Raw genomic sequence first — 52,965 nt, forward strand, 5'->3', positions numbered from 1 at the left:
CGGCAAGGCGCTGGCCACCAGCAAGCGCATCGCCAAGATCGCCTTCACCGGCTCCACCCCGGTCGGCCGCCTGATCATGAACTACGCCAGCCAGAACCTGATTCCGGTGACGCTGGAGCTGGGCGGCAAGTCGCCGAACATCTTCTTTGCCGACGTCGCCGCCAAGGATGACGCCTTCTTCGACAAGGCGATCGAGGGCTTCGTGATGTTCGCGCTCAACCAGGGCGAGGTGTGCACCTGCCCGAGCCGCTCGCTGGTGCACGAGTCGATCTACGACCGCTTCATGGAGCGCGCACTGAAGCGCGTGGCCGAGATCAAGCAGGGCAACCCGCTGGATCCGTCCACCATGATCGGCGCGCAATCCTCGCAGGAGCAGATGGACAAGATCCAGAGCTACCTCGCCATCGGCAAGGAAGAAGGTGCCGCGGTCCTGGCCGGCGGTCAGCGCGCCCACCTCGGCGGCGATCTGGAAGACGGCTACTACATCCAGCCGACGGTTTTCCAGGGCCACAACAAGATGCGCATCTTCCAGGAGGAAATCTTCGGGCCGGTGCTGTCGGTGACCAAGTTCAAGGACGTCGAGGAGGCGCTGCACATCTCCAACGACACGCCGTTTGGCCTGGGCGCCGGGGTGTGGACCCGCGACATGAACACCGCCTTCCACATGGGCCGCGGCATCGAGGCCGGCCGGGTGTGGACCAACTGCTATCACGCCTACCCGGCGCACGCGGCGTTCGGCGGCTACAAGCAGTCCGGCATCGGTCGCGAGACGCACAAGATGATGCTCGACCACTACCAGCAGACCAAGAACCTGCTGGTCAGCTACAGCGAGGACAAGCTCGGCTTCTTCTGAGGCTGAGCGCGGCCGGCGCAGGCCGGCCAGCATCACCGGCGCGGCGGGCTGCCTGCCGCCGCGCCGTACCGCAATACCCGAACGCTGGCGCAGCACGCACCCCCTGCCAGCAGTCGCAGATGAACCATCGCCGGGCCGCAGCATGGCGGCGGGCAAAGCCAGACATAGGGATTACTTACCATGACAACGACCACTTTCTTCATTCCGCCGGTCAACCTGATCGGCGACGGCTGTCTCAACGACGCGCTGCAGGCGATCCGCGGCTACGGCTTCCGCCACGCGCTGATCGTCACCGACGCCGGGCTGGCGCGTGCCGGCGTGGCCGCCAAGGTCGCCGCGCTGCTGCAGGCGCAGGACATCGAGGCCACCATCTTCAGCGGCGCGCAGCCGAACCCGACGGTGGCCAACGTCGAGGCCGGCCTCGCGCTGCTGCGCGAGAAACGCTGCGACTGCGTGATCTCGCTCGGCGGCGGTTCGCCGCACGACTGCGCCAAGGGCATCGCGCTGGTGGCCACCAACGGCGGCCACATCGGCGACTACGAGGGCGTCGACAAGTCGGCCAAGCCGCAGCTGCCGCTGATCGCCATCAACACCACCGCCGGCACCGCCAGCGAGATGACGCGCTTCTGCATCATCACCGACCAGGCACGCCACATCAAAATGGCCATCGTCGACCGCAACGTGACGCCGATCCTGTCGGTGAACGACGCCTCGCTGATGCTGGCCAAGCCGGCGGCGCTGACCGCCGCCACCGGCATGGACGCGCTGACCCACGCCATCGAGGCCTACGTGTCCACCGCCGCCACCCCGATCACCGACGCCTGTGCGCTGCAGGCGGTGCGGCTGATTGCGGCCAACCTGCGCACCGCGGTGCGCAACGGCCAGGACCTGCACGCCCGCGAACAGATGGCCTACGCCCAGTTCCTCGCCGGCATGGCCTTCAACAACGCGTCGCTCGGCTATGTGCACGCGATGGCACACCAGCTCGGCGGCTTCTACGACCTGCCGCACGGGGTGTGCAACGCGCTGCTGCTGCCGCACGTCGAGGCCTTCAACGCCAGCGTCGCCGCCGGCCGGCTGGCCGATGTCGCCGCCGCGATGGGCGAGGATGTCGCGGCGCTGGATGCCGCCGCCGCCGCTGAATGCTGCCTGGCCGCCATCCGCCGCCTCGCCGCCGACATCGACATCCCAGCCCGGCTCAGCGAGCTGGGGGTGCAGGAAGCCGACATCCCGCTGCTGGCCGCCAACGCGCTGAAGGACGCCTGCGGCCTGACCAACCCGCGCCCGGCCAGCCAAGCCGAGATCGAGGCCATCTTCCGCCAGGCGCTCTAACCCGTCCTCCTGGCACGGTACTGCGGCGGCAGGGCTCCCTCCCGCTGTCGCCGCAGTGCTGCTGCCTTGTCCTTGCCCGTCTGATGTGTCGCAACACAGACGGGTTTTTTTGGGCCTATCATTTTGATGTCATGGCTGGCGCGGCACCCTGCCCGCCGGCCGCCGGCGCCACCTTCCGGTGGTCTGCCCGCCCCCAACCGCTGGAGTCCGCATGTCGTTTTTCCGTAACCGAGCCACCCGTGTGCCCGCTGCCGCCAGCGCCATCCCGCCGCTGCAGGTCTTGCGCAGCGACAGCCACAGCTATGAAGCGGCGCTGGCCGCCAGCGCCAGTCCGCGGGTGCGGCTGGTGCTGGGCTACGTCAACCCGTCCGCCAACCTGGAACAGATCGGCCGCTGCATCGCGCGCCATTTCCCGCAGGCGAAGATGCTGCTGACCACCACCGCCGGCGAGCTGTGCAGCCGCCAGGCTGGCGACGCGCTGTACCTGCCGGCCGACGGCCAGTGGCAGAGCATGGTGTTCCAGCTGTTCGACGAGGCGCTGCTGGCCGGGGTGCACATCGAGGCGGTGGCGCTGGCCTGCGACGACATCAAGGCCGGCAGCCCGGTGCTGAGCCACGCCGCGCGCATCGCGCGGCTGCAGGAGCACGTTGGCCGCATCCGGCTGCCGTTCGCGATGCGCCACGACGAGGGCTTCGTGCTGACCCTGGTCGACGGCCTGTCCAATAGCGAGAGCTACCTGCTGGAGGCGCTGTACGAATCCGGCAAGCTGCCCTACCTGTTCGTCGGCGGCTCCGCCGGCGGGCCGCTGGATTTCTCGATGACGCGGCTGTACGACGGCCAGCAGGTGCGCGACGGCCACGCGGTGTTCGCCTTCATCAAGCTGGCGCCGGCCTACCGCTACGGCGTGTTCAAGAGCCAGAACTTCGAGGACAGCGGCAGCCACTTCACCATCGCCGAGGCCAGCACCGAGCTGCGCCGCGTGCACTCGGTGATCGATGAACACAGCGGCGAGATCCGCAACGTGCTCGACGCGCTGTCCGCGCACTTCCGCTGTCCGCGCCAGCAGCTGGCGGCCAAGCTGCAAAGCCACAGCTTCGGCATCAAGATCAATGGCGAGCTGTTCGTGCGCTCGGTGCTGGCGGTGAACGAGGCCGGCGGCTACCTGCAGTTCGCCTGCGACCTCGCCTTCGGCGAGCGGCTGCACCTGCTGCGCAGCACCGATCTCGCCGAGCACACCCGCCGCGACTTTGCCGCCTTCAGCGCCGGCAAGCCGGCCGCGGTCGGCGCCATCCTCAACGACTGCATCCTGCGGCGGCTGAACAACGCCGGCGCGCTGGCGCGTGCCAACGTCTACGGCGACATCCCCGCCGCCGGTTTTTCCACCTTCGGCGAGCTGCTCGGCGTCAACATCAACCAGACGCTGACCGCGATCTTCTTCTACCCGGCGACGGCGGCGTTCAGCGACGATTTCGTCGACCGCTTCCCGGTGCACTACGCCAACTTCAAGAACTACTTCTACCGCCGCGAGCTGGCGCGCGAGCAGATGACCGGGCAGATGAAGAGCCGCGTCATCGCCGAGCTGAACGGCTACAAGAGCTTTGCCGCGCAGCTGATGGCCAGCCTGCCGCTGTTCCGCGATGCCACCACCGAGCTGGTGTCGCATCTGGGCGTGATCGAGAACGACATCCACCGCTTCGGCAGCGAGATCAATCGCGGCGCGCAGACCGCCGGCACGGTGACCGAACGCATCGGCCATCTGGAAAAGGATGCGCAGCAGATCGGCGAGGTGATGCAGATGATCAAGAAGATCGCCGAACAGACCAATCTGCTGGCGCTGAACGCCGCCATCGAGGCGGCGCGCGCCGGTGAGGCCGGGCGCGGCTTTGCCGTGGTCGCCGACGAGGTGCGCAAGCTGGCCAACACCACGCAGTCGAACCTGAATGCCACCGGCGGGGCGGTGGACAACGTGATGAACGGGGTGCGCGATGTCGGCGGCGACGTGCGCGACATGGGCAGCCAGGTCAGCGCCTTTGCCGGCGAGATGGGCAAGGTGGTCGGCACCCTGCAGCAACTGGCTGCAACCTCGCAGCACAGCAAGCTGCGCGTGGACGAGATGCTGGGCCAGACCGAGGCGCTGTACGAAAAGATGCGCGCGGTGGACAAGGAGCTGGACGCGATCCTGAAACTGGAACAGCAGTAAGCCTGCCCGTACTGCGCTTGCGGCCAACCCTGACAGGTTGGCCGCAAGCGTTTGTGTGACGGTGTGTGACCGGCTTCACAAAGCTTAACCAGCGCCTGATTGACGCTGGCATGAGGTGGCCGTTAGCCTTGCGGCCATCCTGGCAGGGCGCGTGTTCCCCTGCCGCCCTGCGCCGCGTTGTTGCCGGCGCCCTGCCACAAGGAGCCCGCATGAGCCTGTCCCGCTATTCCGCCCTCATCTCCGCCGCGCTGCTGGCCGCCTGCGCCGCCACCACGCCGCAACCCGACGGCCGCTGGAAGTCGGCCGGCGACAACGAGCCGCCGATCGAACTGGAACTGAAAAACGGCCGCCTGTCCGTGTCCGGCGGCTGCAACCGCCTGTTCGGCACCGCCCGCGTCGAGAACGGCGTACTGATCGTCGACCAGCTGGCTAGCACCATGATGGCCTGCGACGCGGTGTCGATGGCGCGCGACCGTGACCTCAGCCTGCTGCTCAATAGCCGGCCGACGGTGCGGCAGCAGGACGGCCACCTGTTGCTGGCCGGGCCGGGCAAGCAGCTGGAATTGCGGCAGCAGGAGGATCTGTCGGCGGCGCCGACGCGGCTGGTCTACGTCGCCGCCGAACGCAAGCCGTGCAGCGGCGTGGCACCGATGCAGTGCCTGCAGGTGCGCGACAGCAAGGACGCGCCGTGGCAGCTGCACTACGGCGAGATCGAGGGCTTCAAGCCCGAGCCGGGCATCGCCTACCGCCTGCGCATCAGGGAAGTGAAAGTCGCCAAGCCGCCTGCCGACGCGCCATCCGTGCGCTGGGTGCTGGACCAGGTGCTGGAACAGAAACTTGAATAGCAGCGGGTCGCGCCGTAAAACGCGCGGCGCATCGCACAAAAAGACTGCGGCCAACCTTGCACAAGGTTGGCCGCAGTCTTTTGTGGTTACCGGAAACTCAGCGTCGCGCGATCAGCACGATGCCCATTCCGATCAGCAGCATGCCCAGCAGCTCGCCGCTGCCTGGCCATTCGCCCAGGCTGGTGGCGGCCATCGCCACCGCCAGCACCGGGATCACCAGCGCGTTGAAGCTGAGCGTGGACGCCGGCAGGCGGCGCAGCAGCCACAGCCACGCCAGCCAGCCGACCGCGCTGGAGAACACGCCGGAGTAGATCATGCCCAGCACGAAGGCCGGCGACCAGTGGATGGCGGCGAAATCGGCGAACGGCAGCAGCAGCGGCAGCGGCGCGAGGCCGATCAGCGCCTGCCAGCCGGAGAAGTTCAGGCTGTCGAGCTGGCCCTGCTGCGCGGTCTTCTTGGTCAGCACCGAGCCCAGCGCCCACAGGAAGCCGGCCAGCACCGCCAGCAGCATCGGCAGCACGCCGTGCAGCTGCCACGGCGCCACAATCAGCATCAGCCCGGCAAAGCCGGCGACGAGCGCCCGGCGCGCGTTGGCGGTGAACGGCTCCGCCAGCAGCCAGCGCGACAGCAGCGCCACCCAGAACGGCATGGTGAACACCAGTACCGAGGTGCGCCCGGCGGCGCCGGCCACCAGCGCCAGCGTCACCGTCAGGCCGTAGGCGAAGGTGGTGGTCAGCCCGACCTGCAGTGTCTGCTTCAGCCGTTGCGGCTTGAGGCCGTGGCCGCGCGCCAGCAGCACGCCGAACAGCGTCAGGCTGCCGATGGTGGTGCGGATGATCAGGTGGGTGATGGGCGTCGCCGCCTGCAGCGTCACCTTCATCACCACGTAGTTGTACGCCCACATCGTCACCAGCCCGGCGAACAGCGCGTAGGGCAGCCAGCGGCTGGCGGACAGCGCGGCAAGGTTGGCCGCGAGGCGGCGGGCGGGATTGAGGGTGCTCATGTGAGGCTCCGGTGGCGGGCGTCTGCCCGATGCGATGCTCACAGTGTAGAAAGCCCGCCGCTGCCGCTTGCTGCGTTATCATGCGCCACAGTGCAGCGACGCTGCTTTTGAATGGCTGTTGACGCAGGATTCCTGACATGCTGGATGCTTACGATCGCAAACTGCTGGTGCTGCTGCAGGAAGACGCGCGCCAGACCCACGACGCGCTGGCCGAAGCGGTCAACCTGTCGCCGACCGCGGTCACCCGCCGCCTGAAGCGGCTGCGCAGCGAGGGCATCATCCGGCGCGAGGTGGCGCTGGTCGATCCGGCGCTGTTCGGCCGCACACTGCGGCTGGTGGTCAACGTGATGCTGCAGCGTGCGCAGGCGCCGCTGGTGGACGCGTTCAAGGCGGCGATGGACGCGGCGCCGGAGGTGATGGAGTGCTACAACGTCACCGGGCGTCCGGATTTCGTGCTGATGGTGCTGGTGCGCGACATGGGCGACTACGAGCGCTTCGCCCGTGCCCACCTGATGAACAACCCGCACGTGCGCGAGTTCGAGTCGCTGGTGGTGATCAATACCTGCAAGTACCGCACCGCGGTGCCGGCCGATCCGGACTGAGCACCTGTTCACGATCGGCTGCAACTGATCTCACGGGGCGATACGACGTTGAAAACCGCTTCGGCATGCGGATTTATATCGGGATAAACGCCGCTTCCTCGGCCGTTTTCGCCTTGCCTCGTGTGAGCGCGCGAGATCGTGAACACGTTCTGAGCGCCGCAAACCAAACCCCTGATCCTGCGTTGCGCCTCCTTGCCGTACGACTGGTACGGTCTGCGTCGGCGCGCCTAGGCTCAGCTGCGCTGCGAGGTGTTGTTAGCGGCGCTGGACGCGACCCTGCAAACGAATGCGGCCAACCTTGATCAAGATTGGCCGCAATATTGTCCGGCTTAGCTTAAGGCGCCGTGGCTCAGTCCTCGTGCAGCAGCGCGTGTTCGATCTCGGAGAACGCCTGCGGCACGCGGATGAAGTTCAGCGAGATGCCGAGCCGGCGCGCGATGTGCGAGGTGGAGAACAGGCCGCACACTTCCAGGTGCTTGCTGCTGCCGTTCAGCTCCACCACCAGCGCGTGCTGGCGGCCGGTGTGCTTCATGGTGGCGACCAGCTGGCCGATGCTGGCGTTCGCCACCTCGGCCATGTCCAGTGCCTCCAGCTCGCGGCGCGGGGTCATCACGTCGGACACCAGCAGTTCATCGTGGCGCTTGCCGCGTTCCTGAATGCATTTCATCGGCCGCTCGCCGAGCACGTCGGAGGCGGTGAGCAGGCCGGTCAGCGCGCCCTCGCGGTCGGTGACGAACAGCAGGCGGATGCCGTGGCTGACCATGCGTTCGTGGGCGTCGTGCAGCAGCGCGTCCTCGCAGATGCTGACCGGGTCGATCACCTTCAGGTCGGTCATCACGTCCAGCGCCGGGCTTTTCAGCGACAGCGTGCGCTGCGGGCGCTGGTCGACGTGGATCAGGTCGGTGGTCTGCGGCAGGGAAAGGGTGGTCAGGGCTTGGTACTGGGTGTCCATGGCGGGCGCTCCTCGTCTGTTTTCTGGTTTTGCCGCGCGCCGGGCACGAGCTCCCGACGGCGGTGCGCAATACCGGGGGCAACACCATCACGCTTCCCCATTGGCACCCCGGTGTCTTTATCTAAGCACGCTTTGCCGGCGCCTGGCGCGTTTTTCGTGGCCGGCAGCTGATTTTCGTCAACCACAGGAGCTAGCCGGCTCCGTCTTTTGGCGTATCGGCAACAGTTGCCGCCGCCCGTACACTGTTAGTCCCGCCCCGTGTATCAGGACCGCCCGCCATGACCGCCATTACCGATTTCGCCAGCCTGCTGGCCGCCGCCCGCGCCCAGCCGACCCCGCAACGCCTGCTGTTCGCCTTTTGCCAGCGCCGCCTGCACGACGACCACAGCGCGCAGGAAGCAGAACGCTTCGCCGCCGGCGAAGGCGGCATCCTGCAGCCCATCCTGTGTGTCGACAAGACCCCGGCCGAGCTGGGCGATTTCGCGCAGCTGGCTCAGGACGCCGATGCGCTGGACGCGCGCTGGCAGCTGGTGTTCGTTGCCGCCATCGACAGCAGCAGCAGCGCCGACGCCGACGGCCCGCTGAAGCGCATGGTGCAGACCATCCAGACCGGCGGCGACGTCGCGCGTTACCTCGCGTTCAATCGCGACGGCGCGCTGCTGCAGTTCCTGTGACCACGGCTTAGCCGGCGCAGCAGCTTGTCAAACGGCCCGGGCAGGGATCACCCTGCGGCGGGCCGTTGTTGCGTGCGGCTTCGTGTGCGGCAGCCGGACACCCCCGGCGACGGCGGCAAGACGCGGCGTGAGCGGCGTTAGCCCGCCGCCGGCAACTGCGCCAGCAGCTGGGTCAGCGCCGCGTGCAGCGCCGTTACCGCGCCGTCCATGTCCCAGTCGTCGTGCCCCGGCTGCACCACGTTGGAGATGGCGCGCAGCTCGATAAACGGCACCCCTTCCTGCTGGCAGACATGGAAGAAGGCGGCGCCCTCCATGTTCTCGATCTCCACCTCGCTGCTGTCCACGAACGGCGCCAGCGCCGCGTTCAGCGACAGGCTGCGCGCGCGGCGCAGCGGGCTTGCCGCCGGCAGGTGCGGGCAGTGCAGCGTATGGCGGCGCTCGAACGCCATCTCCAGCGGCAGCTGCGCCAGATGGGTGAAGCCCTGCGGCGTGAAGAAGCCGAGATCGCCCTCCACCTCCGAGCTGACCAGCACCACCTCGCCGATGGCCAGCCCGGCCTGCGGATACATGCCGGCGATGCCGGCCAGGATCAGCAGCGACGGCCGCCGCTCGTGGATCACCTTCAGCGTGGCGTAGGCGGTGGCGGTCAGCCCGACGCCGCTGACCACGGTGTGCACCCCGGGGTGCTGGAACTGGCGCGCCTCGGTGGCGGTGGGAAAGAGGATGCAGATGCTCATGGCGGCTCGCGGGCTAGTGAAAAGGGACAGCCGCCACTATGCCACATCGGCCGGCGCGGCCGGGCGGCGGCGGCCTGCATTTAGTGGTGTTCTTTTCAGGAATTTGAGCCATTACTGAATAATCCCGTCGCCGGTGCCCTTGCCATGGCCGATTCCGCCAAGACCCGACTGCCGTCCTCCTTCGTCCGCCTCGGCCAGCCCCTACCGGTCGATGTCTACCACGAGAGCGGCATCCTGCTGCTGAAGAAGGGCCACTACGTGCTGACCCCGGAGCAGCGCGAGCGCCTGCTCGCCGCCGGCCACGGCGACAGCGAGGCGGTGGCGGCGCGGCTGGAACGCGAGCAGCAGGAACGCGCGGCGCGGCGGCAGCAGGACAGCCTGGCGCAGCCGTGCAATCCGCTGGTGGAGTTCGAATTCCTGCTGCACCGCGTCGAGGGCCTGCTCAGTCACGGCCTGGCGGTGCGCGGCCTGGGCAGCGCGCTGCGCGAGGTGCTCGCCAGCCTGCTGGAACTGAGCCAGCGCCTGCCGGACGGCATGCTGGCGGCCAGCCTGCTGCTGGACAGCCGCCTGCCCGCTGCCGCACACGGGCTGCGAGTGGCGACCACGCTGGCGGTGCTCGGCCGCCGCCTGGGGCTGGACGCGGCGACGCTGCACAGCGCCTGTGGTGCGGCGCTGACCATGAACATCGCCATCGTCGGCCTGCTGGGCAAGCTGCGGCAGCAGGACGAGCCGCTGAGCGAGGCGCAGAGTGCGGCACTGCTCGCCCATCCGGTGATCGGCTCCGCCATCCTGCGCGAGGCCGGCATCGACGACGAGCTGTGGCACAGCCTGGTGCAGTGCCACCACGAAAAGCCGGACGGCAGCGGCTACCCGCAGGCGCTGCGCGGCGACGAGGTGCCGCCGCTGGCGCGCCTGCTGGCGCTGCTGGACCAGCTGGGGGAACAGGTGGAAAGCGGGCGGCTGTTGCCGTCGCAGGCGCTGGCGACGCTGTTCCGCGATCCGGCCGGCGGCCACGATCCGGCGCAGCTGGCGGCGCTGGTGAAGGAGCTGGGCGTGTATCCGCCGGGCAGCTTTGTCGAGCTGGCCAGCGGCGAGATCGCGGTGGTCACCTACCGCGGCGACAGCGCCAACACGCCGCGGGTGGCGGCGCTGCGCCGTCGCGACGGCCCGCCCTACGCCGAGCCGCTGCTGCGCGATACCCGCCAGCTGCCATTCCGCATCAACAAGGCGGTCGGCCGCGGCAGCACCGGCGTCAAGCCGGCCTATCTGATCCGGCTGTGGCAGCGGCGCTGAGTGTTGCTTCACGATCGGCGGCGCCCGATCGCTGATGGGGTGATCCGGTGTTGGACATGGCCACAGCAGGCGTGTTGATCGCAACTGCAACGGCGTTCTTTGATCCATGCCACCTGCGCTGACTTTGGCTCGCGAACCCGTGCCGGGCAGCAAGGTTGGCCGCAAGCCTGGCTCCTTCTTTTCCGCGTGAGACTCCGCCCGCTCAGGCGCCGCGCGCCACCAGCCGTGGCTGCCAGCGCAACACCGCACTGGCGGCGACGCCGGCCAGCAGCGCCCACAGCGGCGCGCCGATACCGGCGATGCTGACGCCGGAGGCGGCCACCACGAAGGTCAGCAAGGCCGCCTCGCGCTGGCTGTCGCCCGCCAGTGCCGCGGTCAGCGACGAGGCCAGGGTACCGAACAGTGCCAGCGCCGCCGCCGCCATCACCAGCGCCTTGGGCAGCACCAGCAGCAAGGCCACCAGCGAGCCGCCCACCGCCGCCACCAAGAGGTAGCTCAGTGCCGCCACCACGCCGGCCTTCCAGCGCTGTTGCGGGTCGGGATGGCATTCGGGGCCGGTGCACATCGCCGCGGTGATCGCCGCCAGCACCACGCCGTGGCCGCCGAACGGCGCCAAGAGCAGCGACACGCCGCCCAGCAGGCTGACCGGCACCCGCGCCGGCAGGTCGTAGCCGTCGTTTTTCAGCACCGCCATGCCGGGCAGGAACTGGCCGGTCAGCGCCACCAGCGCCAGCGGCAGCGCGATATTGCTCAGGCCGGCGACACTGAACTGCGGCGTGGTCCACAGCGGGCCGCTGGCGGTGGCGGTCAAGGTCGGCGTGGCGGCAAAACCGCCCTGCAGCGCCAGCAGCACGCAACCGAGCAGCAGCGCTGCCATCAGCGCGTAGCGCGGCCACAGCCGGCGGCCGGCGAAGAAGGCCAGCGCCATCGGCAGCACCAGCGCGGCATGATCGCGCGCAGCCGGCACCAGCTCCACCACGAAGCGGAACAGGATGCCGGCCAAGAGCGCGGCGGCCAGCGCCGGCGGAAAGCGTTTCATCAGCGCGTCAAAGGCGCCGCTGACGCCGACCAGCCATACCGCGAGGCCGGCCAGCACGAAGCCGCCGATGGCCTCCGGGTAGGGCACGCCGGGCAGGGACGCCAGCAGCACCGCGGCGCCGGGCGTGGACCACGCGGTAATCACCGGCATCTTCCAGCGCCACGACAGCCACAGCCCGGCCACGCCGGAGCCGAGCGACACCGCCCACAGCCACGAGGCCAGCTGCGCCGGGGTCAGGCCGGCCTGCTGCGCGGCGTGCACGATGATGAGAAAGGGGCCGGTGTAGCCGACGGCGATGGTCAGCACACCGGTGATCAGGGTCGACGGGGGTAGGTGTTTGAACATGGTAGTCCTTCAGGTCAGAGGCCGCCGCCAGCCGCGCACGGGTTGCGCGGTGGGCGGCATCCGGCGTCGGTGGACGCTGCCGGCGCGGGTAGCGTGGCGACCGGACTGCCGTGGTGTTGCCACTGTACGGCGCCTGCCTGCGGCCAACCTGCCACAGCCGGCTACAACAGGCTGGCGCAGCGCGCCGCTGTTCTATATAACAGCGGGATGAACCCGAGCGCCCTCCCCGTTTACCGCCACATCGCCAATGCCCTGACCGCCAGGCTGGACAGCGGCGAATTCCCGCCCGGCAGCCGCCTGCCGGCGGTGCGCGCGCTGGCCGCCGAATTCGGCGTCAACACCCTCACCGCGCTGGCCGCCTACCGCTATCTGGAACAGCAGCAGCGGGTGCTGGCGCGGCCGCGCGCCGGCTACTTTGCCGCGCTGCCGGCGGCGCCGTCGTCGCCCGGAACCGCCGCGCCGCTGCCCAGCGCGGCGGCGCTGGTCGATGTCAGCAGCCGCATGTCCACCCTGCTGCAGCTGGGTGACGAGCGCATCCACACCCAGCTGCACATGGCCGAGGCCGCCGCCAGCCTGTATCCGGCCGCCGAGCTGGCGCGCCGCCTGCAACTGACGCTGACGCGGCAGCCGGAGCTGATCGGCGCCCATCTGCCGGCCGGCGAACAGCGCCGGCTGCTGGCGGCGCTGGTGCGCCTCGGCCACGAGCGCGGCCTGGTGCTGGACGAGGGCGGCATCCTGCTCACTCATGGTATTACCGAGGGCATCAGCCTGGCGCTGCGCCACCTGACCCGCCCCGGCGACACCGTGGCGGTGGAAACGCCGGTCTACTTCGGCCTGTTGCAGACGCTGGAGGGGCTGGGGCTGAAGGCGCTGGAAATCCCGTGCACGCCGGAGGCCGGCCTGTCGCTGGAGGCGCTGGAGTTCGCGCTGCACCACGGCCCGGCGGTGAAGTGCCTGGTGTGCGTGCCCAACTTCCAGAACCCGACCGGCGCGCTGATGCCGGACGACAACAAGAAGCGGCTGCTGGCGCTGGCGCGCAAGCACGGCGTCACCATCATCGAGGACGACGTGTTCGGCGACCTGCACTACGGCAACGGGCGGCCGACGCCGCTGAAGGCGTGGGACCGCGACGGCGACGTGATCTACTGCGCGTCGTTCACCAAGAGCTTCGCGCCGTCGTTCCGCCTCGGCTGGCTGGCCGCCGGCCGCCACCACGGCGCGCTCGCCAGGCTGTGCGCCAGCAGCACGCTGGTGTCGTCGCCGCTGTTGCAGGTGGTGCTGGCCGACGTGCTCGACAGCGGCGACTACGCGCGCATCAGCCAGCGCCTGCGCCTGCAGCTGGCGGCGCAGATGACGGCCACCGCCGACGCGGTGCTGCAGCATTTTCCGCGCGGCACCCGCGTGCGGCGGCCGCAGGGCGGCGTGGTGCTGTGGGTGGAGTGTCCGGAGACGGTGGACGGCACGCGCCTGCTGCAGCGCGCGCTGGCGGAGGGCATCAGCTTTGCGCCCGGCGTCGCGTTCTCGGCCGCGCCGCGCTTCGGCCACTGCCTGCGCATCAATTGCGGCCAACCTTTCACCCCGGCGCTGGTGGCGGCGATCGCGCGGCTGGGGCAGCTGGCGCTGGGACACTGAGCGCACTGCGGAACTTGCCCGGTTTTGCCCGCTCTATCGTGGGCATCTTTTAACCGGAGAATCAACAACATGCGTGCAGTCATCGTCGTGTTACTGGCCAGCCTGGGGCTGGCAGCGTGCAGCGAGCAGCAAACCGCGAAATTGCAGCAGGACGCCTCCGCCGCCATCGGCGGCGTGCATCAGGTGGTGGCGGACAGCAGTGCGCCACTGGGCGCGTTGCGGCAGCAGGCCGGCCAGCTGGCGCAGGACGCCAGCGCGGCGCTGGGTGTCGCCACGCGGGTGGGCAAGGCCGCGGCGGTGCTGGATCCGGAGCTGGGGCAACAGCTTGACGAGGCCAGGCAGCAGGTCGATGCGGTGAAAGAGGCGGCCTCGGCACTGAAACCGTAAGCCGCGGCGCCAGGGTTGGCCGCAACCTGCAAAAAAGCCGCGTCGGACCGACGCGGCTTTTTGTCGTTGCGGTAACGCGCGTTTACAGCGCCAGGCGCTGGCGCAGCTCGGCGACCCAGTCGCGGCTGGCGAAATCGGCGCCCATCACCAGCACCAGGTAGCCGTCGCCGCCGAAGCGCGAGTCGACCTCGACCAGCACGTGGGTGTCGTGGCCGTAGGGGATGAAGGTCAGCTCGATCTCCTGGATGCGGAAATTGCCGCCGCGCGGTTTCAGCTCGAATTCCTGGTAGCAGCCCAGCGTGCTCGTCACGTTGCCGACACGGGCGGTGCCGACCTCGACGTCGGTGCTGTACAGCGGCCAGCCCAGCTGCTCGAAGGCGGTCAGCAGGGTGGCGATCTGGGCCGTGGGGTGGATTTCCAGCAGGTCGCGGTCGTTGGCGTCGACGGCGGCGGCGATGGCGAGGTCGGTGTGGATCCACACCGGCAGCGCTCGGCCGTAGTGCGGCAGCGCGTTGACCGGCGTTTCCGCCGGCAGCAGCAGCTGGAACGGCAGCTGGCGTGTTTCGCCGGCGCGGATGGTGAAGCGCTCGGCGACGCGGATCACGCCCAGCGCGATGGCGCCGCGCGCCTCGTGGTCGCCGGCTTCCTGTTCCGCCTCGGTCATCAGCACCAGTTCGATTTTCTCGATGTCCTGGTCGGCGTTGCCGCCCTGTACCAGCACGTGGCCGGACAGCACCTCGCCGGGACGCAGCCGCGGGTTGTCGAGGCGGGTATCGATTTTGGCGCCGCCGACGCCGATGGAAGCTAGCAGTTTCTTGAACATGGTTGATCCGTGAAATGAAAGAGAGGCAGCGTGGCAGACCATGCCGCCGCCGCCAGGTTCCGCCGGCGGGTTGCCGGCATCAGCATGGCGGCATACTAGCGGAAATTCCCCGCCCGCGGCAGCGGCGTGGCCGCCGGCGTCAACCCGGCTTTACCCCCGCGCGGCATCAGGGTAAAACAGCGCCACGACAACGGAGACAGCGATGGAAAAAGTCGATTGCGTAGTGATCGGTGCCGGGGTGGTGGGCCTGGCGATTGCCCGCGCGCTGGCGCAGGAAGGCCGCGAGGTGATCGTGCTGGAGGCGGAATCCGCCTTCGGCCAGCACACCTCCAGCCGCAACAGCGAGGTGATCCACGCCGGCATGCACTACCCGGCCGGCAGCCTGAAGGCGCTGCACTGCCTGCGCGGCAAGCGGCTGCTGTACCAGTACTGCCGCGAGCGCGACATCGGCCATCGCCAGACCGGCAAGCTGATCGTGGCGGTGGACGACAGCGAGATGCCGCGGCTGGTGGCGCTGCAGGAAAAGGCGCTGGTCAACGGCGTGACTGACCTGACCTGGATGGACCGCCGCGTGCTGGCCGAGGTCGAGCCGGCGCTGCAGGCGCACGCGGCGCTGTATTCGCCCAGCACCGGCATCGTCGACAGCCACGCGCTGATGCTGTCGCTGCTGGCCGACGCCGAGGCCGCCGGCGCGGTGCTGGCGCTGCAGTCGCGCGTCACCGGGGGGCAGGAGACCAAGGACGGCATGCTGCTGTTCGTCGACGGCACCGAGCTGCTGGCCGGCACCGTGGTCAATGCCGCCGGCCTCACCGCCCACGTGCTGGCAGCGAAGATGCGCGGTGTTCCACATGAAACCATCCCGCGCGTGCGCTACGCGCGCGGCGTGTACTTCACGCTGTCGGGGCGGCACCCGTTCTCGCACCTGATCTATCCGCTGCCGGAGCCGGGCGGCCTCGGCACCCACCTGACGCTGGATCTGGCCGGCCAGGCGCGCTTCGGCCCGGACGTGGAGTGGATCAACCACATCGACTACCGCGTCGACCCCGACCGCGTCGACGGCTTCTACCACAGCATCCGCCGCTGGTGGCCGCAGCTGCCGCAGGGCGCGCTGTCGCCGGCCTACAGCGGCATCCGCCCCAAGGTGATCAACGAGGACAAGCCGGAGGGCGACTTCCTGATCCAGGGCCAGGAGGGCCACGGCATCCGCGGCCTGATCAATCTGTTCGGCATCGAATCGCCCGGCCTCACCGCCTGCCTGTCGCTGGCCGACGAGGTGCTGCGCCGCTGCCGCCAGTACTGGGCACCGGTCTGAGCGCCGGTGATGATTGATCGCCGCCAACCAAATGCCACCTTGCCGCAAGGTGGCGTTTGTCATGCCGGCTGCGGCCAACGTTGGCCGCAAGCCGTGTGACGCGCCGCGCATGGTGCCGCGTGATGCGGCGGGAGACGTCGCCCGTGGCCAATCAGTCCGGCTTGCCGGTAGCCTGTTCGATGGCGGCCAGCATCTGCCGCCGGATCAGGCCGCTGGCGAGGCGGATCGCCAGCCAGTACGGCCAGAAGCGCAGGCGGCTGGCGTGGTCCGGGCAGTGGACGCGGGTTTCGGTGCACAGCAGGCTGCCATCGGCATTGGCCTGCGCCTGGAAGGTCAGCAGCAGCCGGGGCACGCCCGGCTCGGCAAAGGTACGAAAGCCGTCGGCGTCGGCAATGCTGGCCAGGCCGAAGTCGCGCTGCCAGAAGCGGCCGGCCAGCCCCAGCGCCAGCGAGTGCTCGTCACGGTACAGCAGGGTGAATTCGTGCAGGCCGAACAGCGGCCGTCCCTGTCGCGCCGGATCGCGCAACAGGCGGGCCGGCAGCTCGCGCAATTGCAGCAGGACGCGTACCAGCGGCAGCGATTGCGGCTGCACCAGCGGCACGGCGGCGATCAGCGCGGCCGGCGTGGCGCGGCATTGCCGCTGGTGGCGTTCGCGGAACTGGAAATCAGGCAGCAGGGTGGCGGCTGGGCTCATGGCTGCGCCTCGCTGCCGTAGCGGGTGAAGATCGCCTGGTACTGCGGGCTGGCTTTCAGCGTGCGGATGCGGGCATCCACCCGCGCGCGCAGGCCGCTGTCGCGGAACAGCAGCCCGGCTTCCTTCGGCGGCAGCAGCGGGTAGATGCGCAGCGGCGGGGTGTGCTCCAGGCTCGCCGGCAACAGCTGGCGGCGCTGCCACTCGAAGATCAGCCGGTCGCTGAGGATGACGTCGACGCGGCCGGCCAGCAGGTTGACCAGCTGGTGGCCCTGGTTGCCGGCTTCCAGATAATTGCCGTCGGCCAGCGCCAGCAGCCGGTCGTAGCCGGCCGGCAGCGCAGTGCCGGCGCCATCCCACGCCATCACCCGCCAGCGTGCCAGATCGCCCAGCTGCTCGATTGTCAGCTGGCGGCCGCCGGGCTGCACCCACGGCGGGATGGCTTCCGGAAAGCCGACGTACACCGTGCGCGCGGCGCCGGCACTGCCGCTGCCCAGCAACAGGCCGAGCAGCAGCACGGCGCTCTTAATCGAAGGCCAGCGCACTGTCCAGCACCTCCACCGCGTCGCCCAGCTGCAGCGTGCCGCTGTTGCGCGCGATCACGTTCACGCCGAAGCACACGCCCTCCTCCAGCCGGCGGTAGCCCAGCAGCGTCGCCAGCGGCTGCCGCTGCGGATCCGGCTGCGCGCTGTCGGGATCGACAGTGGTCAGCACGCAGCGGGTGCAGCGGCTGACCACTTCGAATTCGACGGCGCCGATGCGAAAGCGCCGCCACTCGTCTTCTTCAAACGCGAAGGTGTCGTCCACCACCAGATTGGGGCGGAAGTGGCGCATGGTCACCGGTTGCGCCAGCCGGCTGTTGAGGTCAAGCAGCGACGCCTCGCTCAGCAGCAGATAGGGATAGCCGTCGGCGAAGGACAGCCTGTCGGCGGTGGTTTTCTGCACGCGGGTGGACTCGCCCAGCCATAGCAGCTGCAGCGGCTCGCCCAAGTAGTGGCTGAGCCAGGCGTCGGCCGCCGCGTCGCCGTGCAGCGCGCTGAACGCGGACTTCCACACCGTGGCCGGCACCCGCTGCCGGTAGTCGGCCGGGCTGGTCAGCAGCGGCGGCATCCCCGGCGCGGTGAAGCACCACTGGCCGTCGGCCTGCTGCGTGACGCCGACCTGCACCAGCCGCGGGTGGCTGCGCGCGCTGATGAACTGGCCGTCGGCACGGCTGGCCAGCCACACGCGGTCGTCGCGCAGCCCCTGCGGCGTGACCTCGGCGCGCTGCAGCGCATTGCCGCGGCAGGATTTCAGCGGATGGACGAACAGTTGGGTGAGGGCCATGGCCGGCTCCGGACGCAGGATGAAAACGGCAAGCTTAGCCGCTGTGCGGCGTCATCACAATGCCGGGCGCATGAAATGGACGGTATGGGAGCGGTGATGGCGCAGCCATGGCGAGCGTCGCTGCGCTGCGGCGGCCGGGTGGTGCTGCGTCAGAGCGCGGCCAGCGCGACCTCGATCACGTCCTGCAGCCGTTGCGCCTGCGCCTCTCCCTCGTAGCCCCGGCCCAGCACCCGCAAGCCCTGGATGGTGGCGACCAGGAAACGCGCCAGGGCGACGGGCGACTTGCCGGCCGCGATCTCGCCCTGCTGCTGTCCCCTTTGCATCAGCGCGGTGAGGGCGGTCTCCAGCGTGGCGAAGTGCTCCTGCAGCAGGCTGTTCACCGTGCCGTCGCGCCCGCCCAGTTCCAGCGCGGTATTGGCCACCAGACAGCCGCAACAGGCTGCGCCGGCCAGCTCGTCGTCGGCGATTTGCTGCAGCAGCGCCCGCACGCGGGCGATGGCAGGGCCGTCTTCCGCCAGCAGCGCAACGTTGGCCGCAGTCTGGCAGTGATAACGGCGCAAGGCATGCTGGAACAGCCCGTGCTTGCTTTCGAAGGTGTTGTACAGGCTGCTGCGCGACAGGCCGGTGCCGTCCACCAGATCCTGGATCGAGGTGGCGGCATAGCCTTTTTGCCAGAAAACGTGCATCGCCGCGTCGGCGGCGTCATCGGGGTGGAAGTGGGCAGTATGCATGGTCGGTGGTGAAGGAAAGGGTGGCCGGGCGCGGCGCCGTCCGGCCAGGGACGAGCCGCTGTGGCCGGCTGGTGCTCTGTTACTATGTGCCGCATTTGCAAGCATGAAAGGCTATCACATCATGTCAGGCGCTGTTGTACCGGCAGGCTTGCTGTCGGCGCTGCGGCACGTGCTGTCTCCGCCGGACGATGCTGGCGCCAGTGTCGCCGCGCTCTGGCGCCCGTGGCCGCTGCCGGTGGCGGGCGGCTCGGTCGCAGCCTTGTCCTTGCCGGCGCTGGATGCGCTGCTGGGCGATATCGTGCCCGCCAGCCTGCACCCGGCCATTCCCGGGCGTTGCGTGCGCTCCCGGCAGTTGTCTTTTCTGGCCGGGCGCTTGTGTGCCGAGCAGGCGCTGGCCGCTTTGCCACTGACGGCGGCGGTGCTTGGGCGCGATGCGAGCGGCCGGCCCCTGTGGCCCGCTGGTGTTACCGGATCCATTACCCATAGCCCCACCCTGGCTGCGGCGGTCGCGGCATGGAGTCCGCAGACCGACGGGCTGGGCGTGGATTGCGAGCCGCTGGCGGCCGGAGAACGGCTGGACGACATCGTGTCGGCTTGTTGCACCGCGGCGGATCGTGCCTGCCTGCCAAGCCGGGCGGCGGGCACGATGGCGACGCTGATCTTCTCGGCGAAAGAGGCCGGTTACAAAGCCTTGTCGCATCGTTTTGGCCGCATCGTTGACTTTACCGAGTTCGAAGTCTGCCAGTTGGCGCGAGATGCCGGCCAGCTGTGGCTGGCGCCGGTTCCCGGCAGCGAGTGGCACCGACGTATCCAGCCGTTTGCCGTGCAGTTCACCTTTGATGCCGACAGTGTCTACACCCTGGCCGACCTGCGCGGCATTCCCTAGCACGCTGCCGCTCAGGCTGGCAGGTCGGGTGCCAGAAAGCTGGCCGCCATGTCCTTGTCGCCATGCCCGGCGGCAAGGGCACGTTCGAAGCGGTGCAGCCCCGCGCCGGCCACTTCGGCGTACAGGCCGGCCTGGCTGGCCGCATCGAGGATCAGCCTGCTGTCTTTTACCGCATTGGCCACGCTGAAGCTTGGCGTGTAGTTGCCTGCCAGCATGGCCGCGCTCTTGAGCTGGAAATAGGCGCAGTCCATCGGCCCGTTGCTGACGACATCGACGACCAAAGCCGGATCGACCCCCAGTCCCTTGGCCAGCGCCAGGCTTTCTGCCAGTCCGTGGGTCAGGGTGAAGGCCCAGTTGTTCAGGGCCAGTTTCAGGCGGCTGGCCTGGCCGGCCTCGTCTGCCACCCACAGGGTACGCTTGCCAATGGCGTCGAAGACGGTTTGTACCTCCTCCCGTCCGGCCTGGGGGCCGGAGGCCAGAATGATCAGCTGGCCCTGCTCTGCCGGCTGGCGCGTGCCCTGTACCGGCGTATCGAAATACACCAGCTGCTGCTGGCTGGCCAGCTGTGCCAGGCTGGCGGCGGCATCTATCCCCACCGTGCTGAGCTGCAGCCATTTGGCCCCGGGCCGGAAGTGCCCGCTGCCGGCGGCCATGGCGGAGGCCACACTGTCGCCGTCTTTCAGCACCGTCACGATGCAGTCGGCATCACGGACGGCTTCGGCCACGCTGGCGCAAGCCTGCAAATTGTCCTGCACCAGCGCCTGCGCCTTGGCTGCCGTACGGTTCCAGACCTTTACCTTGAAGCCCTTGCTGGCCAGGTTGCGTGCGACCGGTGCGCCAATCAGGCCGCTGCCCAATACGGCAATGGTGGGGGTTGTCGTGTTCATTGTGTTGTCCTTGGTGACCGGGTATTCCGGGAAATTCAAAATGGGTAATTAAATTTGGAATGATCGTTCCAGTTAATGTAAGATGCCGCTCGGCTGCGGTCAACCCATATGACATTTTTTTCTGGGTGGTCCGCGATTTCCATCGCTTGCCAAGGACAAAACAGATCAAAAATGAGTAATGCCAACAAAATTCTCGGTCACCGTTTGCGCGTCGGCGTGGTCATTCCGTCGACCAATACTTCCGCCCAGCCGGAAATGGACGACATGCGGCCGTACGGGGTGACCAACCATGTGGGCCGGATGGTGATAGTGGACCAGTCGCTGGTCGCCGAGCCCGGCTTCAACAGCGTGATCCAGGCGATGCGCCGTGCCACGGAGCCGGCGATCAAGAGCCTGCAGGACTGCCAGCTCGACCGCATCATCGTCGCGGTGTCTCCCGATGCCTACTGGCGCGGCGTTGAGGCGCACGCGCAGATGCTGGCGCAGTTGCAGGACACGGCCGGCGGGGTCGGCATCACCTGCAGTGCCGACGCCATTGAAGAAGCCTTGGCCCGGCTGGGTGGTGTGCGCCGTATCGGCCTGATCTCCCCCTACACCGCCATTGGCAACGAGGCGGTCGCGCAGTTCTTTGTCGACAAGGGCTATGAGGTGGTGGCGCTGGCCAATCTGGGCGGGCAAAGCCCCTCCCGCATCGCCGAGGTCAGCCTGCAGGATCTGCGCAATGCGGTAGACACGGCCAATGCGCCGGGGGTCGAGGCGATCGTGCAGGTGGGCACCAATGTACCGATGGCCAGCTTTGCCCATACCGCCGAGCAGTGGACTGGCAAGCCCGTGATTGCCAACAACACGGTGCTGTACTGGCATGCGCTTCGCATGAGCGGCATCGATGACCAGTTTGATGGCTTTGGCCGTTTGTTCAGCTGTTGCTAACGGCACCTGTTGGCAGCGCTAAGCGATCCACATCCATACAGAGAGCAATATGTCAGCCCAGATGAATACCTTGCAGGCCTTCCTGCAGCAACATATCCAGTCATCGTACACCCACACCAGTCCGTATCTGCGCACCCTGCCCGCCATGCTGCTGGCCCAGGTACACAGCCGGAAAAACGAAATTGCGATTGCCGATCAGGAAACCGAATACAGCTACGAGACCACCCTGCTGCACGCCGTCGGCATTGCGGCGGCGCTACGCGCCAAAGGGGTGAGCTATAACGACTGCCTTGGCCTGTTTATCGATGCCTCGGCCGACCTGGCGCTGGCAACGTGGGGCATCCTGTTTGCCGGGGCGGCGTACCTGCCGCTGGCAACCGACTACCCGCAAGACCGCCTGAGCTATATGGTGAGCGATGCCAGGGTCAAGCTGGTGCTCACCAACAATCGCAGCCGCGAGCGCCTGGCTGGCGTGCTGTTGCCGGGCGTCAGCCTACTCAATATCGACGATGTCGCCCCGGCAAGCATTACCGAGGTCGACCAGGTGCTGACCGAGCTGCTCGAGCAGGATGGCGAGGACCTGGCGTACGTGATCTACACTTCCGGCACCACCGGCAAGCCCAAAGGCGTGGCCATCTCGCAGCAGGCCATTGCCAATCAACTGGCGTGGCTCACGCACGAAGGCTATCTGCTGCCGGGTCACCGCATCCTGCAGAAAACGCCGGTCAGCTTCGACGCCGCGCAGTGGGAGCTGCTGGGCATGTGCTGCGGTGCCCGCGTGGTCATGGGGCAACCGGGCGTCTACCGTGACCCGGAGGCGCTGATCCGCCAGGTCCAGCAACACGGCATTACCACGCTGCAAGGCGTACCGACCCTGCTGCAAGCCTTGAGCGAGCTGCCCGCCTTTGCCGATTGCGACACCCTGCACAGCCTGTTCAGCGGTGGCGAAGGGCTGTCGCGCAAGCTGGCCAGCAAGCTGCTGCAAATCCTGCCGGACTGCCGGCTGGTCAACCTGTACGGGCCGACCGAATGCACCATCAATGCCACGCACTATCGCATCGACCAGCGCAGCCTGGACCAGGAATGGGAGATCGCGCCGATCGGCCTGCCGGTGGCCGGGCTGCATTACCAGGTGCTGGATCTGCAGCTGGCACCGGTGGCCGCGGGACAGACCGGTGAGCTGTTCATCGGCGGCGCCCAGCTGGCAAATGGCTACCTGTTCCGCGCCGAGCAGACCGCGGAGAAATTCCTTTCGCTGCCGCTGGATGCGGCGTCCCCGCAGGTCAGGATGTACCGCACCGGCGACCTGGTCCGGGTCGATCCGGACGGCGTGCTGCACTTTGTCGGCCGCACCGACAATCAGGTCAAGTTCCGCGGCTACCGTATCGAGTTGGACGAAATCCGCCTCGCCATCGAAAACCATGACTGGGTGAAATCGGCCGCCGTCTTCATTAAGGAAAACGCCCGCAGCGGTCATGCCCAGCTGATCGGTGCGGTGGAGCTGAACCCGAACGAGGCCAAGCTGATGGATCAGGGTGCGGCCGAGTCGCATCACCAGACCAAGGCCAGCCGTCATCAGATCAAGGCCCAGCTGTCCGGGCGCGGCTTCCGCAGCGACGCCAGCCTGGCGGGCAGACAGCAGATCGCGCTGCCGGGGCAGCAGGAAACCGCCGCCCAGCGCGAACGCGTGTTCGCCCGCAAGACGTACCGCTTTTTCCACGGCGGCCCGGTCGCCGCCACCGACATCCTGCAGCTGCTGGCGGCGCAGCCGGAAGCGGCGCCATCGGCCCGGCTGGCGGATCTGGACGCGAGCAAGCTGGGTGAAATGCTGCGCTATCTGGGACAGTTCAGCAGCGAAGAGCGGCTGTTGCCCAAGTTCGGCTACGCCTCCCCCGGCGCGCTGTACGCCACCCAGGTGTATATCGAGCTGAACCAGGTCGCCGACTTGCCCGCCGGATACTACTACTACCACCCGCTGCAGCATCGCCTGTACCTGCTGGCCGCCAGCAGTGCGACCGAACCCTGCCTGCGGCTGCACTTTGTCGGCAAGATCCCCGCCGTGCGCGAGGTCTACAAGAACAACATCCTGGAAGTGCTGGAAATGGAAAGCGGCCACATCCTGGGCATGCTGGATCATGTGCTGCCGGGCTACGGCTACGGCCTGGGCCTGGGCCGGCATACGCCGGAGGTGCTGGCCCGGCTGGATTGCCCGGAGGAGCACGACTACCTCGGCAGTTACGATATCGTCGCGCTGGCCGAACGTATTGATGACCTGGCCGTCGACATCTACGTCCAGGCCCAGCAAGGCCGGATCCACGATCTGGCCGACGGTAACTACCTGTACCGTCAGGGTCGGCTGGACAAGGTCTCCGGCCACCTGATCGAGCAGCGCCATGTCATTGCCATCAACCAGCAGGTCTACCAGCGCGCCAGTGGCGGCCTCTCCTTCGTCAGCCAGAGCCAGGCGCCGTGGCGGCAATACCTCGATCTGGGACGCAGCCTGCAGCGGGTACAGATGAACCGCCTCGGCGTGGGCACCATGTCGTCCGGCTACAGCTCCAAGAGCGGCAACAACCTCGCCACCGCCCTGCGCCTGAACGACATTGTCGGCGATGCCGGCCGAGAGTCCGGCCCAAGCTACTTCTGCCTGTTCGGCAAGGTCAGTGCGGCGCAGCTCAGTCATCAGGGCATGGATGAAGACGCGGTGCACATGAAAGGTCCGGCCGAGCTGATTCGTGCCGACCTGCTCAACAGCCTGCCGGACTACATGGTTCCCGGACGCATTGCCATCATCAACCAGATGCCGCATACCACCTCGGGCAAGGTGGATGTGCAGGCGCTGAAACAGTGTGCCGATTTCCAGCTGGCGGATCAGGAGCAGCCGCATGTCGCCGCCCGTACCGCGACAGAGCAGGCGATCAGCCAGATCTGGTGTCACATCCTGCAGCTGGAAGAGGTCTCGGTGATGGACGACTTCTTCGCTCTGGGCGGCAACTCGATCCAGGCGGTGGCCATTGCCCGTGCCATCAACCGCCAGTTTGCGGCCAAGGTGCCGATCCAGCTGCTCTTCAGCGCGCCGACCATCGAGAAGCTGGCGCAGGCGGTCAGTGGCGGCGACATGCAAACCGCCAGCCGCGCCGTTGCACTGGCCGGCCACGACGGCACCCTCGCGACCTTCTGCTGGCCGGGACTGGGCGGCTACCCGATGAACCTGCGCCTGCTGGGCGAAGCCGTGGCCGGTGAGCGCCGTTTCTATGGCATCCAGGCTCACGGCATCAATGCCGGCGAAACCGCTTTCGACAGCATTGAGGCGATGGCGCGCGAGGATGTGCAGCTGCTGCGCAGCCTGCAGCCGCAGGGGCCCTATGCGCTGTGGGGCTACTCCTTTGGCGCCCGGGTCGCGTACGAGGTGGCCTACCAGCTGGAACAGCAAGGTGAAACCGTCAGCCAGCTGGTGTTGCTGGCGCCGGGCTCACCCCGGCTGTCCCATGCCGAACCGGTCAGCCGCGACGAGCGCGAGCTGTTCGCCAACCCGGCGTTCCTGACCATTCTGCTGTCGGTGTTCGCCCACGACATCGACCCGGCCCTGAATGCGGACTGCCTGCTGCGCGTCGACAGCCGTGCGACCTTCATCCGCTTTGCGGCGGAGAAATTCCCCGCGATCGACCGCACCCTGATCGACGCCATTGCCAATGTCGTGGCCGTGACCTACTCGCCGGACTACCAGATCGCACTGGCCGACAAGCCCTTGTGCTGCCCGATCTCGGTGTGGCGGGCTCGCGGCGACGGACCGTCCTTCATCGCCGACGGCGAGCAGGCCGGGCTGCGCATCCGCTGGCACGACCTGGACGTCGGCCACTACGCGGTGCTGAAAGCGGAAGGCATTGCCGCGATGCAAGCCGCCGTACTGGCTTGAACGGGAGCGTACCCATGCCTCATGTCGTCATCCATTACTTCCAGGCCGAGCTCTCCGCCGCCGCGCTGGAGCGCGTTCAGCAATCGCTGGTGCAGCTACTGCAACAGGAGCTGTCATGCCCCGCCGGGGCGGTGTCGATCGATCTGCAGCCGGTCGCGCCGGCGCAGTGGCCGCAGCAGGTCTACCAGCCGCTGATCGTGCCGCGCATGGCCGCGCTGCTGCGCCGCCCGGACTACCGCTATTGATTCACCCTGCCCGGCGGCCCCGTGCCGCCGGGCGCCCCACCCACCGTTCAAACAGGAATTGTCATGACTCAACACACCAAGCCGGCAGGCGTCCTGCTGCTGCTGGCCATCCTGCTGCTGTCGCTTAACCTGCGGCCGGCCATCGCCGCCATCGGCCCGTTGATCCAGTCCATCAGCCACGACGCCGGCGTCAGATCGGTCGGCATCAGCCTGCTGACCACCATCCCGGTGCTGATGATGGGGCTGGGCGCCATCTACGCCGCGCGCATCCGCCAGGCGCTGGGCGAGCGCGGCGGCATCACCGCCGGCAGTGCCCTCATCGCAGTTGCCTGCCTGATGCGGTTGTGGGCGGACGACCGCAACGGACTGTTCCTCAGCGCCGCGCTGGTGGGACTGGGCATTGCCGTGATCCAGGCGCTGCTGCCGGGCTTCATCAAGCGCAACTTCGGCGCACGCACCAGCAGCGTGATCGCCCTCTACTCCACCGGCATCGTCGCCGGTGCCGCCATCGGCTCCGGCACCGCCTCGTGGTTGGAAGACCAGCTCGGCTGGCTGTCCACCCTGGCCAGCTGGTCGCTGCCGGCGGCGCTGGCAACCGTGTTCTGGCTGCTGGCCTCGCTTGGCAGTCAGCACGAAGGCCGCAGCAACGTGCAGGCCACGACGCGCAGCGTGCCGTTCTGGCGCATCGGCCGTTGCTGGTCGCTGCTGCTGTTCTTCGGCATCGGTACCGGCGCCTTCATGCTGGCGATGGCGTGGATCTCGCCGTTCTACATCGGCCTAGGCCTGGGCAAGGCGACCGCCGGCCTGCTGCTGTCGGTGCTGACCATCGTCGAGGCGCTGACAGCGCTGTGGCTGTCGTTTGCCATCGGCCGCTTCCCCGACCGTCGCGGCCTGCTGCTGACCTCGCTGCTGCTGGTCGCGGCCGGCTTCCTGCTGCTGATCGTGGCGCCGCTGCTGGCGCCCTACTTTGCCGTGTCGCTGCTGGGCGTCGGCATTGGCATCCTGTTCCCGCTGTCCATCATCGTGGCCATGGATCACCTGAAAGACCCGACGCTGGCCGGCAACTTCACCGCCTTCGTCCAGGGCGGCGGCTTCATCATCGCCAGTCTGGTGCCGCTGACTGCCGGCAGCCTGCGCGACGTGTTCAACGACCTGTCCTACATCTGGCTGCTGATGAGCATCGCCAGCCTAGGCATGCTGGTGCTGGCGGTACGCTTCTCGCCGGCCAGCTACCAGCAATTCCAGCAGGACCTGGCCGAGCTGCAGGCCGGCGAGCTGAAACCGGCCTGATCCCGCACGGCCGCCTGACGTCCAGTGCCGAAAACGACAACGCCAGCGTCCCGACGCTGGCGTTGTTTTTGCCCGGACGGCCAAGGTTGGCCGCTTGCCGCGGGCAAACTGCGCGGGCAGGGGCAACTGCTATAACTCAGTTACCAACAAGAAGAAAACCATCTCTGCAGCCGGGGTGTCGCCAGTGGCTGGCGGACACGTCCCGAGGGGCGAAGGAGCCATCATGGCCAGGAAACTCATCGACTGCCGCGAACACAGCGGCAGCCCACCACAATGCACCGTCTCGATAGCAGCCGACAGTGAAGACGAACTGCTCGCCGCCGCCGTACAGCATGCGGTCACGGTACACGGCTATCCGGACACACCGGAAATGCGCGAGCAATTGCGTCAGATGTTCAAGGACGAGCCCGCCGCGCACTGACACCCCGCCGGCACGTCAAACCACAAGCAACGGCTCCCGCGGGAGCCGTTGTCATGTCTGACGGCGGCGGTTCAGCGGCCCCAAAAAAGGTTGGCCGCAAGCCGGCGATGGCTTGCGGCCAACCTTTGTCATTCATACGCGGTGAACGTTGGGCTTCGCTGCGCTCAACCCAACCTACGAACTACAAAACCGACTTGCCGGGGTTGACCCGTCAGCTACCGCCGAACCGGCGCGCCCCGCTCCCGTTGGTGCCGGCCGTAAAAACGGCCGCCAGCCCGGAAACAAGCCGCCCTCTTTTGAGCGCAGCGTATGGGCGGCGCCGGGCTGGTGACCGTTTTTGCGGGAATTCCGGCGCCTTCGGGTCGCCTTTTCTTTGCTTCCTTTCTTTTTGGCGAAGCAAAAGAAAGGGAGCCGCCGCCGCGCGGAAAGCGGCAGATAAAAACATCCGCGCAGCGGATACTCTAGACAACACAAGGTTGGCCGCAAACCCGTGACGGTTTGCGGCCAACCTTTGTCATTCATCCTCGGTGAACGTTGGGGTTCGCTGCGTTCAACCCAACCTACCGTGCTTATTTTACAAAACCAACCTTGAAAATTACTTTAAAAAAAATAACAGAAATCAAGCGGAAGCCAATGATATAATATAACAATTCCATTAATTGCCTATTGTAATATGCTTTGTAATTGGCTTCTCCATTTGAAAAATGTGGCATTATCATTATTGTCAACCAGAACAAAATAGACAATGAATCAAAACAGGCATCAAACGCCTCGCCAAAAGTTTTCGATTTCTCTATTTTTTCATCTATTTTATATCGATGACTCCAGCTTTTTAAAACATTAATCCCCATAAAATTATATAATATGAAAATTTCTTTTGATAAAATATCATATTTGGTGGATGTTTTTAATTTTTCAAAAATTACTTTATTAAATGAAGCCCATCTAATCACAGCAATAGCACTACTCAGCCAAAAAAAATAAACCTCTCCAGAAACAAGAAAGATTATAACTGCCAGAAAAAATATAACGATTTCAGCATGTTTGGCAAATTCTATGAAATTTTCATTTCTGTGCATATGATCATCTCTCTTGTAAGAATTTTCCAACGTGAGCTTTCCAAGTGGCATCTCAGCATGCCGCCAGCCTTGCTGGTTTTCGCGGTAAGCGCCGGACCTCGCAGCACAGCCAGCAGACTGTGCCTTACATATTCCGAGCTTTTATCACCTAAACATCATACTAGGTGAACACTGGGCTTCGCTGCGCTAACCTAACCTATGCGCTGATTTGTGTAACAAAGTTTCTCCTAGCTCGAAAATAATTACCTTATCTGAAAATAAATCAGGCTTTCCTAATGGTTTACAAGTCTCCGTAGTGCCATTAAAATTAAATCGCTCACTGCCTATGTCGTGGCTGTTATATCCATTCAAACCTGCAACCGTCCCTGAACAAAGCGTATTGCTATGAGAATTGACAGAATAATCTATTCTGTACAATCTCCAACCACAAAGTCCCCTCCCGGCGGGACTATCGGAAAATTCAAATAAAAATCTTCTACCAACACCTATTTCAATATATTTTTCTTGGCTAAAAAATCTTGGACTAGTCACGATAACTGGCCAATTAATAACTTTTTCACAAAGTTTACTGGTTGTTGCGTAAGTGAATTTAATTCTCAACTTTTCATGAACAACTCCATCAAATCCAATCAAGCGTCCCACTATTTTTTTCATTTCAGAGGGGTTGTGATTGTCATCAGGTGTAGAGTTGAATAAATAAATTATATTTCGATAAAAAACATATATAGCAAAAGCAAAGAATATAGAAAAAAACCAAGTTCTTTTCATACAAGATCCTTGCAGTTAGGTTTTTTTGCACAAATCAGTTTGTAGGTTGGGCTTCACTGCGCTCAGCTCCATGCCAGCAACCCAAACATCATATCATCGTGCCATGAAAAAAGGGCAAGCCTTCATCAGGCTTGCCCTTGTTCACATCACGCTGCGGCCAACGTTGGCCGCAAGCTCATCCCACCCTTACAGCGACGGCAGCAGCCCGTCGATGGCGTAGCGGTTGTACTCGGCGCGCTGGATCAGTGCGCAGGCCTTTTCGATGTCCGGCGCGAAGTAGCGGTCCTTGTCGTAGAACGGCACTTCGGCGCGCAGCATCGCCTTGGCGCTTTCCAGCGCTTCGGCGGCCTTGTTCGGGGCGCGGAAGTCCACGCCCTGGCAGGCAGCCAGCAGCTCGACGGCCAGGATGCCGGCGGTGTTGTCGGCCATGTCGCGCAGGCGGCGGCCGGCGAAGGTGGCCATCGATACGTGGTCTTCCTGGTTGGCGGAGGTCGGCAGGCTGTCCACGGAGGCCGGGTGGGCCAGCGACTTGTTCTCGGAGGCCAGTGCCGCGCCGGTGACCTGGGCGATCATGAAGCCGGAGTTCACGCCGCCATTGTTGACCAGGAACGGTGGCAGCTTGGACAGGTTGCTGTCGATCAAGAGCGCCATGCGGCGTTCGGACAGCGAGCCGATTTCGGCAATCGCCAGCGCCAGGTTGTCGGCGGCGAAGGCGACCGGCTCGGCGTGGAAGTTGCCGCCGGACAGGATGTCGTTGTCGTCGGCGAATACCAGCGGGTTGTCGGAAACGGAGTTGGCTTCCACCAGCAGCACTTCGGAGGACTGGCGGATCTGGGTCAGGCAGGCGCCCATCACCTGCGGCTGGCAGCGCAGCGAGTACGGGTCCTGTACCTTGCCGCAGTTGGCGTGCGAGTCGGCGATCTCGGAGCCGGCGCCCAGCAGCGCGCGGTATTGCGCGGCGGCGTCGATCTGGCCTTTATGGCCGCGTACCTGGTGGATGCGGTCATCGAACGGGGTGCGGCTGCCCTGGGCGGCTTCCACCGACATGGCGCCGGCGACGGAGGCGGCCACGTACAGGTCTTCGGCGGCGAACAGGCCTTCCAGTGCGAAAGCGGTGGAGGCCTGGGTGCCGTTCAGCAGCGCGAGGCCCTCTTTCGGCGCCAGCACGATCGGCTCCAGACCGGCGGCGCGCATCGCGTCGCCACCGTGTACGCGCTCACCGCCCACGAAGGCTTCGCCTTCGCCGATCAGTACCGCGCTCATGTGCGACAGCGGGGCCAGGTCGCCGGAGGCGCCGACGGAGCCCTTCTGCGGGATCACCGGGTAGATGCCCTTGTTGAACAGGGTGATCATCGCTTCCAGCACCAGACGGCGGATGCCGGAGAAGCCGCGCGACAGCGAGTTGATCTTCAGCGCCATGATCAGGCGCACGGTGGAATCCTTCATCGGCTGGCCGATGCCGGCGGCGTGCGACAGCACGATGGAGCGCTGCAGCAGTTCCAGCTCGTCCGCGGCGATCTTGGTGTTGGCCAGCAGGCCGAAACCGGTGTTGATGCCGTACACGGTGCGGTTCTCGGCCAGTACGCGCGCCACGGTGGCGGCGGAGGCGTCGATGGCGGCGTGGGCGGCCGGGTCCAGCGCCAGTTGCACGGAGGCGTCACGGGCGATCAGGCGCAGTTGGGCCAGTGTCAGCTTGCCCGGGGTGATGGTGATGGTGGTCATGATGGTCCTTCCTTTGCGCGGCGGCAGTTTGGCCGCGACAGATGTGTCGGTGCTGCGGCCAACCTTGTGGGCTGGCCGCACGCGGATTTACTTGATCATCGGCAGCTTGAGGCCGAAGCGCTTGGCGGCGGCAATCGCCTGCTCGTAGCCGGCGTCGGCGTGGCGCATCACGCCGGAGCCGCAGTCGTTCACCAGCACGCGCGCCAGGCGCTCGGCGGCGGCGTCGGTGCCGTCAGCCACGATCACCATGCCGGAGTGCTGCGAGTAGCCCATGCCCACGCCGCCACCGTGGTGCAGCGATACCCAGCTGGCGCCGCCGGCGGTGTTCAGCAGCGCGTTCAGCAGTGGCCAGTCGGACACGGCGTCGGTGCCGTCCTTCATCGCTTCGGTTTCGCGGTTCGGGCTGGCCACCGAGCCGGTGTCCAGGTGGTCGCGGCCGATCACGATCGGCGCCTTCAGCTCGCCGTTCTTGACCATTTCGTTGAAGGCCAGACCAGCCAGGTGGCGCTCGCCCAGACCCAGCCAGCAGATGCGCGCCGGCAGGCCCTGGAAGCTGATGCGCTCGCGCGCCATGTCCAGCCAGCGGTGGGTGTGCTTGTTGTCCGGGAACAGTTCCTTGATCTTGGCGTCGGTCTTGTAGATGTCTTCCGGATCGCCGGACAGCGCCACCCAGCGGAACGGGCCCTTGCCTTCGCAGAACAGCGGACGGATGTAGGCCGGCACGAAGCCCGGGAAGTCGAAGGCGTTCTTCACGCCCTTGTCGAACGCGACCTGGCGGATATTGTTGCCGTAGTCCACGGTCGGGATGCCCATCGCCTGGAAGTCCAGCATCGCCTGTACGTGCACGGCGCAGCTCTGTGCGGCTTCGTCGGTCAGGCGGGCGTGCAGTTCCGGCTGGCGCTGCGCGTCTTTCCACTGTTCCACCGTCCAGCCGATCGGCAGGTAGCCGTTGATCAGGTCGTGGGCGGAGGTCTGGTCGGTCACCAGATCCGGCTTGATGCTGCCGGCCTGGGCGCGTTTCACCAGCTCCGGCAGCACCTCGGCGGCGTTGCCCAACAGCGCGATGGAGACGGCTTCCTTGCGGGAAGTATGTTCCTTGATCAGTTCCAGCGCGTGGTCGATGTCGCGTGCCTGCTTGTCCACGTAGCGGGTACGCAGGCGGAAGTCGATGCTGCTCTGCTGGCATTCGATGTTCAGCGAGCAGGCACCGGCCAGGGTGGCGGCCAGCGGCTGTGCGCCACCCATGCCGCCGAGGCCGGCGGTGAGGATCCACTTGCCCGACAGGTCGTTGTTGTAGTGCTGGCGGCCGGCTTCGACGAAGGTTTCAAACGTACCTTGCACGATGCCCTGGCTGCCGATGTAGATCCAGCTGCCGGCGGTCATCTGGCCGTACATGAACAGGCCCTTGCGGTCCAGCTCGTTGAAGTGTTCCCAGTTGGCCCACTTCGGCACCAGGTTGGAGTTGGCCAGCAGCACGCGCGGGGCGTTGGCGTGGGTCTTGAACACGCCGACCGGCTTGCCGGACTGCACCAGCAGGGTTTCGTCTTCGTTCAGGTCTTTCAGCGAAGCCAGGATCTGGTCGTAGCACTCCCAGTTGCGCGCGGCACGGCCGATGCCACCGTACACCACCAGCGCCTGCGGGTTCTCGGCGACGTCCGGGTCCAGGTTGTTCTGGATCATGCGGTAGGCCGCTTCGGCGATCCAGTTCTTGCAGTGCAGTTCGGTGCCGTGCGGGGCACGGATTACGCGGCTAGCGTCAAAACGCGGGTCAGTCATGGGAGTTGCTCCTATCGGGTCTTGCTCTGTCAGGTGTTGTTCACTACGTAAGCCGCCGCCGGTTTGCGCCGCACAGCGGAATGCTGTCAGCGCCGCAGTTGGCGCGTGATCGACCACGCCAGTCGCGCGGCGGCCTTGGCGCCGTGGCTGTCCTGGTCAAAATTGGGGTTGAATTCCACCAGATCGGCACCGACCAGCTTGCCGCTCTTGGCGATCTTGCCGACCAGCGCTTCCACCACGCTGATGTCGACGCCGTAGCCGGCCGGGGCCGACACCGCCGGCATCTGCGCCGCCGGCAATACGTCGAGGTCGATGGTCAGGTACACCGCGTCGACGCTGTCGATGAACTCGGCCAGCTGGTGGCGGGCATCGGCCAGCTGCCAGGCGGTCATGTCGCTGTCCAGCCGCCACTCGGCGCCAAGGTTGGCCGCAGCGTCGAACAGCGCGCGGGTGTTGGCGGTTTCGGCGACGCCCAGGCACAGGTAGCGGAAGTGCTGGCCGCGTTTCACGCACTCGGCGGCGATCTGCGCGAACGGGGTGCCGCTGGTGGCTTCCGCTGCGCTGCGCAGGTCGAAGTGGGCGTCGAAGTTGACGATGCCGATACGCTTGTCCTGATGCGCGTCGGCGAGGCCCAGCCAGTGGCCGAAGGCGGTCTCGTGGCCGCCGCCCAGCACCAGCGGCAGGTGGCCGGCGTAGACGATGGCGCTGACGCGGGCGGCCAACCTTTGGTGCGCGGCGTCCAGATCGCCGTCGTCGCAGCTGATGGTGCCGGCGTCGTACAGTGGCAGCGTCGGGTGATACGCCAGATTGGCCAGGGCCTTGCGCAGCGCCTGCGGGCCGGCCACGGCGCCGGTGCGGCCCTGGTTGCGGCGCACGCCTTCGTCGCAGGCAAAGCCGAGGATGGCGATGCCGGGCGCGGCGCCGGCGGCCAGCGGCTGCACCACCTGGTGCCAGCGGCGCGCCGCGTCGCCTTCGGCGGCGTCAATGCGGCCGGTCCACATGCTCATGTCGATAGTCATGGTTTATCCCTCGTGCTGCACCACGCCACGGAACACGCGGCGGGTCAGCGGGTTGGTGCCGAGGCCGTACACGATCTCGGCCGGATGGTCGATGTCCCACAGCAGCAGGTCGGCGACAAAGCCGGCGGCCAGCTGGCCGTGCGTGGCGCCGCGACCCAGCGCCTGCGCCGCGTGGCGGGTGGTGCCGCGCAGTGCCTCTTCCGGCGTCAGGCCGAACAGCACGCAGGCCTGGTTCATCGCGAGCCGGATGGAGGCAAACGGGCTGGTGCCGGGGTTCAGGTCGGTGGACACCGCCATCGCCACACCGGCGGCGCGCAGCTTGTCCACCGGCGGTTTCTGCGTCTCGCGCAGGAAGTAGTAGGCGCCGGGCAGCAGCACGGCCACGGTGCCGGACTTGGCCAAGGCAGCGACGCCGGCGTCGTCCAGATATTCGATATGGTCGGCGGACAGGCCGCCGAACTCGGCCACCAGCGCGGCGCCATGCAGGTTGGACAGCTGCTCGACGTGACCCTTCACCTTCAGGCCATGCGCGCGGGCGGCCTCGAACACCTGGCGGGTCTGCGCCGGCGAAAAGCCGACGCCTTCGCAGAACACGTCCACCGCCTCGGCCAGCCCTTCCTGCGCGGCGGCGGGGATGATCACCTCGCACACGTGGCGGATGTAGCCGTCGGCATCGCCGGCGAATTCCGGCGGCAGCGCGTGCGCCGACAGCAGCGTGGTGGCCACTTCCAACGGCAGCGCCGCTTCCAGCCGGCGCGCGGCGCGCAGCTGTTTCAGCTCGTCGGCCAGCGTCAGGCCGTAGCCGGACTTCATCTCGATGGTGGTGACGCCTTCCTTCATCAGCGCCTTCAGCCGCGGCAGGCTGGTGAGCGCCAGCTCGTCCTCGTCCAGGCCACGGGTGGCGCGCACGGTGGAGATGATGCCGCCGCCTTCGGCCGCGATCTGCTGGTAAGGCACGCCGGTGAGGCGCTTTTCCCATTCCGCGGCACGGTTGCCGCCGTACACCAGGTGGGTGTGGCAGTCGATGAAGCCGGGGGTGATCCAGGCACCCTTGGCGTCGCGCACCTCGCCGCCGCCGGCGAAGGCGGCCAGCGCCTGCTCTTGCGGCAGCACTGCGTGGATGCGGCCGTCACGCAGCCACAGCGCGTGACCGTCCAGCGCGCCGTAGGGCGCAAGGTTGGCCGCGTCGAAGGTGGCGAGACGGGCGTTGATCCACAGGGTGTCGCTGTTGCTGCTCATGGTGGTGTCCGCTGTTTTGCGATGAATTGTATATACATTTAGTTGATCGCAAGGCGGGCGTCAAGATTTTTCTGCGACGGGATTGTTGGCAGTGCGCGACGCGCCGGGTCGTCAATCTGGCAAAAAAGCCAATAAAAACAAAAGGCCACGCGCTGGCGTGGCCTGTTTCCGGTTGTTGCGTAAATGTATATACATTTACTATTTGCGTACCCGCGTCTGCGAGCGCAGCTTGTAGCCGGCGCCGGGGTGCAGCAGCCGCGCGAAGCTGACCAGGTGCTTGCCGGACCAGGTGCGGCGCAGCACGCGCAGGCAGGGCTCGCTGGCCTGCAGCCCGAGCAGGCTCTGCGCCTGCGCATCCGGCAGCACCGCCTCGACGGTGTGCTCGACATCGGTCAGCGGGCAGGCGCGCATCAGATAGGCGTTCGGCGTCTCGCGCTGGAACTGCTGCGCCAGGTAGTCCGGCGCCCATTGCGGATTGATGTAGCGGTCTTCGAGCTGGATCGGGGTGTCGTCCTCGAAGTGCACGATCAGCGAGTGGAACACCGGCATGCCGACGCCCAGCGCCAGTCGCAGCGCCACTTCCTCGCTGGCGGCTTCCTCGCGCACGAAGTGCACCTCGGCGCGGTAGGCGTGGCCGCGGCTGGCGATCTCCTCGGCGATGTTGTTGACGTCGAGCAGCGGCGATTCCGCCTTGCGTTCGGCGACGTAGGTGCCGTCGCCGGCGTAGCGCAGCAGCACGCCGGCCTCGGCCAGATCGCGGATCGCCTTGTTGACGGTCATGCGCGACACGCCGAACTGCTTCGCCAGCTCGACCTCGGGCGGAATCTTGGCACCGGGGGCGAAGCTGCGGCTCTTGATACCGTCTAGAATGAAATCGCGGATGCGCAGGTAGTGCGGCTTGGAGGCGGGTTTGGGCGTGCTCATGCGGCGATTGTAAGCTGAAACGGACGGAAAAAGGCGCGGCCGCCGGCGGGCGACCGCGCGTGGTGCCTCAGTCGAGGTGGGCGGCGAGAAATTGCAGGCTGCGGCCGTGCGCCAGCGCCGCGGCGCGCTGGTCGTACATCGGCCGGCCCCAGCAGTTGAAGCCGTGATCGACACCGGCGTAGTCGTGGAACACCGCGTTCGGCTTGCCGGCAAACGCCGCCTTCACCGCCGCCACCATGTCCTGGCTGATGTGGCCGTCCTGTGCCGCGTAGTGGAACAGGATAGGCATGCCGATGTCGGCGGCCACGTCCAGGTGCTGCTGGATGCCGCCGCCGTAGTAGCACACCGCGGCATCGGCCTGGCTCAGCGCCGCGGCGCGATAGGCCAGCTGGCCGCCCAGACAGAAGCCCAGCGTCGCCACCTTGCCGCTGACTTGCGGCAGGGCGCGCAGCGTGGCCACCGCCGCCGCCACGTCGCTGGCCGCCAGCGCGGTATCCACCCGCTGGTAGTAGCCGAAGGCCTGCTGGCTGCCGGCGTCGTCGTAGGCGAGGTCCACGCGCGGGCTCAGCCGCCAGAACACGTCCGGCGCCAGCACCACGTAGCCGTCCAGTGCGTACTGCTCGGCCACGGCGCGGATGTGTTCGTTGACGCCCCAGATCTCCTGCACCAGCACGATGCCGGGGCCGCTGCCGGTCGGCGGTAGCGTCAGGTAGCCGGAGAAGGTTTCGCCTTGTGCGGTTTGAATGTCGATCCAGCGTGAATTCACGGCATCACTCCTTATGGGGTTGGAACGCGGAACGCCGGCGGCATGGCGCGCTTGGCAAGCCGGCAGAAACTGTTGCATTGTAGCCGTCACACCGCTACTACGCCTGCAAGGATGTCATCATGACCCACCCTGTCCACCCCGACCTGCTGCCCGCCGGCGTGCGTGCCATCGAACTGGCCCCCGGCATGCCCGGCCTCGCCTTCAGCCACCCGGATTTCAGCGCCGTGTTCAGCCTGTACGGCGGCCAGCTGCTCGATTTCATCCCCGCCGGCGGCCAGCCGCTGCTGTACCTGTCGCCGCAGGCGCAGCTGCAGCCGGGCAAGGCCATCCGCGGCGGCATCCCGCTGTGCTGGCCGTGGTTCGGCCCCCACCCCGGCGACAGCAGCCGCCCGCAGCACGGCGTGGCGCGCACCGCGCTGTGGACGGTGAACGCGGTGGTGCGCAGTGACGACGGCTTCCACCTCAGCCTCAACGGCCCGCGCGAGGGCGAGCTGCAGGCGTCGCTGACGCTGCTGCTGGCCCCGCAGCAGCTGTCGCTGACGCTGACCACGCGCAACCTCGGCAAGACGCCGCAGCCGCTGAGCCAGGCGCTGCACAGCTATGTCGCGGTCAGCAATATCCGCCAGCTGCGCCTGCAGGGCCTGGCGCAGGCGCCGTACCATGACAAGCTCGACGGCCGGTTCAAGAGCTGGCCGGACGGCGACTGGACGCCGCAGGCGGCCACCGATGCGGTCGTGGCCAGCGCCGCGCCGCTGCAACTGGACGATGCCGGCTGGCAGCGCCGGCTGCAGCTGTCCAGCAGCGGCAGCGCCAGCACCGTGGTGTGGACGCCGTGGCAGCAGGGTGCGGCCAAGCTTGGCGATCTGCCCGCCGACGGCTGGCAGCATTTCCTGTGCCTGGAGGCGGCCAATGCCGGCGCCGACGCGCGGGTGCTGGCCGCCGGCGAGGCGCACAGTCTGACGCAGCAGCTGCGCGTCGCGGCGTTATAATCGCGCTTTACCTGATACACCGGAGCGTGACGAGTATGCTCAAGCCCGATCGACTTGATCGATTCCTGCCGCAGGTGTTCCCCAGCGGCGTCAAGGTCAGCAGCTTTGCCAAGCACTGCCCGCACTGCAAGAAACTGGTCAAATCGCCGGCCATGCACGGCGTGGCGCTGCTGGTGGTCGACCGCGTGTTCATCCTGGCACGCGCCGAATGCCCGCAATGCGGCAACCGTTTTGAAGTGAAGTGCATGTTCGACGACAGCAAGCAGGTGCACCCGGTGCTGCTGCCGACGCTGATGGTGCGTTGGCTGATGCTGTGGCACGCGCGGCAGCTGCGCCGGCGCGGCATCCCGCTGAAACCGCTGGCGACGGTGGTCGGCGACGAGCAGGACGCGGTGGTGACGCAGGAGCGCGTCGGCCTGCTGCTGGCCGACAGCGAGGTGACCAAGTCGCCGGAAACGGTCGGCAGCTATCTCGGCCTGCCGATCGTGGCGTGGATCGAATACCAGGGCCAGCGCTACAACTACGACCGCGCGGTGCCGGAAGAGGGCCAGTTCCGCCTCAGCCAGTACGAGGCGCTGTTTGACCGGCGCCTGATCTACCGCCGCAGCGGGCACTGAGCGGCGAGTGACAGACAAGCAAAACGGTGGCATGCAGCCACCGTTTTGCTTTTTGGGGAAGGATTCGGGCGAGGGGGTTGCGGCCAAGGTTGGCCGCATCGCTTTAGCGCCGCGAACAAAACCTCGCAGAGCAGCTGAGCCAAGGCGTGCCGATGCAGACAGTACACGTCGTACGGCAAGGAGGCGCAACGCAGGATCAGGGGGTTTGTTCGCGGCTCTTAACGGCCGGGCGCGGTCTCAGGCGCCGTAGTCGCCCCACACCGTCTGCATCGCCGCCGCCGCCGCCAGCGCCGCGGTTTCGGTGCGCAGGATGCGCGGGCCGAGCTTGAGCGGCGTCCAGCCGCCGCCGATCGCCGCCGCTTCTTCCGCCGCCGACAGCCCGCCTTCCGGCCCCGCCATCAGCCACGCGCGTGCCGGCGCCTGCGCGATATCGGCCAGCCGCTGCGTACCCAGCGGCGACAGCACCAGGTGCGCGTCGCCGTCCGGCTTCGCCGCCAGCCACTGTTTCAGCGTCAGGATAGGCAGCACCTCGGGGATGGTATTGCGCCCGCACTGCTCGCAGGCGGAGACGATGATCTCCTGCCAGCGTGCGAGGCGCTTGTCGGCGCGGTCGCCGGCCAGCTTGACGATGCTGCGCTCGGTCATCAGCGGCTGGAACACGCTGACGCCCATCTCCACCCCCTTCTGCAGCGTGAACTCCATGCGGTCGCCGCTGGAGATCGCCTGCGCCAGTCCCAGCCACAGCGGCGACTCGCGGCTGCTGTCGTCGAAGCGGCTGATGTCGCAGTCGGCATCGCGCTTGGCGATGGCGGTGAGCGTGGCCTGGTACTCGCCGCCACGGCCGTCGAACAGGGTGATGGCGTCGCCTTCTTTCAGCCGCAATACCTGTACATGGCGCACGACATGGTCGGGAAGGGACAGCGAACGCAGGCCGGCGAGGGGTGTGGCAACAAAAAACCTGGGCATGGTGTGTTGAAAGTCTGTGGTGATGGCGGTATTTTGCTTGTTTTGCTGCAATTGCAACAACCACTGTTTTCAATTCGCCCCCGCGGGGACGGCTTGAGGTGCGGGCCCACCGGCCTGCCAACCGTGTTAACCCGTCCGCTGACCGGCGGACGCGCCAGGAGAAGCGCATGCAGGTGGTCGACGAGGTCATCCGTACCGTTCGTAACGTGGCCCAGACCGAGGTCATGCCGCGCTTTTTGCGCGTCGGCAAGACGCGCAAGGACGACGGTTCGCTGTTTACCGAGGCCGATCTTGGCTGCCAGCAGGCACTGCAGCGCGACCTGCCGCTGATCCTGCCGCACCCGGTGCTGGGCGAGGAAATGACGCGCGAGGAACAGGACGCGCTGTGGGCGGCCAATCCGGACGGGCTGTGGGTGGTCGATCCCATCGACGGCACCACCAACTTCGTCAACGGCCTGCCCTACTTCGCCATCTCGGTGGCGCTGATGGTGAACGGCATCAGCGAGCTGGGGGTGATCTACAACCCGGTGGCCGACGAGATGTTCTACGCGCGGCGCGGCAAGGGCGCCTACCTCAACGGCAACCGCCTGCCGCTGAAGACCACGCGCAACAGCATGGGCGACGCCATCGCCGCGGTGGAGATCAAGTACCTGCGCTCCGGCAAGCTGGCGGCGCGCATGAACAGCGTGGCGCCGTTCGGCAGCCAGCGCAGCATGGGCTCCAGCACGCTGGACTGGTGCTTCCTCGCCGCCGGCCGTTACGACCTGTACCTGCACGGCGGCCAGCGGCTGTGGGACTACGCCGCCGGCGCGGTGATCCTGGAAGAAGCCGGCGGCCGCATCGCCAGCCTCAATACCGATGACTACTGGACGGACACGCTGTGGAAGCGCTCGGTGATCGCGGCGCTGGACCCGGAGCTGTTCGGCCACTGGCACCGCTGGGTGCGCGCCAACCAGTAAACCGGCGGATACCCGGAAACGATGCGGCCAACCTTGGACAAGGTTGGCCGCAGTTTTTATTGGGATCAAGGCTGCGGCGGAGGCCGCCTTGCTGCCTTGTCAAACCAGATGTCGGCCTCGCGTTCATCCCGAGGCACGCCCTGACCGTTCAGCAACATCGTTGCCAGATTGAACTGCGCGTCGCTCAATCCCTGTTCCGCTGCCTTGCGATACCACTGCACCGCCTGTTCCGCATTCATGGCAACGCCCTGCCCGTAGCGATACATATTGCCCAGATTGTTCTGCGCCGGCGCATAGCCCTGCCCGGCCGCCAGCTGGTACCAGTGCACGTCCCGGGACCAGTCGTAGGGGACGCCGCGTCCTTCGGCGTAGAGTTTGCCCAGATTGTTGCGGGCGACGCGGTCGCCCTGCTCCGCGGCCTTGCGGTACCAGGCCGCGGCCTGGGCATCATCGCGCGGTCGACCCTTGCCGCTCTCGTACAACTGCCTCAGCAGGCGTTGCGCCCTGGCATCCCCTGTTTGCGCGGCCTGCTGTTGCCGGCTTGCCGTCAGCAGATCCTGCCGGCTGAGGCCTACGTGGTTCTCGAACAGGCCGTTCAGGCGCCATTTGGCATGGGTATCGCCTTGCGCCGCAGCCTTGAGGAACCAGCTTTCGGCGGCGGCGAAATCCATGTCGACCCCGCGGCCATGCTGCAGCATTTCGCCCAGATGGGTCTGCGCCGATGCCAGCCCTTGCTCGGCGGCCTTGCGGTACCACGTCACGGCCTCGGTGGCATTCTGGTCCACGCCCAGGCCGTACTGGTACATCTGCCCGAGGCTGTCCTGTGCCGTGGCCAAACCCTGTTCGGCAGCCTTGCGCAACCACGTTGCCGCGTCGCTGAAACTCTGGGTGACGCCCTGGCCGTTTTTGTACTGCAGGCCCAGTTTGTATTGGGCGGCTGCCATACCCTGTTCCGCTGCCTTGCGGTACCACCCGGCCGCCTGATGGATATCGCTTGGCAAACCCTTGCCCGACTCGTGCATCAGGCCCGTCAGATACTGGGCGTTGGCATCGCCTTGCTGTGCAGCCTGCCGGTACTGATGGGCGGCCAGGATGGTTTCCCTGCTGAGGCCATTGGAACTGAGGAATAGGTAGTGCAGATTGAGTTTTGCCTCCGGATGGCCTTGTGCCGCGGCTTTGCTGTACCAGCGTTCGGCTTCGGCAAAATCCATGGCCACCAGTTGTCCATACTGGTATGCGGAGCCTAGCTCATTCTGCGCTTGCGCCTGGCCCTGCTCGGCGGCCTTGCGATACCACGCCAGCGCCTGGGCCGGATCCTTGATGCCCAGCCCGTGTTGGTACACATAGCCCAGGTAGTACTGGCAGTCGGCGTCTCCTTGTCGTGCGCCCTTCTGGAGCCAGTCAAAAGCCTCTGTATAACCTTGCGGCTCTTCGTGGTGCTGCAGCAGCTGGATGCCGAGAGTGCCCATCGCTTTGGTGGAGCCTTGTTTGGCGGCCTTGCGCAGCAGGGCGAAAGCGGCAGCGGTATCCTGTGCTGTCCCCTGTCCGGAGAGATAGAGCTGGGCGAGGTTGAACTGGGCTTCCGCCAGGCCCTGCTCGGCGGCCTTGCGATACCACAACACGGCTTGGGCAAAGTCTTGCGCCACCCCGTCGCCCTGCTGATAGCGCCACGCGATATTGAACTGGGCTCTGGCGTTACCCTGTTCGGCTGCGACCTGCTCGGCGATCTGTTCGGTGCTCTGGGCCGGGGGCGTGGTGAGGGCGGCGTGCGCGGCGGTGGGTAACAGCAGGGCGGACATCAGCGTCGCCAGCGTGGCGAGGGGTTTCATTCGGCAAAATCCTGAAGCAGTTGGCAGTGAAACAGGTGTACAGGATACGGGAAGCGCTGGTTGGGCTGAATAATTTTATGACAAAAGGTTGGCCGCAACGGTTGCAGGAAGGGAGGGCAGCTTATTCCAGCTTGGCTTTGGCTTCCGGTAGATCCTGCTCCGCCGCCTTGCGGAACCAGCCCAGCGCCAGCGCTTCGTCCTTGGCTACCCCGATTCCGTCCTGGTAAAACAGGCCCAGCCGGTACTGGGCGTCCGGCACGCCCTTGTCGGCGGCTTTCCGGTACCAGGCCAGAGCCTGAGCCACGTCCTGCTCAACCCCCCAGGCCTTCTCGTACATGCGGCCGAGATTGAACTGCGCCTGGGGCAGGCCCTGTTCGGCGGCCTTGCGGTACCAGGTCGCCGCAACCGTTGAATCGACGGCGACTCCGCGGGCATTGTTATAGATGTCTGCCAGCGCGTTCTGGGCGCGGGCGTCGCCCTGTTCCGCGGCCTTGCCGTACCAGTGCCGCGCCTGTTGCAAGTCGCGCAGTACGCCCCAGCCTTGTTCGTACATCACGCCGAGGCGGTACTGGGCAATCTGGTCGCCCTGCAGCGCCGCCTTGCGATACCAGACGACGGCCCGGTCGGTACTCGATGGCACGCCCTTGCCGGCCTCATACATCAGCCCGATCTTGCGCTGGGCGACCGCATTGCCTTGTGACGCCGCCTGCCGCAGTTGTGCGGCAGCCAGGATGTCATCCTGGCTCAGGCCAAAGTCGTTTTCGAACAGCGCTTTGAGTTCTTGCCCGGCAAAGGGGTCACCCGCGTCTGCCGCTTTCTGGAACCAGTCAGCGGCAGCGCGAAGATCACTTTCCGCCCCCTGTCCATCCAGGTACATCCGGGCCAGACTGGCCTGGGCAAAGGCGTGACCTTGCTCGGCTGCCTTGCGAAACCAGAGGATGGCCTCCTTGTCACTTTGAGCGGTGCCAGTGCCATTCTGAAACATGGTGCCCAACGCATACTGTGCCTGCGGAAAATCCTGTTTTGCCGCTTTGAGATACCACCTCACCGCCTCGGCATGATCTTGCGCGAGCCCCCGGCCAGTGTCGTACATGAATGCCAGGTTGTACTGCGCGCTGGCATCGCCCTGCTCGGCGGCCTTGCGAAACCAGAACGCGGCGTCCGTGTCGTTCTGTGCGATGCCACGGCCGTTCTGTAGCATTATCCCCAGGTCGTTCTGCGCTGGCGCCAGTCCCTGCTCTGCAGCCAGGCGGAACCAGACCACGGCTTCGTTATCGTCTTGGGCTACACCCTTGCCTTCCAGGTACAGCACGCCGAGGTTGGCTTGTGCCATCGCCGATTTCTGCGCTACCCCTTTGCGCAACCAGCTCAGCGCAAGCTGGTAATCCTGCGCTACCCCTCGCCCGAGCTTGTACATGAGACCAAGATTACTCTGCGCTATGGCCACTCCCTGCTCGGCAACCTTGCGGAACAAGGCCACGGCTGCGGCGTCATCCTGCGGAAGTCCCCGACCTTCCCGCATCATTATGGCAAGGTTGTAGTCGGCCATGAGCTGACCCTGTGCCGCCGCCTTGCGGGTCCAGACAACCGCCTCGTCGTCATTTTTGGGAGTGCCTTGGCCATTCATCAGCATCGCGCCAAGGTTTAGTTGCGCCTCGGCCTGCCCCTGTGTTGCTGCCTTGCGGAACCACGCGAGGGCCTCGGCATCGTTCTGATTTACGCCTTGGCCGTTCAGATACAGCACGGCCAGGTTGTTTTGCGCCTCGGGCATCCCTTGCGTGGCGGCCTGGCGATACCACGTCGCCGCCTTGGCAAAATCCTGTGGCACGCCGGAGCCCTTTTCGTAGCGGACACCCAGCCGGAACTGGGCATTGGCATCGCCCTGTTCGGCGGCGACCTGCTCTGCGATCTGCTCGGCGCTCTGGGCGGGGGGCGTGGTGAGGGCGGCGTGCGCGGCGGGTAACAGCAGGGCGGATATCAGCGCCGCCAACGGGGCGAGGGTTTTCATTCGGCAAGATCCTGGAGCAGTCGGCTGTGAAACAGGCGTACAGGATACGGGAAGCGCAGCTTGGGCTGAATAGATTTATGACAAAAGGCTGCGGCCAACCTTGGACAAGGTTGGCCGCATTGTTTTTGACGCATGGGATGGTCTGGCCGGCGCGGACGCTCCGGGCCGGCCGATGATCTGCATGGCAGCGCGGCTGCTCAGGGCGCGGGAGCTTCCAGTACCGCCAGCAACTGGCGCAGGCCGGTGTCGAGCGCGGCATGGGGTTCGGCGGGCAGCGGGGCGAGGATGGCCGCCATATTGGCGACGTGGGCGTCCAGCGCCGCCTCGACCAGCGCCAGCCCGTCCGGGGTCAGCCGCACCAGCAGGCTGCGCGCGTCGGCCGGGTTGGGCAGCCGCTCCACCAGCCCGCGCTCGGCCAGCAGTTGCAGCTGCCGCGTCATGGTGCCGGAGGACAGCATCAGGCTGGAGAACAGCGCGGTGGGTGCCAGGCAGTACGGCGCGCCGCTGCGGCGCAGCGTGGCCAGCACGTCGAATTCCCAGTTGCAGATGCCGTACTGGCCGAAGGTGTCGTTGAGCCGCTTTTGCAGCTGGCCGGCGCAGCGGGCCAGGCGGCCGATCAGCGCCATGTCGCGGGTGTCGAGGTCGGGCCGCTCGCGCTGCCACTGCGCGCGGATGGCGTCCACGGCGTCGGGGGTGTTCAGTGTGTCCATGCCGGCTCCGGATAGCTCGTGTTCAAGATAAATATCTTGAGTTGAAGATAAATTGGCGATACGCTGATTATATCTTGAATGGGAGATAAATCCGTGATGCCTGCTTCCCGCCTGTGGCGCGATACCCTGCTGACCGCCGTGGTGCCGCTGATCTGGGGTTCCACCTATCTGGTAACCACGCAATGGCTGCCGGCCGGCCTGCCGTTCAGCGCCGGCGTGCTGCGCGTGCTGCCGGCCGGCCTGCTGCTGTTGCTGTGGACGCGCCACCTGCCGCAGCGCCAGGAATGGCCACGGCTGCTGCTGCTGTCGCTGCTGAATATCGGTGCCTTCCAGGCCTTGCTGTTTGTCGCCGCCTACCGCCTGCCCGGCGGCATCGCCGCGGTGCTGGGTGCGATCCAGCCGCTGCTGATGATGGGCCTGCTGTGGGGGCTGGAGCGGCAGACGCCGCGGCCGCTGGTGTTGCTGGCCGCCTGCGCCGGCCTTGCCGGCATGGCGGTGCTGCTGAACGCCGGCAACGCGCGCTGGGACAGCATCGGTGTGCTGGCCGCCGCCGGCGGCGCGGTGGTGATGGCGCTGGGGATGTATCTGGCGCGGCGCTGGGGCAGCAGCCTGCCCTTGCTGGCGCTGACCGGCTGGCAGCTGGCACTGGGTGGCCTGATGCTGCTGCCGGCGGCGCTGTGGCTGGATCCGCCGCTGCCGGCGCTGTCTGCGGCCAACGTGGCGGGCTACGCCTATCTGTCGCTGGTGGGCGCGCTGCTGGCCTACGGCCTGTGGTTCCGCGGCCTGCGCCTGCTGCCGCCGGTGGCGGTGTCGGCGCTGGGCCTGCTCAGCCCGGTGGCGGCGGTGATCCTGGGCTGGGTGGCGTTGGGGCAGCGCCTGCACGGCTGGACGCTGATCGGCATGGTGACGGTGCTGGCCAGCGTGCTGTGCGTGCAGCTGGCCAGCAGTCGGCGCCCGGCGCGGGCGGGGTGAGTGGCCCCGTCAGTCAGGCAAGCCGCCCGCCACGGGCGGCTTTTTTTGCGTCGCCGGGGGCTGGCCGGCGCGGCGCCGGTGGCCGTCCGGGCAACGGGATACCGCACGCCTTCCGCCGTTATCCGGGAGACGATCCATCGTCCCGCAGCGTGATCTCCACCCGCTCCTTGCCCTTGCCGACGTTCTTGCGTTTCAGCGCGATGCGGCCAACCTCTGCGGTGCGCTGGAGGTGGGTGCCGCCGCACGGTACGCGGCCGTAGCCGGCGATTTCCCAGTAGCGACGCTCGCTCGCCGCATCGGCAAACGCGCTGGTAATGGGCAGGTTGGCCGCAATCAGCGCATCGATGCGGGCCTGCAGTGCCGGCAGCTGCGGGGTGATCGGCTGCGGCAGCGCGAAGTCGATGCGCGCCTTGTGTTCGCCGATGTGGGCGCCGATTTTCTCCACGCCGGCCAGCGTCTGGCCGATGGTTTCCAGTACCAGCTCGGCGGCGAAGTGCAGCCGCATCAGACGATAGCGCCGTGGCCAGTCGATGCGCACCGTCACCGCATCGCCGGCTTGCAGGCCGTGGCCGGCGGCCAGGGTGTAGACGATGTCGCGGCCAAGTTTTTCCGCCTGCAGCACCGGCAGGCCGGCGATGCTGCCGCTGTCGCTCTCCTGGCCGCCGCTCTCGGCGTAGAAGATGGTGGCCTGCAGCGTGACGCGCGCGCCGTCCACCGTGGCGACCTGCGTGGCCAGCTCGCACCGGTACGGGTCGTCCCAGAAGGTTTTGTGCGTCATGGCTGGGCGTGCCCACCGGCCAGGCGCTGGTAGATGTCCGGCTCCACTTTTTCCATGATGCGCTGCGGTGCGCCCAGTGCGGCAAAGCCGTACTGCGCGTACAGGCCGTGGGCGTCAGCGGTGGCCAGCATGAAGCGGCGCAGGTTTTGCAGCAGCGGATGGGCCTGGATGTAGCTCATCAGCGCCTTGCCCACGCCCTGGCCGCGCACGCTGTCCAGCACGAACACGTCGCCAAGGTAGGCGAAGGTGGCGAAATCGCTGATCACGCGCGCAAACGCCACCTGCCGGCCGTGCTCGTCGTAGCCGCCGATGCACAGCGCACCGTCCAGCGAGCGCTCGAAGATGTCGCGCGGCAGGCCGCGCGCCCAGTAGGATTCGCCGCTCAGGTAGCGGTACACCATGTCGCGGTCCAGCCGCTGCTTGTCGGTATCGAATGTGATGCTCATGTCAGCCTCCGTTGTCGCCTGTCACGCTACTGCCGGCTGGCCGTGGCGGCAAGCGCGGTGGGCAGAACACTGTGTGAAGCGCGCTGCCAAAAGCAATGCGGCCAACCCTGAACCAGGGTTGGCCGCATGTGGTTGCCGTGCGCCGGTTTACGCCTGCTGCAGGCGGCGTTGCTTCCAGTAGCTGAGCAGCCCGGCGCCGGAGTACAGCGCCAGAGCGCTCCAGATCAGCGCGAAGCCGATGGCGCGGTCGTTGCCGAACGGCTCGTTATACAGCCATACCCCCAGCAACAGCTGGATGGTGGGGCCGAGGTACTGGATCAGGCCGACGGTGGCCAGTTTCAGCCGTCGCGCACCGCTGGCGAACAGCAGCAGCGGAATGGCCGTCACCACCCCGGCGCCGAGCAGCAGCAGGTCGGTGGCGGTGCCTTGCTGGCCAAAGGCACCCTGCCCCTGCCAGTTGAACCACAGCAACGCGATGGCGGCCAGCGGCGTCATCAGGAAGGTCTCCAGCGCCAGGCCTTCCAGCGAGGGCAGCGTCGCCTTTTTGCGCAGCAGGCCGTAAATGCCGAAGCTGCCGGCCAGACTCAGTGAAATCCATGGCGGGCTGCCGGCGGTCAGCGTCAGCCAGCCCACCCCCAGTGTCGCGAAGGCAACGGCGGCGGCCTGCGGCCGCGTCAGCCGCTCGCCGAGAAACAGCCGTCCCAGCAGCACGTTGACCAGCGGATTGATGAAGTAGCCGAGGCTGGCCTCCACCACGCGGCCTTCGTTGACCGCCCAGATATAGATCAGCCAGTTCAGCGACAGCATCAGCGACGATACCGCAAAGATCGCCACCCGCCGCGGATCGCGCAGTGCGGCGAGCAGCCAGCCCCAGTTGCGCTGCAGCAGCAGGATCAGCGCCACGAACACGGCTGACCACACGATGCGGTGGCACAGGATCTGCAAGGCCGGCACGTCGTGCAGCGGCTTCCAGTACAGCGGGAACAGGCCCCAGATGAAAAAGGCACCGACGGCATACAGCACGCCGCGCGAGGTTTCCTGACGGGAGGTAGACATGGGAGGCACCGCAAAGGTTGGCCGCAGGCCGGCTTGTGGCCGGTAGCGGCAGGGTCAAGGGTGCACTCTACCGCCCGCCGACTGTCTACTCAATGGCGGGGGCGGAACGCTGTGTTCTGCCGCCGCGGCCGGCCGCGCATGCTGCACTGGCACATAAGCCGCAGCTGTCGCGGCGAAACGACAATTATGTTGACGTTTACGTTTACGTCACCTAGTCTGCGCCCAGTAGTCCGGCCGCCACCTGCGCGCGCCGGGCACGGCCACAAAAAGACGCCACAGGCGCTACAACTAGAGATAGAGATTGCCAGCAAGCGCCGCTCACAAGGCCGGCCTCGCCCCGTTGCCACAAGCACAGAGAATGATGGAGGAGAAACCATGTCGATTCGCCATGTCGCACTGGAAGACAAATACACGGCAGCTACCGGACAGGTATTGCTGAACGGCATCCAGGCGCTGGTGCGCCTGCCGATGATGCAGCAGGAGCGCGACCGCGCCGCCGGCCTCAATACCGCCGGCTACGTTACCGGCTACCGCGGCTCGCCGCTGGGCAACGTCGACCAGACCATGCAGAAGGCGGAGAAATACCTCAAGGCACACAATGTGGTGTTTCACCCCGGTCTCAACGAAGACCTGGCCGCCACCGCGGTATGGGGCACGCAGCAGGTCAACATGTTCGACGGCGCCAAGTACGAAGGCGTGTACGCGCTGTGGTACGGCAAGGGCCCCGGCGTGGACCGCTCCGGCGACGTGATCAAGCACGGCAACGTGGCCGGTACCAGCAAGCACGGCGGCGTGCTGCTGATCTGCGGCGACGACCACGCCGCCAAATCCTCCACCTTCCCGCACCAGTCCGACCACATCCTCGCCGCCAGCATGATCCCGGTGCTGTCGCCGTCCGGCGTGCAGGAGGTGATCGACTACGGCCTGCACGGCTGGGCGATGAGCCGCTACTCCGGCTGCTGGGTGTCGATCAAGGCGATCACCGATACCATCGAAAGCTCGGCGGTGGTCGACATCAGCCCGGATCGCGTCAACTGCGTGATCCCCGACGACTTCCCGCTGCCGGCCGACGGCCTGTCCATCCGCTGGCCGGACACCCCGCTGGCGCAGGAAAAGCGCGTGCTGCACCACCGCCTGTACGCGGCGCTGGCCTACGCCCGCGTCAACAAGCTCAACCACGTGACGCTGGATTCGCCGAAGGCGCGCCTCGGCATCATCACCTGTGGCAAGTCCTATCTCGACGTGATGCAGGCGCTGGACGACCTCGGCATCGACGAGGCGCTGGCCGCCGACATCGGCCTGCGCATCTTCAAGGTGGGCATGGTGTGGCCGCTGGAGCCGGAAGGCGTGCGCGAATTCGCGCAGGGCCTGGACGAGATCCTGGTGATCGAGGAAAAACGCCAGATCATCGAATACCAGCTCAAGGAACAGCTGTACAACTGGCGCGACGACGTGCGCCCGCGCGTGGTGGGCAAGTTCGCCGAAAAAGGCGAATGGGCGCTGCCGCACGGCGACTGGCTGCTGCCGGCCGCCGGCGAGCTGACCCCGGCGATGATCGCGCGCGCCATCGCCAGCCGGCTGGCCAACATCTTCGACAGCCCGGTGATCCACGACCGCCTGAAGTTCTACGACGACAAGGAAGCGCAGCTGGTGCAGCCGCGCGAGGCGATCAACCGCATCCCGCACTACTGCTCCGGCTGTCCGCACAACACGTCGACCAAGGTGCCGGAAGGCAGCCGCGCGGTGGCCGGCATCGGCTGCCACTACATGGCGCACTGGATCGAGGGCGACAGCACCAAGACCTTCACCCAGATGGGCGGCGAAGGCATCACCTGGCTGGGCCAGGCGCCGTTCACCACCACCAAGCACATCTTCACCAACCTCGGTGACGGCACCTACTTCCACTCCGGCCTGCTGGCGATCCGCGCCGCGGTGGCCGGCAAGGTCAACATCACCTACAAGATCCTGTACAACGACGCGGTGGCGATGACCGGCGGCCAGCACGTCGACGGTTATCTGGACGTGCCGATGATCACCCGCCAGGTGCACGCCGAAGGGGTTGGCCGCATCGTGATCACCAGTGACGACCCGGACAAGTACCGCACCGCGCACGGACTGAAGGAAGGCCTGGCGCCGGGGGTGGAAGTGTTCCACCGCCGCGAGCTGGACCGCATCCAGAAAGAGCTGCGCGAGCTGGAAGGCGTCACCATCCTGATCCACGACCAGACCTGTGCCGCCGAGAAGCGCCGCCGCCGCAAACGTGGCGAATTCCCCGACCCGGACCGCCGCATCTTCATCAACGAGCGCGTGTGCGAGGGCTGTGGCGACTGCGGCAAGAAATCCGGCTGCCTGTCGGTGCTGCCGGTGGAAACCGCGCTCGGCCGCAAGCGCAAGATCGACCAGAGCAGCTGCAACAAGGACTACAGCTGCGTCGAGGGCTTCTGCCCCAGCTTTGTCAGCGTCTCCGGCGCCAAGCTGAAAAAGTCCTCCGGCGGCAACAAGGCCGGCCTTGACAGCATGAGCACGCTGCCGGATCCGAAGCTGCCGGCACTGCACGAGCCGTACGGCATCATGATTACCGGCGTCGGCGGTACCGGTGTGGTCACCATCGGCCAGGTGCTGGCGATGGCCGCCCACCTCGACAACAAGGGCATCACCGTGCTGGACATGGCCGGCCTCGCGCAGAAAGGTGGCTCGGTGTGGTCGCACGTGCGCATCGCCGACAGCCAGGACAAGCTGCACGCGGTGCGTATCGCCGCCGGCGACGCCAACCTGGTGCTGGGCTGCGACCTGGTGGTCACCGCCGCCGAGGAAGCACTGGCCAAGATGCGCGAGGGCTTCAGCCACGTGGTGGTCAACAGCTACGAATCGCCGACCAGCGCCTTCCTGAAGAACCCGGACGTGCGTTTCCCGGCGCGGGCGATGAAGGACGCGATCATCGAATCGGTCGGCGGCAGCCACTTTGCCGAGGTCAACGCCACCCGCATCGCCACCGCGCTGATGGGCGACGGCATTGCCGCCAACATGTTCATGCTCGGCTATGCCTGGCAGCAGGGGCTGGTGCCGGTGTCGCTGGAAGCGATCATGGCCGCCGTCGAGCTGAACGGCGCCGCGGTGAAGTTCAACCAGGATGCCTTTACCTGGGGCCGCCACGCCGCGCACGACCTGCAGCGCGTGGAAACGCTGGTGTCGCCGTCGGCGGTGGTGCAATTCGTTCCACGTGAAACGGTGGACGGCGTGCTGCACCATCGCAGCAAGGAACTGGTCGCCTACCAGGACGAAAAACTGGCCGAGCGCTACAAGGCGCTGGTGGCCAGGGTGCAGGCCGCCGAAGAGCAGGCCCGTCCCGGCAGCAGCGCGCTGGCACTGGCGGTGGCGAAGAACTACTACCACCTGCTGGCCTACAAGGACGAGTACGAAGTGGCGCGGCTGTACAGCGACGGCGTGTTCCAGCGCGAGCTGGCGGCGCAGTTCGACGGCGACCTGAAGCTGACCTTCCACTTCGGCGCCAGCTGGATGACCGGCCACCAGCCGCGCAAGATCAATCTCGGCCAGTGGGCACTGAAGGCAATGGCCATCATCGCCCACGGCAAGCGGCTGCGCGGCACCGCGCTGGATGTTTTCGGCTACCAGGCCGACCGCAAGCTGGAGCGACAGCTGATCGTCGAGTTCGAGACGCTGGTGGACGAGCTGTGCGGCAAGCTTACCGCGGCCAACCTGGTCACCGCCACCGAGATGGTCAAGCAGTACGAAGGCATTCGCGGCTTCGGCCATGTCAAGGACGCCGGCCTCGCCAGCGCCCGCGGCAAGCTGGCGGAACTGCGGCAGGCGTTCGAGGCGTTACCGCACACCGGCAAGGGTGCGGTGGCGTAACGGGCAATGTTTGAGGGTGTTTGAGCGGGCCGCTGGCCCGCTTTTTTTATGGTGCGGCCCGCCCCCGATCCCGCGCAGCAGTACTGGCGCAAGCTGCCGGCCTTCTTGTCGACGGCAAGCAACATGGCGGAAAGTGGACCACGCTCCGGCTGTTATCCGTTCGGCATTAACGACAAGTGCGTAACTCTTTGGCATAATTCGTGGCTTTGTCCCGCTCCGGAGCCGCTGCCATGAACCTCCCCGACCTGCTCGCCAGCTTCGCCTCCGCCTTCAATCAGGACCAGCGCCTGCTCAGCCTGCAACTGGGTGACGGCAGCCGCTGGGGCGAGACGCTGTTGCCGCTGGCCTTGTCCGGCGACGAGGCGCTGGCCGGCGATTACCGCTTCCGCGTCGAGTGCCTGGCGCCGGACGACGGCATCGAGTTGAAATCGCTGCTCGGCCTGCCGGTGCGGCTCGGCATTGCCGGCGCCGACGGCCGCGAATCGCTGCGCTGCGGCGTGGTCAGCGCCGCCGAGACACTGGGCAGCGATGGTGGCTTTGCTCGCTACGCACTCACCATCGAACCGCCGTTTGCGCTGCTGCGCCTGCGCCAGACCTCGCGCGTGTTCCAGGATTTGTCGGTGGACGCCATCGTGCGGCAGATTTTCGCCGAGCACGCGGCGGCCAACCCGCCGTTCGCCGCGGTGCAGGGGCTGGACTTCATGCTTACCGGCCCGCTGCCCAGTCGCAGCTACTGCCTGCAGTACCGCGAATCCGACCACGACTTCATCTGCCGCCTGCTGCGCGAGGAAGGTCTCAGCTGGCGCTACGAGCACCTGGGTGGTGTGACTGAGCGAGGTAGCGCAGCGTCGCGAGGGAATATCCCGCAGGTCAAGCTGCTGGCCTTCGACGATCCGTACAGCCTGCCGGCAGCCAACCTTGACCGCGTGCGTTTCCACCGCAGCGATGCGACGGAAGAGGAGGACGGCCTCACCCGCTGGGACGGCGCCCGGCAGATCGTGCCGGGCAGCGTGGCGCTGACCACTTACGACTACCAGCCGGTGGCCACCGGCCACAGCGGCGACGAGACCGCGATCGAGCAGGGGCTGGATGGTGCCCGCCTGCAATCCAGCCTGCA

General features: G+C 66.6%; 47 protein-coding genes and 1 pseudogene (1 of these 48 cut by a window edge). 23 read left to right on the top strand and 25 right to left on the bottom strand.

All coding sequences use genetic code 11. From position 1 onward, the window contains the following. The 5 genes and pseudogenes from adh to C8E02_RS16875 all read left to right on the top strand — a co-directional run. Positions 1-853, top strand: the 3' portion of a protein-coding gene (gene adh, locus C8E02_RS16860; protein WP_120812810.1) for an aldehyde dehydrogenase. 662 nt of this gene lie to the left of the window's left edge; the window shows 853 of its 1,515 coding nt (coding positions 663-1,515); its start codon lies beyond the left edge, outside the window; it ends in the stop codon at positions 851-853. A 180-nt stretch (positions 854-1,033) separates the two neighbouring features. Continuing rightward, complete coding sequence (yiaY, locus tag C8E02_RS16865; protein ID WP_120812813.1) at positions 1,034-2,185, top strand: L-threonine dehydrogenase; 1,152 nt, start codon at positions 1,034-1,036, stop codon at positions 2,183-2,185. A gap of 211 nt (positions 2,186-2,396) precedes the next feature. Next, positions 2,397-3,569: pseudogene (locus C8E02_RS17855) on the top strand (FIST signal transduction protein); the annotation flags it as partial. 228 nt (positions 3,570-3,797) lie between these two features. Further along, positions 3,798-4,385, top strand: a complete 588-nt coding sequence (locus tag C8E02_RS17860; protein WP_369793043.1) for a methyl-accepting chemotaxis protein — start codon at positions 3,798-3,800, stop codon at positions 4,383-4,385. A gap of 209 nt (positions 4,386-4,594) precedes the next feature. Continuing rightward, positions 4,595-5,230, top strand: a complete 636-nt coding sequence (locus tag C8E02_RS16875) for an META and DUF4377 domain-containing protein (protein WP_120812819.1) — start codon at positions 4,595-4,597, stop codon at positions 5,228-5,230. Positions 5,231-5,327: 97 nt separating this feature from the next. Here the strand turns inward: C8E02_RS16875 and C8E02_RS16880 are convergent, their stop codons facing one another. After that, complete coding sequence (locus C8E02_RS16880) at positions 5,328-6,233, bottom strand: DMT family transporter (protein ID WP_120812821.1); 906 nt, start codon at positions 6,231-6,233, stop codon at positions 5,328-5,330. 137 nt (positions 6,234-6,370) lie between these two features. On the opposite strand from C8E02_RS16880, the gene C8E02_RS16885 reads away from it, so the two are divergent. Next, a complete protein-coding gene (locus C8E02_RS16885; protein ID WP_120812824.1) occupies positions 6,371-6,835 on the top strand; it encodes an Lrp/AsnC family transcriptional regulator in 465 nt (154 codons plus the stop codon). 349 nt (positions 6,836-7,184) lie between these two features. On the opposite strand, the gene C8E02_RS16890 is transcribed toward C8E02_RS16885, so the two are convergent. Next, positions 7,185-7,787, bottom strand: a complete 603-nt coding sequence (locus tag C8E02_RS16890) for a CBS domain-containing protein (protein WP_120812827.1) — start codon at positions 7,785-7,787, stop codon at positions 7,185-7,187. 278 nt (positions 7,788-8,065) lie between these two features. Between C8E02_RS16890 and C8E02_RS16895 the strand changes: the two genes are divergently transcribed. Further along, positions 8,066-8,461 carry a ribonucleotide reductase subunit alpha gene (locus C8E02_RS16895; protein ID WP_120812830.1) on the top strand — a complete coding sequence of 132 codons (396 nt, stop codon included), beginning with the start codon at positions 8,066-8,068 and terminating at the stop codon, positions 8,459-8,461. A 137-nt stretch (positions 8,462-8,598) separates the two neighbouring features. Here C8E02_RS16895 and C8E02_RS16900 read toward each other — a convergent pair whose 3' ends face one another. Beyond that, positions 8,599-9,198: a phosphorylase family protein gene (locus C8E02_RS16900; RefSeq protein WP_120812832.1), complete on the bottom strand. Its 600-nt coding sequence runs from the start codon at positions 9,196-9,198 to the stop codon at positions 8,599-8,601. 144 nt (positions 9,199-9,342) lie between these two features. Between C8E02_RS16900 and C8E02_RS16905 the strand changes: the two genes are divergently transcribed. Further along, entirely contained in the window at positions 9,343-10,491 is a 1,149-nt protein-coding gene (locus tag C8E02_RS16905) for an HD-GYP domain-containing protein (RefSeq protein WP_047967606.1), read from the top strand. Positions 10,492-10,693: 202 nt separating this feature from the next. Here C8E02_RS16905 and C8E02_RS16910 read toward each other — a convergent pair whose 3' ends face one another. After that, positions 10,694-11,875 carry a benzoate/H(+) symporter BenE family transporter gene (locus C8E02_RS16910; RefSeq protein ID WP_120812835.1) on the bottom strand — a complete coding sequence of 394 codons (1,182 nt, stop codon included), beginning with the start codon at positions 11,873-11,875 and terminating at the stop codon, positions 10,694-10,696. A gap of 207 nt (positions 11,876-12,082) precedes the next feature. On the opposite strand from C8E02_RS16910, the gene C8E02_RS16915 reads away from it, so the two are divergent. Then, positions 12,083-13,507 carry an aminotransferase-like domain-containing protein gene (locus C8E02_RS16915; protein ID WP_120812838.1) on the top strand — a complete coding sequence of 475 codons (1,425 nt, stop codon included), beginning with the start codon at positions 12,083-12,085 and terminating at the stop codon, positions 13,505-13,507. Positions 13,508-13,576: 69 nt separating this feature from the next. Further along, positions 13,577-13,894, top strand: a complete 318-nt coding sequence (locus tag C8E02_RS16920; RefSeq protein ID WP_047967609.1) for a putative periplasmic lipoprotein — start codon at positions 13,577-13,579, stop codon at positions 13,892-13,894. Positions 13,895-13,976: 82 nt separating this feature from the next. Here C8E02_RS16920 and C8E02_RS16925 read toward each other — a convergent pair whose 3' ends face one another. Continuing rightward, a complete protein-coding gene (locus C8E02_RS16925; protein WP_170152185.1) occupies positions 13,977-14,717 on the bottom strand; it encodes a sporulation protein in 741 nt (246 codons plus the stop codon). Between the two features lie 202 nt (positions 14,718-14,919). On the opposite strand from C8E02_RS16925, the gene C8E02_RS16930 reads away from it, so the two are divergent. Beyond that, positions 14,920-16,029 (top strand): NAD(P)/FAD-dependent oxidoreductase, encoded by a 1,110-nt coding sequence (locus C8E02_RS16930; RefSeq protein ID WP_120812843.1) that lies wholly within the window; start codon positions 14,920-14,922, stop codon positions 16,027-16,029. Positions 16,030-16,180: 151 nt separating this feature from the next. On the opposite strand, the gene C8E02_RS16935 is transcribed toward C8E02_RS16930, so the two are convergent. From C8E02_RS16935 to C8E02_RS16950, 4 genes are all read right to left on the bottom strand, one after another. Beyond that, positions 16,181-16,723, bottom strand: coding sequence for a hypothetical protein (locus tag C8E02_RS16935; protein WP_120812846.1), 543 nt, complete (start codon positions 16,721-16,723; stop codon positions 16,181-16,183). Then, complete coding sequence (locus C8E02_RS16940; RefSeq protein WP_147424517.1) at positions 16,720-17,265, bottom strand: ABC transporter substrate-binding protein; 546 nt, start codon at positions 17,263-17,265, stop codon at positions 16,720-16,722. The genes C8E02_RS16935 and C8E02_RS16940 overlap by 4 nt, the downstream gene beginning before the upstream one ends. Then, positions 17,246-18,046 carry an MOSC domain-containing protein gene (locus C8E02_RS16945; RefSeq protein WP_120812851.1) on the bottom strand — a complete coding sequence of 267 codons (801 nt, stop codon included), beginning with the start codon at positions 18,044-18,046 and terminating at the stop codon, positions 17,246-17,248. The genes C8E02_RS16940 and C8E02_RS16945 overlap by 20 nt, the downstream gene beginning before the upstream one ends. Positions 18,047-18,195: 149 nt before the next feature. Beyond that, positions 18,196-18,777 (bottom strand): TetR/AcrR family transcriptional regulator, encoded by a 582-nt coding sequence (locus tag C8E02_RS16950; RefSeq protein WP_120812854.1) that lies wholly within the window; start codon positions 18,775-18,777, stop codon positions 18,196-18,198. 103 nt (positions 18,778-18,880) lie between these two features. On the opposite strand from C8E02_RS16950, the gene C8E02_RS16955 reads away from it, so the two are divergent. Continuing rightward, positions 18,881-19,663, top strand: coding sequence for a 4'-phosphopantetheinyl transferase family protein (locus tag C8E02_RS16955; protein ID WP_170152186.1), 783 nt, complete (start codon positions 18,881-18,883; stop codon positions 19,661-19,663). Between the two features lie 11 nt (positions 19,664-19,674). Here the strand turns inward: C8E02_RS16955 and C8E02_RS16960 are convergent, their stop codons facing one another. After that, entirely contained in the window at positions 19,675-20,550 is an 876-nt protein-coding gene (locus C8E02_RS16960) for an NAD(P)-dependent oxidoreductase (protein WP_120812920.1), read from the bottom strand. Positions 20,551-20,721: 171 nt separating this feature from the next. Between C8E02_RS16960 and C8E02_RS16965 the strand changes: the two genes are divergently transcribed. The 5 genes from C8E02_RS16965 (at position 20,722) to C8E02_RS16985 (ending at position 27,352) form a co-directional block, all read left to right on the top strand. Continuing rightward, complete coding sequence (locus C8E02_RS16965; RefSeq protein ID WP_120812860.1) at positions 20,722-21,480, top strand: maleate cis-trans isomerase family protein; 759 nt, start codon at positions 20,722-20,724, stop codon at positions 21,478-21,480. Between the two features lie 49 nt (positions 21,481-21,529). Further along, complete coding sequence (locus C8E02_RS16970) at positions 21,530-25,396, top strand: amino acid adenylation domain-containing protein (RefSeq protein ID WP_120812864.1); 3,867 nt, start codon at positions 21,530-21,532, stop codon at positions 25,394-25,396. Between the two features lie 14 nt (positions 25,397-25,410). Next, positions 25,411-25,641 carry a tautomerase family protein gene (locus tag C8E02_RS16975; RefSeq protein ID WP_047967618.1) on the top strand — a complete coding sequence of 77 codons (231 nt, stop codon included), beginning with the start codon at positions 25,411-25,413 and terminating at the stop codon, positions 25,639-25,641. 63 nt (positions 25,642-25,704) lie between these two features. Further along, positions 25,705-26,931: an MFS transporter gene (locus C8E02_RS16980; protein ID WP_120812867.1), complete on the top strand. Its 1,227-nt coding sequence runs from the start codon at positions 25,705-25,707 to the stop codon at positions 26,929-26,931. Between the two features lie 223 nt (positions 26,932-27,154). Beyond that, positions 27,155-27,352 carry a DUF1059 domain-containing protein gene (locus C8E02_RS16985; protein WP_120812923.1) on the top strand — a complete coding sequence of 66 codons (198 nt, stop codon included), beginning with the start codon at positions 27,155-27,157 and terminating at the stop codon, positions 27,350-27,352. A 569-nt stretch (positions 27,353-27,921) separates the two neighbouring features. On the opposite strand, the gene C8E02_RS17310 is transcribed toward C8E02_RS16985, so the two are convergent. From C8E02_RS17310 to C8E02_RS17015, 8 genes are all read right to left on the bottom strand, one after another. Continuing rightward, positions 27,922-28,461, bottom strand: a complete 540-nt coding sequence (locus tag C8E02_RS17310) for a hypothetical protein (RefSeq protein WP_147424518.1) — start codon at positions 28,459-28,461, stop codon at positions 27,922-27,924. A 156-nt stretch (positions 28,462-28,617) separates the two neighbouring features. Then, entirely contained in the window at positions 28,618-29,199 is a 582-nt protein-coding gene (locus C8E02_RS17315; RefSeq protein ID WP_147424519.1) for a hypothetical protein, read from the bottom strand. 186 nt (positions 29,200-29,385) lie between these two features. Further along, entirely contained in the window at positions 29,386-30,921 is a 1,536-nt protein-coding gene (gene hutH / locus C8E02_RS16990) for a histidine ammonia-lyase (RefSeq protein WP_120812869.1), read from the bottom strand. Positions 30,922-31,008: 87 nt separating this feature from the next. Beyond that, positions 31,009-32,697, bottom strand: a complete 1,689-nt coding sequence (gene hutU, locus C8E02_RS16995) for a urocanate hydratase (protein ID WP_120812872.1) — start codon at positions 32,695-32,697, stop codon at positions 31,009-31,011. Between the two features lie 86 nt (positions 32,698-32,783). Continuing rightward, on the bottom strand, positions 32,784-33,716 hold the full coding sequence (gene hutG / locus C8E02_RS17000; protein ID WP_170152187.1) for a formimidoylglutamase: 933 nt from the start codon (positions 33,714-33,716) through the stop codon (positions 32,784-32,786). 3 nt (positions 33,717-33,719) lie between these two features. After that, positions 33,720-34,955 carry an imidazolonepropionase gene (gene hutI / locus C8E02_RS17005; RefSeq protein WP_120812875.1) on the bottom strand — a complete coding sequence of 412 codons (1,236 nt, stop codon included), beginning with the start codon at positions 34,953-34,955 and terminating at the stop codon, positions 33,720-33,722. A gap of 198 nt (positions 34,956-35,153) precedes the next feature. After that, positions 35,154-35,879, bottom strand: coding sequence for a histidine utilization transcriptional repressor HutC (hutC, locus tag C8E02_RS17010; protein ID WP_047967624.1), 726 nt, complete (start codon positions 35,877-35,879; stop codon positions 35,154-35,156). 67 nt (positions 35,880-35,946) lie between these two features. Then, complete coding sequence (locus C8E02_RS17015; RefSeq protein ID WP_120812877.1) at positions 35,947-36,645, bottom strand: dienelactone hydrolase family protein; 699 nt, start codon at positions 36,643-36,645, stop codon at positions 35,947-35,949. Between the two features lie 119 nt (positions 36,646-36,764). On the opposite strand from C8E02_RS17015, the gene C8E02_RS17020 reads away from it, so the two are divergent. Together C8E02_RS17020 and C8E02_RS17025 are read left to right on the top strand one after the other, a co-directional pair. Next, positions 36,765-37,634, top strand: a complete 870-nt coding sequence (locus tag C8E02_RS17020; protein ID WP_120812880.1) for a D-hexose-6-phosphate mutarotase — start codon at positions 36,765-36,767, stop codon at positions 37,632-37,634. A gap of 35 nt (positions 37,635-37,669) precedes the next feature. Beyond that, the gene (locus C8E02_RS17025) at positions 37,670-38,251 is read left to right on the top strand and encodes a hypothetical protein (protein WP_120812882.1); all 582 of its coding nucleotides are present in this window, start codon (positions 37,670-37,672) and stop codon (positions 38,249-38,251) included. A 237-nt stretch (positions 38,252-38,488) separates the two neighbouring features. On the opposite strand, the gene C8E02_RS17030 is transcribed toward C8E02_RS17025, so the two are convergent. Further along, positions 38,489-39,217, bottom strand: coding sequence for a 16S rRNA (uracil(1498)-N(3))-methyltransferase (locus tag C8E02_RS17030; protein ID WP_120812928.1), 729 nt, complete (start codon positions 39,215-39,217; stop codon positions 38,489-38,491). A gap of 173 nt (positions 39,218-39,390) precedes the next feature. On the opposite strand from C8E02_RS17030, the gene C8E02_RS17035 reads away from it, so the two are divergent. Next, positions 39,391-40,176, top strand: coding sequence for an inositol monophosphatase family protein (locus tag C8E02_RS17035; protein ID WP_202902773.1), 786 nt, complete (start codon positions 39,391-39,393; stop codon positions 40,174-40,176). A gap of 65 nt (positions 40,177-40,241) precedes the next feature. Here C8E02_RS17035 and C8E02_RS17040 read toward each other — a convergent pair whose 3' ends face one another. The 3 genes from C8E02_RS17040 to C8E02_RS17050 form a co-directional block, all read right to left on the bottom strand. Further along, on the bottom strand, positions 40,242-42,005 hold the full coding sequence (locus C8E02_RS17040) for a tetratricopeptide repeat protein (RefSeq protein WP_120812885.1): 1,764 nt from the start codon (positions 42,003-42,005) through the stop codon (positions 40,242-40,244). Between the two features lie 121 nt (positions 42,006-42,126). Continuing rightward, positions 42,127-44,013, bottom strand: a complete 1,887-nt coding sequence (locus C8E02_RS17045) for a tetratricopeptide repeat protein (protein ID WP_120812887.1) — start codon at positions 44,011-44,013, stop codon at positions 42,127-42,129. Positions 44,014-44,210: 197 nt separating this feature from the next. Then, positions 44,211-44,723: a MarR family winged helix-turn-helix transcriptional regulator gene (locus C8E02_RS17050; RefSeq protein ID WP_120812890.1), complete on the bottom strand. Its 513-nt coding sequence runs from the start codon at positions 44,721-44,723 to the stop codon at positions 44,211-44,213. A 96-nt stretch (positions 44,724-44,819) separates the two neighbouring features. Here C8E02_RS17050 and C8E02_RS17055 point away from each other — a divergent pair, with 96 nt between their 5' ends. Continuing rightward, the gene (locus C8E02_RS17055; RefSeq protein ID WP_211329275.1) at positions 44,820-45,695 is read left to right on the top strand and encodes a carboxylate/amino acid/amine transporter; all 876 of its coding nucleotides are present in this window, start codon (positions 44,820-44,822) and stop codon (positions 45,693-45,695) included. Positions 45,696-45,813: 118 nt separating this feature from the next. Here C8E02_RS17055 and C8E02_RS17060 read toward each other — a convergent pair whose 3' ends face one another. The 3 genes from C8E02_RS17060 to rarD form a co-directional block, all read right to left on the bottom strand. After that, positions 45,814-46,473, bottom strand: a complete 660-nt coding sequence (locus tag C8E02_RS17060) for an alanine--tRNA ligase-related protein (protein ID WP_120812897.1) — start codon at positions 46,471-46,473, stop codon at positions 45,814-45,816. Continuing rightward, on the bottom strand, positions 46,470-46,919 hold the full coding sequence (locus C8E02_RS17065) for a GNAT family N-acetyltransferase (RefSeq protein ID WP_120812900.1): 450 nt from the start codon (positions 46,917-46,919) through the stop codon (positions 46,470-46,472). The genes C8E02_RS17060 and C8E02_RS17065 overlap by 4 nt, the downstream gene beginning before the upstream one ends. A 147-nt stretch (positions 46,920-47,066) precedes the next feature. Next, the gene (rarD, locus tag C8E02_RS17070; RefSeq protein ID WP_047967633.1) at positions 47,067-47,975 is read right to left on the bottom strand and encodes an EamA family transporter RarD; all 909 of its coding nucleotides are present in this window, start codon (positions 47,973-47,975) and stop codon (positions 47,067-47,069) included. 375 nt (positions 47,976-48,350) lie between these two features. Here rarD and C8E02_RS17075 point away from each other — a divergent pair, with 375 nt between their 5' ends. Continuing rightward, a complete protein-coding gene (locus tag C8E02_RS17075) occupies positions 48,351-51,848 on the top strand; it encodes an indolepyruvate ferredoxin oxidoreductase family protein (protein WP_120812903.1) in 3,498 nt (1,165 codons plus the stop codon). 230 nt (positions 51,849-52,078) lie between these two features. Beyond that, positions 52,079-52,965: type VI secretion system Vgr family protein (locus tag C8E02_RS17080; RefSeq protein WP_211329276.1), on the top strand; the 887-nt coding region annotated here is incomplete at its 3' end.

Source organism: Vogesella indigofera, assembly GCF_003633895.1.
Taxonomy (GTDB): domain Bacteria; phylum Pseudomonadota; class Gammaproteobacteria; order Burkholderiales; family Chromobacteriaceae; genus Vogesella; species Vogesella indigofera.

Coding starts and splice junctions, on each gene's coding strand:
- C8E02_RS16960 (WP_120812920.1), bottom strand. CDS start 20,550: ATGAACACGACAACCCCCACCATTGCCGTATTGGGCAGCGGCCTGATT.
- C8E02_RS16880 (WP_120812821.1), bottom strand. CDS start 6,233: ATGAGCACCCTCAATCCCGCCCGCCGCCTCGCGGCCAACCTTGCCGCG.
- C8E02_RS16905 (WP_047967606.1), top strand. CDS start 9,343: ATGGCCGATTCCGCCAAGACCCGACTGCCGTCCTCCTTCGTCCGCCTC.
- C8E02_RS17050 (WP_120812890.1), bottom strand. CDS start 44,723: ATGGACACACTGAACACCCCCGACGCCGTGGACGCCATCCGCGCGCAG.
- C8E02_RS16965 (WP_120812860.1), top strand. CDS start 20,722: ATGAGTAATGCCAACAAAATTCTCGGTCACCGTTTGCGCGTCGGCGTG.
- C8E02_RS16900 (WP_120812832.1), bottom strand. CDS start 9,198: ATGAGCATCTGCATCCTCTTTCCCACCGCCACCGAGGCGCGCCAGTTC.
- C8E02_RS16890 (WP_120812827.1), bottom strand. CDS start 7,787: ATGGACACCCAGTACCAAGCCCTGACCACCCTTTCCCTGCCGCAGACC.
- C8E02_RS16955 (WP_170152186.1), top strand. CDS start 18,881: ATGAAAGGCTATCACATCATGTCAGGCGCTGTTGTACCGGCAGGCTTG.
- C8E02_RS17315 (WP_147424519.1), bottom strand. CDS start 29,199: ATGAAAAGAACTTGGTTTTTTTCTATATTCTTTGCTTTTGCTATATAT.
- rarD (WP_047967633.1), bottom strand. CDS start 47,975: ATGTCTACCTCCCGTCAGGAAACCTCGCGCGGCGTGCTGTATGCCGTC.
- C8E02_RS16975 (WP_047967618.1), top strand. CDS start 25,411: ATGCCTCATGTCGTCATCCATTACTTCCAGGCCGAGCTCTCCGCCGCC.
- C8E02_RS17030 (WP_120812928.1), bottom strand. CDS start 39,217: ATGCCCAGGTTTTTTGTTGCCACACCCCTCGCCGGCCTGCGTTCGCTG.
- C8E02_RS17065 (WP_120812900.1), bottom strand. CDS start 46,919: ATGAGCATCACATTCGATACCGACAAGCAGCGGCTGGACCGCGACATG.
- C8E02_RS16930 (WP_120812843.1), top strand. CDS start 14,920: ATGGAAAAAGTCGATTGCGTAGTGATCGGTGCCGGGGTGGTGGGCCTG.
- C8E02_RS16925 (WP_170152185.1), bottom strand. CDS start 14,717: ATGTTCAAGAAACTGCTAGCTTCCATCGGCGTCGGCGGCGCCAAAATC.
- C8E02_RS17075 (WP_120812903.1), top strand. CDS start 48,351: ATGTCGATTCGCCATGTCGCACTGGAAGACAAATACACGGCAGCTACC.
- hutI (WP_120812875.1), bottom strand. CDS start 34,955: ATGAGCAGCAACAGCGACACCCTGTGGATCAACGCCCGTCTCGCCACC.
- C8E02_RS16950 (WP_120812854.1), bottom strand. CDS start 18,777: ATGCATACTGCCCACTTCCACCCCGATGACGCCGCCGACGCGGCGATG.
- C8E02_RS17040 (WP_120812885.1), bottom strand. CDS start 42,005: ATGAAACCCCTCGCCACGCTGGCGACGCTGATGTCCGCCCTGCTGTTA.
- C8E02_RS16945 (WP_120812851.1), bottom strand. CDS start 18,046: ATGGCCCTCACCCAACTGTTCGTCCATCCGCTGAAATCCTGCCGCGGC.
- C8E02_RS16915 (WP_120812838.1), top strand. CDS start 12,083: ATGAACCCGAGCGCCCTCCCCGTTTACCGCCACATCGCCAATGCCCTG.
- C8E02_RS16885 (WP_120812824.1), top strand. CDS start 6,371: ATGCTGGATGCTTACGATCGCAAACTGCTGGTGCTGCTGCAGGAAGAC.
- yiaY (WP_120812813.1), top strand. CDS start 1,034: ATGACAACGACCACTTTCTTCATTCCGCCGGTCAACCTGATCGGCGAC.
- C8E02_RS16970 (WP_120812864.1), top strand. CDS start 21,530: ATGTCAGCCCAGATGAATACCTTGCAGGCCTTCCTGCAGCAACATATC.
- C8E02_RS17055 (WP_211329275.1), top strand. CDS start 44,820: ATGCCTGCTTCCCGCCTGTGGCGCGATACCCTGCTGACCGCCGTGGTG.
- C8E02_RS16910 (WP_120812835.1), bottom strand. CDS start 11,875: ATGTTCAAACACCTACCCCCGTCGACCCTGATCACCGGTGTGCTGACC.
- C8E02_RS17045 (WP_120812887.1), bottom strand. CDS start 44,013: ATGAAAACCCTCGCCCCGTTGGCGGCGCTGATATCCGCCCTGCTGTTA.
- hutH (WP_120812869.1), bottom strand. CDS start 30,921: ATGACCACCATCACCATCACCCCGGGCAAGCTGACACTGGCCCAACTG.
- C8E02_RS16980 (WP_120812867.1), top strand. CDS start 25,705: ATGACTCAACACACCAAGCCGGCAGGCGTCCTGCTGCTGCTGGCCATC.
- C8E02_RS16895 (WP_120812830.1), top strand. CDS start 8,066: ATGACCGCCATTACCGATTTCGCCAGCCTGCTGGCCGCCGCCCGCGCC.
- C8E02_RS16875 (WP_120812819.1), top strand. CDS start 4,595: ATGAGCCTGTCCCGCTATTCCGCCCTCATCTCCGCCGCGCTGCTGGCC.
- hutC (WP_047967624.1), bottom strand. CDS start 35,879: ATGAGCACGCCCAAACCCGCCTCCAAGCCGCACTACCTGCGCATCCGC.
- C8E02_RS17020 (WP_120812880.1), top strand. CDS start 36,765: ATGACCCACCCTGTCCACCCCGACCTGCTGCCCGCCGGCGTGCGTGCC.
- hutG (WP_170152187.1), bottom strand. CDS start 33,716: ATGACTATCGACATGAGCATGTGGACCGGCCGCATTGACGCCGCCGAA.
- C8E02_RS17025 (WP_120812882.1), top strand. CDS start 37,670: ATGCTCAAGCCCGATCGACTTGATCGATTCCTGCCGCAGGTGTTCCCC.
- C8E02_RS17060 (WP_120812897.1), bottom strand. CDS start 46,473: ATGACGCACAAAACCTTCTGGGACGACCCGTACCGGTGCGAGCTGGCC.
- C8E02_RS16920 (WP_047967609.1), top strand. CDS start 13,577: ATGCGTGCAGTCATCGTCGTGTTACTGGCCAGCCTGGGGCTGGCAGCG.
- C8E02_RS16985 (WP_120812923.1), top strand. CDS start 27,155: ATGGCCAGGAAACTCATCGACTGCCGCGAACACAGCGGCAGCCCACCA.
- hutU (WP_120812872.1), bottom strand. CDS start 32,697: ATGACTGACCCGCGTTTTGACGCTAGCCGCGTAATCCGTGCCCCGCAC.
- C8E02_RS16935 (WP_120812846.1), bottom strand. CDS start 16,723: ATGAGCCCAGCCGCCACCCTGCTGCCTGATTTCCAGTTCCGCGAACGC.
- C8E02_RS17860 (WP_369793043.1), top strand. CDS start 3,798: ATGGCCAGCCTGCCGCTGTTCCGCGATGCCACCACCGAGCTGGTGTCG.